Source organism: Nocardiopsis sp. N85 (genome assembly GCF_028882275.1).
GTDB classification, from domain to species: domain Bacteria; phylum Actinomycetota; class Actinomycetes; order Streptosporangiales; family Streptosporangiaceae; genus Nocardiopsis; species Nocardiopsis lambiniae.
The window spans coordinates 115,344-173,014 of record NZ_JARBUT010000003.1 but is presented as its reverse complement, the minus strand read 5'-3'; the positions used below and the strand labels follow the sequence as shown (position 1 = coordinate 173,014).

The 57,671-nt window shown below is 70.8% G+C and carries 46 protein-coding genes; 31 read left to right on the top strand and 15 right to left on the bottom strand.

All coding sequences use genetic code 11. The features are described from left to right. The first annotated feature begins 35 nt into the window (after window positions 1–35). A complete protein-coding gene (locus tag PWG71_RS06510) occupies window positions 36–3,443 on the top strand; it encodes a glycosyltransferase (RefSeq protein ID WP_446724984.1) in 3,408 nt (1,135 codons plus the stop codon). Window positions 3,444–3,446: 3 nt separating this feature from the next. Then, window positions 3,447–5,063 (top strand): DUF5719 family protein, encoded by a 1,617-nt coding sequence (locus tag PWG71_RS06505; RefSeq protein WP_274808620.1) that lies wholly within the window; start codon window positions 3,447–3,449, stop codon window positions 5,061–5,063. Between the two features lie 98 nt (window positions 5,064–5,161). On the opposite strand, the gene PWG71_RS06500 is transcribed toward PWG71_RS06505, so the two are convergent. Next, the gene (locus tag PWG71_RS06500) at window positions 5,162–5,557 is read right to left on the bottom strand and encodes a metallopeptidase family protein (RefSeq protein WP_274808619.1); all 396 of its coding nucleotides are present in this window, start codon (window positions 5,555–5,557) and stop codon (window positions 5,162–5,164) included. Window positions 5,558–5,781: 224 nt separating this feature from the next. Here PWG71_RS06500 and PWG71_RS06495 point away from each other — a divergent pair, with 224 nt between their 5' ends. The 4 genes from PWG71_RS06495 (at window position 5,782) to PWG71_RS06480 (ending at window position 9,369) form a co-directional block, all read left to right on the top strand. After that, window positions 5,782–6,159 carry a DUF3499 domain-containing protein gene (locus tag PWG71_RS06495; protein ID WP_274808618.1) on the top strand — a complete coding sequence of 126 codons (378 nt, stop codon included), beginning with the start codon at window positions 5,782–5,784 and terminating at the stop codon, window positions 6,157–6,159. 83 nt (window positions 6,160–6,242) lie between these two features. Next, window positions 6,243–7,595: a phosphomannomutase/phosphoglucomutase gene (locus tag PWG71_RS06490; protein ID WP_274808617.1), complete on the top strand. Its 1,353-nt coding sequence runs from the start codon at window positions 6,243–6,245 to the stop codon at window positions 7,593–7,595. Between the two features lie 64 nt (window positions 7,596–7,659). After that, window positions 7,660–7,836 (top strand): Trm112 family protein, encoded by a 177-nt coding sequence (locus tag PWG71_RS06485; protein ID WP_274808616.1) that lies wholly within the window; start codon window positions 7,660–7,662, stop codon window positions 7,834–7,836. A 204-nt stretch (window positions 7,837–8,040) separates the two neighbouring features. Continuing rightward, window positions 8,041–9,369 carry a protein kinase domain-containing protein gene (locus PWG71_RS06480; protein WP_274808615.1) on the top strand — a complete coding sequence of 443 codons (1,329 nt, stop codon included), beginning with the start codon at window positions 8,041–8,043 and terminating at the stop codon, window positions 9,367–9,369. A gap of 57 nt (window positions 9,370–9,426) precedes the next feature. On the opposite strand, the gene PWG71_RS06475 is transcribed toward PWG71_RS06480, so the two are convergent. After that, window positions 9,427–10,563, bottom strand: a complete 1,137-nt coding sequence (locus PWG71_RS06475) for a hypothetical protein (RefSeq protein ID WP_274808614.1) — start codon at window positions 10,561–10,563, stop codon at window positions 9,427–9,429. Window positions 10,564–10,672: 109 nt separating this feature from the next. Continuing rightward, window positions 10,673–11,065 (bottom strand): MerR family transcriptional regulator, encoded by a 393-nt coding sequence (locus PWG71_RS06470; protein WP_274808613.1) that lies wholly within the window; start codon window positions 11,063–11,065, stop codon window positions 10,673–10,675. A gap of 127 nt (window positions 11,066–11,192) precedes the next feature. Here PWG71_RS06470 and ahcY point away from each other — a divergent pair, with 127 nt between their 5' ends. Together ahcY and PWG71_RS06460 are read left to right on the top strand one after the other, a co-directional pair. After that, window positions 11,193–12,629: an adenosylhomocysteinase gene (ahcY, locus tag PWG71_RS06465; RefSeq protein WP_274808612.1), complete on the top strand. Its 1,437-nt coding sequence runs from the start codon at window positions 11,193–11,195 to the stop codon at window positions 12,627–12,629. 74 nt (window positions 12,630–12,703) lie between these two features. Continuing rightward, entirely contained in the window at window positions 12,704–13,966 is a 1,263-nt protein-coding gene (locus PWG71_RS06460) for an adenosylhomocysteinase (protein ID WP_274808611.1), read from the top strand. A 35-nt stretch (window positions 13,967–14,001) separates the two neighbouring features. Here PWG71_RS06460 and PWG71_RS06455 read toward each other — a convergent pair whose 3' ends face one another. Next, window positions 14,002–14,814, bottom strand: coding sequence for an RDD family protein (locus PWG71_RS06455; RefSeq protein WP_274808610.1), 813 nt, complete (start codon window positions 14,812–14,814; stop codon window positions 14,002–14,004). 118 nt (window positions 14,815–14,932) lie between these two features. Here PWG71_RS06455 and PWG71_RS06450 point away from each other — a divergent pair, with 118 nt between their 5' ends. Together PWG71_RS06450 and PWG71_RS06445 are read left to right on the top strand one after the other, a co-directional pair. Beyond that, window positions 14,933–15,937 (top strand): stage II sporulation protein M, encoded by a 1,005-nt coding sequence (locus tag PWG71_RS06450; RefSeq protein ID WP_274808609.1) that lies wholly within the window; start codon window positions 14,933–14,935, stop codon window positions 15,935–15,937. 42 nt (window positions 15,938–15,979) lie between these two features. Beyond that, window positions 15,980–16,234 (top strand): DUF397 domain-containing protein, encoded by a 255-nt coding sequence (locus PWG71_RS06445; protein WP_274808608.1) that lies wholly within the window; start codon window positions 15,980–15,982, stop codon window positions 16,232–16,234. A gap of 12 nt (window positions 16,235–16,246) precedes the next feature. On the opposite strand, the gene PWG71_RS06440 is transcribed toward PWG71_RS06445, so the two are convergent. From PWG71_RS06440 to PWG71_RS06415, 6 genes are all read right to left on the bottom strand, one after another. Continuing rightward, a complete protein-coding gene (locus PWG71_RS06440) occupies window positions 16,247–18,238 on the bottom strand; it encodes a tetratricopeptide repeat protein (protein WP_274808607.1) in 1,992 nt (663 codons plus the stop codon). 124 nt (window positions 18,239–18,362) lie between these two features. Beyond that, window positions 18,363–19,664 carry a DUF58 domain-containing protein gene (locus tag PWG71_RS06435; protein ID WP_274808606.1) on the bottom strand — a complete coding sequence of 434 codons (1,302 nt, stop codon included), beginning with the start codon at window positions 19,662–19,664 and terminating at the stop codon, window positions 18,363–18,365. Further along, the gene (locus tag PWG71_RS06430) at window positions 19,664–20,647 is read right to left on the bottom strand and encodes an AAA family ATPase (RefSeq protein WP_274808605.1); all 984 of its coding nucleotides are present in this window, start codon (window positions 20,645–20,647) and stop codon (window positions 19,664–19,666) included. The genes PWG71_RS06435 and PWG71_RS06430 overlap by 1 nt, the downstream gene beginning before the upstream one ends. 134 nt (window positions 20,648–20,781) lie before the next feature. Beyond that, window positions 20,782–22,008 (bottom strand): DUF4350 domain-containing protein, encoded by a 1,227-nt coding sequence (locus tag PWG71_RS06425; RefSeq protein WP_274808604.1) that lies wholly within the window; start codon window positions 22,006–22,008, stop codon window positions 20,782–20,784. Beyond that, window positions 22,005–22,628, bottom strand: coding sequence for a DUF4129 domain-containing protein (locus PWG71_RS06420; RefSeq protein ID WP_274808603.1), 624 nt, complete (start codon window positions 22,626–22,628; stop codon window positions 22,005–22,007). The genes PWG71_RS06425 and PWG71_RS06420 overlap by 4 nt, the downstream gene beginning before the upstream one ends. Beyond that, complete coding sequence (locus tag PWG71_RS06415) at window positions 22,625–24,133, bottom strand: glycerophosphoryl diester phosphodiesterase membrane domain-containing protein (RefSeq protein ID WP_274808602.1); 1,509 nt, start codon at window positions 24,131–24,133, stop codon at window positions 22,625–22,627. The genes PWG71_RS06420 and PWG71_RS06415 overlap by 4 nt, the downstream gene beginning before the upstream one ends. A gap of 444 nt (window positions 24,134–24,577) precedes the next feature. Between PWG71_RS06415 and mtrA the strand changes: the two genes are divergently transcribed. The 5 genes from mtrA (at window position 24,578) to hpf (ending at window position 31,295) form a co-directional block, all read left to right on the top strand. Continuing rightward, on the top strand, window positions 24,578–25,255 hold the full coding sequence (gene mtrA, locus PWG71_RS06410; protein ID WP_073376517.1) for an MtrAB system response regulator MtrA: 678 nt from the start codon (window positions 24,578–24,580) through the stop codon (window positions 25,253–25,255). 16 nt (window positions 25,256–25,271) lie between these two features. Further along, the gene (mtrB, locus tag PWG71_RS06405) at window positions 25,272–27,017 is read left to right on the top strand and encodes an MtrAB system histidine kinase MtrB (RefSeq protein ID WP_274808601.1); all 1,746 of its coding nucleotides are present in this window, start codon (window positions 25,272–25,274) and stop codon (window positions 27,015–27,017) included. Then, window positions 27,014–28,894, top strand: coding sequence for an LpqB family beta-propeller domain-containing protein (locus tag PWG71_RS06400; protein WP_274808600.1), 1,881 nt, complete (start codon window positions 27,014–27,016; stop codon window positions 28,892–28,894). The genes mtrB and PWG71_RS06400 overlap by 4 nt, the downstream gene beginning before the upstream one ends. A 279-nt stretch (window positions 28,895–29,173) precedes the next feature. Next, on the top strand, window positions 29,174–29,878 hold the full coding sequence (locus tag PWG71_RS06395; protein ID WP_274808599.1) for a ComF family protein: 705 nt from the start codon (window positions 29,174–29,176) through the stop codon (window positions 29,876–29,878). Between the two features lie 742 nt (window positions 29,879–30,620). Continuing rightward, window positions 30,621–31,295 carry a ribosome hibernation-promoting factor, HPF/YfiA family gene (gene hpf / locus PWG71_RS06390; RefSeq protein ID WP_274808598.1) on the top strand — a complete coding sequence of 225 codons (675 nt, stop codon included), beginning with the start codon at window positions 30,621–30,623 and terminating at the stop codon, window positions 31,293–31,295. Between the two features lie 75 nt (window positions 31,296–31,370). Here the strand turns inward: hpf and PWG71_RS06385 are convergent, their stop codons facing one another. Further along, complete coding sequence (locus PWG71_RS06385; protein WP_274808597.1) at window positions 31,371–31,853, bottom strand: hypothetical protein; 483 nt, start codon at window positions 31,851–31,853, stop codon at window positions 31,371–31,373. Between the two features lie 473 nt (window positions 31,854–32,326). Here PWG71_RS06385 and secA point away from each other — a divergent pair, with 473 nt between their 5' ends. After that, on the top strand, window positions 32,327–35,170 hold the full coding sequence (gene secA / locus PWG71_RS06380; protein WP_274808596.1) for a preprotein translocase subunit SecA: 2,844 nt from the start codon (window positions 32,327–32,329) through the stop codon (window positions 35,168–35,170). Between the two features lie 310 nt (window positions 35,171–35,480). On the opposite strand, the gene PWG71_RS06375 is transcribed toward secA, so the two are convergent. Then, complete coding sequence (locus tag PWG71_RS06375; protein WP_274808595.1) at window positions 35,481–36,932, bottom strand: PTS transporter subunit EIIC; 1,452 nt, start codon at window positions 36,930–36,932, stop codon at window positions 35,481–35,483. 45 nt (window positions 36,933–36,977) lie between these two features. After that, window positions 36,978–37,715 (bottom strand): GntR family transcriptional regulator, encoded by a 738-nt coding sequence (locus PWG71_RS06370; protein ID WP_274808594.1) that lies wholly within the window; start codon window positions 37,713–37,715, stop codon window positions 36,978–36,980. Window positions 37,716–37,966: 251 nt separating this feature from the next. Between PWG71_RS06370 and PWG71_RS06365 the strand changes: the two genes are divergently transcribed. The 6 genes from PWG71_RS06365 to PWG71_RS06340 all read left to right on the top strand — a co-directional run bounded on the left by PWG71_RS06365 (window position 37,967) and on the right by PWG71_RS06340 (window position 42,884). Continuing rightward, window positions 37,967–39,010, top strand: a complete 1,044-nt coding sequence (locus PWG71_RS06365) for an SIS domain-containing protein (protein WP_274808593.1) — start codon at window positions 37,967–37,969, stop codon at window positions 39,008–39,010. Window positions 39,011–39,135: 125 nt separating this feature from the next. Next, window positions 39,136–39,375 carry a PTS glucose/sucrose transporter subunit IIB gene (locus PWG71_RS06360; RefSeq protein WP_274808592.1) on the top strand — a complete coding sequence of 80 codons (240 nt, stop codon included), beginning with the start codon at window positions 39,136–39,138 and terminating at the stop codon, window positions 39,373–39,375. A gap of 67 nt (window positions 39,376–39,442) precedes the next feature. Beyond that, window positions 39,443–39,931 carry a PTS sugar transporter subunit IIA gene (locus tag PWG71_RS06355; protein WP_274808591.1) on the top strand — a complete coding sequence of 163 codons (489 nt, stop codon included), beginning with the start codon at window positions 39,443–39,445 and terminating at the stop codon, window positions 39,929–39,931. Between the two features lie 111 nt (window positions 39,932–40,042). Beyond that, a complete protein-coding gene (locus tag PWG71_RS06350; protein ID WP_274808590.1) occupies window positions 40,043–41,665 on the top strand; it encodes a glycoside hydrolase family 3 protein in 1,623 nt (540 codons plus the stop codon). Window positions 41,666–41,755: 90 nt separating this feature from the next. Beyond that, window positions 41,756–42,403 carry an HAD family hydrolase gene (locus tag PWG71_RS06345; RefSeq protein WP_274808589.1) on the top strand — a complete coding sequence of 216 codons (648 nt, stop codon included), beginning with the start codon at window positions 41,756–41,758 and terminating at the stop codon, window positions 42,401–42,403. Window positions 42,404–42,452: 49 nt separating this feature from the next. Then, window positions 42,453–42,884 (top strand): DUF6912 family protein, encoded by a 432-nt coding sequence (locus PWG71_RS06340; RefSeq protein ID WP_274808588.1) that lies wholly within the window; start codon window positions 42,453–42,455, stop codon window positions 42,882–42,884. Window positions 42,885–42,960: 76 nt separating this feature from the next. Here PWG71_RS06340 and PWG71_RS06335 read toward each other — a convergent pair whose 3' ends face one another. Beyond that, entirely contained in the window at window positions 42,961–43,278 is a 318-nt protein-coding gene (locus PWG71_RS06335) for a hypothetical protein (RefSeq protein ID WP_274808587.1), read from the bottom strand. A 173-nt stretch (window positions 43,279–43,451) separates the two neighbouring features. Here PWG71_RS06335 and PWG71_RS06330 point away from each other — a divergent pair, with 173 nt between their 5' ends. Beyond that, entirely contained in the window at window positions 43,452–44,309 is an 858-nt protein-coding gene (locus tag PWG71_RS06330) for a helix-turn-helix domain-containing protein (RefSeq protein ID WP_274808586.1), read from the top strand. A 2-nt stretch (window positions 44,310–44,311) separates the two neighbouring features. Further along, window positions 44,312–44,491 (top strand): DUF397 domain-containing protein, encoded by a 180-nt coding sequence (locus PWG71_RS06325; protein ID WP_274808585.1) that lies wholly within the window; start codon window positions 44,312–44,314, stop codon window positions 44,489–44,491. A 130-nt stretch (window positions 44,492–44,621) separates the two neighbouring features. On the opposite strand, the gene PWG71_RS06320 is transcribed toward PWG71_RS06325, so the two are convergent. After that, the gene (locus PWG71_RS06320; protein ID WP_274808584.1) at window positions 44,622–45,464 is read right to left on the bottom strand and encodes an arylamine N-acetyltransferase family protein; all 843 of its coding nucleotides are present in this window, start codon (window positions 45,462–45,464) and stop codon (window positions 44,622–44,624) included. Window positions 45,465–45,742: 278 nt separating this feature from the next. On the opposite strand from PWG71_RS06320, the gene PWG71_RS06315 reads away from it, so the two are divergent. The 7 genes from PWG71_RS06315 to PWG71_RS06285 all read left to right on the top strand — a co-directional run bounded on the left by PWG71_RS06315 (window position 45,743) and on the right by PWG71_RS06285 (window position 57,595). Continuing rightward, complete coding sequence (locus tag PWG71_RS06315; protein WP_274808789.1) at window positions 45,743–46,444, top strand: HAD family hydrolase; 702 nt, start codon at window positions 45,743–45,745, stop codon at window positions 46,442–46,444. A gap of 350 nt (window positions 46,445–46,794) precedes the next feature. Continuing rightward, window positions 46,795–51,657, top strand: coding sequence for an NAD-glutamate dehydrogenase (locus tag PWG71_RS06310; protein WP_274808583.1), 4,863 nt, complete (start codon window positions 46,795–46,797; stop codon window positions 51,655–51,657). A 128-nt stretch (window positions 51,658–51,785) separates the two neighbouring features. Next, window positions 51,786–52,904, top strand: coding sequence for a peptide chain release factor 2 (gene prfB / locus PWG71_RS06305; protein ID WP_274808582.1), 1,119 nt, complete (start codon window positions 51,786–51,788; stop codon window positions 52,902–52,904). 486 nt (window positions 52,905–53,390) lie between these two features. After that, window positions 53,391–54,080: a cell division ATP-binding protein FtsE gene (ftsE, locus tag PWG71_RS06300; RefSeq protein ID WP_017596794.1), complete on the top strand. Its 690-nt coding sequence runs from the start codon at window positions 53,391–53,393 to the stop codon at window positions 54,078–54,080. A gap of 83 nt (window positions 54,081–54,163) precedes the next feature. After that, window positions 54,164–55,075: a permease-like cell division protein FtsX gene (gene ftsX / locus PWG71_RS06295; RefSeq protein ID WP_274808581.1), complete on the top strand. Its 912-nt coding sequence runs from the start codon at window positions 54,164–54,166 to the stop codon at window positions 55,073–55,075. A gap of 73 nt (window positions 55,076–55,148) precedes the next feature. After that, a complete protein-coding gene (gene smpB, locus PWG71_RS06290) occupies window positions 55,149–55,616 on the top strand; it encodes an SsrA-binding protein SmpB (protein WP_274808580.1) in 468 nt (155 codons plus the stop codon). A 23-nt stretch (window positions 55,617–55,639) separates the two neighbouring features. After that, complete coding sequence (locus PWG71_RS06285) at window positions 55,640–57,595, top strand: penicillin-binding transpeptidase domain-containing protein (RefSeq protein ID WP_274808579.1); 1,956 nt, start codon at window positions 55,640–55,642, stop codon at window positions 57,593–57,595. Window positions 57,596–57,671 lie beyond the last annotated feature (76 nt).

Here is a 57,671-nt window from a genome sequence, read left to right as displayed (position 1 = left end):
TCCCTTCCCTCTCCCGGAGAGAACCCACCACAGCCGTGCTCGACCTCGACTCAGCCAGACACGTCGTGACCGCGGTCATCGTGTCCCACGACGGGGCGCGGTGGCTGCCGGAGACCATGGCCGCACTGCGCGCCCAGAGCCGCCCGGTGCAGCGCGCCGTGGCCGCCGACACCGGAAGCACCGACGGCGGTGTGGACGTCCTCCGCGAATACCTGCCCCCGGACGCGATCATCGGGCTGTCCGCCGGTACGGGCTACGGAGACGCCGTGCGCGCCGCCCTGGAACTGCCGCGTTCCACCACCCCGGTGCGCGGGTTCGACGAGGACGCCACCGAGTGGATCTGGCTCATCCACGACGATCTCGCCGCCGATGAGGACGCCCTCGCGCACCTGCTGGCCGCCGCCGACCGCGATCCGCGCGCCGCCGTCCTGGGGCCCAAGCTCCGGGACTGGTTCGACCGCCGCCTCCTGGTCGAGATCGGCGTCACCATCGACGGCGCCGGCCGCCGCGAGACCGGCCTGGAACAGCGCGAGTTCGACCACGGTCAGCACGACGGCACCCGCCAGGTCCTGGCCGTGTCCAGCGCCGGCATGCTCGTCCGCCGCGACGTGTGGGAGCGTTTGGGCGGATTCGACCGAGCCCTCCCGCTGTTCCGCGACGACATCGACTTCTGCTGGCGGGTGGGCGGTGCCGGGCTGCGCGCGGTCCTGGTCACCGACGCCGTGGCCTATCACGCCGAGGCCTCCGCCCGCCGTCGGCGCCCCATCAGCGCCACCCGCAACCACCCGCGCCGGGTCGACCGCAGGCACGCCGTGTTCGTGCTGCTCGCCAACCTCCCCTTCGGCGGCATGCTCGCCGCGCTGCTGCGCAACTCCGTCGGATCGCTGCTGCGCGTGGTCATGTACCTGTTCATGAAGCAGCCCGCCAACGCCCTCGACGAGGCGGCCGCGATCACCCTGGTCTACCTGCGGCCGGACAAGCTCCTGCGGGCCCGTTTCCGGCGTCGCCGCGACCGTCGCCGCACCTACAGCGCCATCCGCCCCTTCCTCGCGCGCGGTGTGGCGATGCGCCAGTTCGGCGACTTCCTCACCGGTGTGCTCTCCGGGGAACCGGTCATCGACGCCGGCGGCCGACACCAGGCCGTCACGACCGCGCCCGCCATCGAGGAGGACGAGGCCCCCACCGACACCGGGGGCTTCCTGCGCCGGGTGGTGCTGCGCCCCGGTCCCCTCCTCGTCATGGGGTTGGCGATCGTCACGCTCATCGCCGAACGCTCCCTGCTGTTCGGCCCCCTCCTGGCCGGCGGTGCCCTGCCGCCCGTCTCCGGCGGTGCCGGAGACCTGTGGAACCTCTACCTCTCCGGCGCGCCCGACACCGGGACCGGCTCCGACGGACCCGTCCCGCCCTACGTCGGGATCCTGGCGCTGTGGTCCACGCTCACCTTCGGCGAACCCCGGATCACGATCGCCGTGATCCTGCTCGCCGCCGTCCCCCTCTCCGGCCTCACCGCCTACCTGCTCGCCCGCGAGGTGCTGGGCTACCGCCCCGCCCGCCTGTGGATGGCCGCCTCCTACGCGCTGCTGCCGATCGTCATCGGGGCCGTCGCCCAGGGCCGGTTCGGAACCTCCCTGGTCCACATCCTCATGCCGGTGCTGGGCCTGCTGCTGATCCGCCTGGTGGTCATGCCCGCCAAACACTCCCGGCGCGCGGCCTGGGGGCTGGGGGCGACCCTGGCCGTGGCCACGGCGTTCGTCCCCATGGTGTGGCTCCTGGCCCTGGTCACCGGTCTGGTGGTGGCCGCGGCCTTCGGGCATCTGGGCCGCCCGCTCTACACCGGTATCGGCATCGCCCTGGGCGTTCCGCTGGTCATGCTCATGCCCTGGACCCTGGAACTGCTCCTGCACCCCACCCTGTGGCTGCTGGAGGCGGGGCTGCACCGGCCCGGGCTCTCCGAACCCGTGGCCACCCCCCAGCAGTTGCTCATGCTCTCCCCGGGCGGCACGGGCGCGCCCCCGTTCTGGGTCACCGCCGGCCTGCTCTCCGCCGCCCTGTGCGCGCTGTTGCTCCTGCGCAACCGCGTCCTGGTGGCCGCCGGCTGGTCGCTGGCCGTGTTGGGACTGCTCGTGGCGGTCCTCGGGGCGCGCCTCGTCATCGAGCCCCACTTCGGGGGGCCGCCGGCGGCGGTCTGGCCCGGGGTGGCGCTGACCTTCGCCGCCACGGCCGTGCTGCTGTCGGCGGCGACCGCCGCCCGCGCCTTCCGGACCATGGTCTCCCTGGGCGGCCCGCGCCGGATCTTCGCGGTCGGCGTCGCCCTGCTCGCCCTCACCACACCCGTCGTCAGCGCCGCCCTGTGGATGTGGCACGGCGTCGACGGGCCGCTCACCTCCCGGGCCGAGCCGATCCTCCCCGGCACCCTGGTCGGCGACGGTGTCGGGCTGAGCGACGACGGCACCGGCGCGCGCACCCTCATCATCACCCCCGACGGCGAGGGCGGCGTGGACCACACCGTGGTGCGCGGCCGCGAACCGCGTCTGGGGGAGGAGCGCATCGTCCCCGACGAGGGGACCCGCGCCGCCGTGGACCGCGTCGTCGCCGAACTCTCCATCGGCCAGGGGGGCGACGGCCTGCACCTCCTGGCCGACCACGGGATCCAGTACGTGCTCTATCCGCGCCCCCGGGAGGGCACCCTCACCGACGTCACCATGGTGGACACCCTGGACGGCACCCCCGGCCTCATGCGGGAGGCGCTCTCCGACCGGTACGGGTTGTGGCGACTGGCCGAACCCACGGGCCGACTGCGGGTGGTCTCCGAGGACGGGCTCGAATCGGACCCCGTACGGGTGGACGGCCCCGGAGACGACTTCACCGCCGAGGTCGGCGAGGGCGGCACCGGCCGTCGTCTGTCCCTGGCCGAGACCGCCGGCGACGGTTGGCGGGCCACGCTCGACGGCACCGGGCTCACCCCCGTCGAGACCGCGCACGGCACCCAGGCCTGGGCCCTGCCGGTCCAGGGCGGCGAGATCCGGGTGTGGCACACCGACCACGTCCACACGGCCTGGACGGTCACGCAGGGCCTGCTGCTGCTCGTGGTGGCCGTCCTGGCCGCGCCGGGCGTGCGCACCGAGGAGGACGTCCGCCTCATCGAGTCCACCCCCGCGCCGCGCCCCCGCCGTCCCGCCGGACCGCGCGTTCCGAACCGCCCCCGGCGGGGCGGCCGCTCCCGGGCCGCCGAGCGGGACGCCGGATCCGACGGTGGGTCGACGACCGTGGACGAGGATCCCCCCGACACCGGGGAGATCGCCGTCACCGACACCGGGTCGATCACGACCGTGCGGGGCCGTCGCCGCGGTACCCGCCGCAAACCGGGACGGCGTCGGGCGGGCGGCGGATCCGGGACCGACGACGGGGACGCCGGGACGTCGGCGTCCCGGGGGGAGGAGTAGGTCGTGCGACTCATCGTGGAGAACCGGTTCGCGCTGTTCGGTCTGGTCGCGCTGGCCCTGGCCGCGCTGTTCGGCATCGCGCTGATCACCGGGCCGGTGACGGCCGAACTCGGCGTCACGCGGCCCGGGACCGTCCGCCCCACCCACGCCCTGCGGGTCTGCCCCGTCCCGCACGACACCGACGCCGACAGCGTCGTCGCCGCGTACGCCCCCCGGGTCAGCCGTGACGACACCGGCCAACTGTGGGCCGTCCCCGTTCCGCCCGCGCCCGGGGAGGGCGGCGCCGAGGAGGGTGACGCGACGGCGGGGGAAGGGGGGTCGGAGGACGCCGGCACCTCCAGCGGGACCTCCGGCGACCCCGACCTGATCCTCGGGGAGGAGCTCACCGAACCCGGCAACGTGTGGAGCGTCGACACCGCCGACGCGACCGGGCCCACCGCGATCCACGCCCGGGGCTCACTCGCCTCCGGCCTGGAATCGGGTCAGGTCACCGTGGCCGAGGACGGCGTCACCGAGGTGCGCTGCGCCGAGCCCTCGGTGAGCACCTGGTTCGCCCTGCCCGGCGGCGGTGACAGCGAGGGGGTCCGGTTGGAGTCCATCGTCGTGCACCTCACCAACCCCGAGACCTCCCGCGCCACCGTCAGCCTCGACATCCACACCGGCGGCGGACCCTCGTACTCCCTCGACAGTCGCGGTATCTCCATGCTCCCGGGCGAGTCCACCACCCTGGACATCACCGAACTGTCGCAGAGCATCGGCGGTATCGGCGTCCAGGTGCGCACCAGCACCGGCCGGGTCGCCGCCTCCCTGCTCGCCGAACACGTCGAGGGCCCCGTCGACTGGGTTCCGCCCACCGCCGCACCCGCCCTCGAACACGTGGTCCCGGGGGTCCCGCCGGGTGCCGGCCGGCGCCACCTGATCGTCACCGCGCCCGGTGACGACCCCGCCTCGGTGCGGGTCCACGTCATCACGTCGCAGCGCGACGAGACGGACGAGGCGGACGACGCCTCGGAGGGCGTCGCCGCCGACCCGCTCGAACTCCAGGTCCCTCCGGCGGCCTCTGCGCGGATCAGCCTGGACACCGCCCTGGGCGGCGCACCCGGCACGGTGATGGTGGAATCGGACGTTCCCGTGGTCGTGGGCGTCGCCGCCGAATTCAACGAGGAGGACGGGGCCGACGACGATCGCCCGGCCGTCCTGGAGACCGCCTACACCTCGTCGGTCCCGCCGCTGTCCTTCCCCCTGAACACCACGGCGGTGCTTCCCGACGTCCCCGTCGGCACCGACACCCGGCTCGTCCTGGGCGCCCCCGAGGGGGACGTCCGGCTCATGGCCACCCCGATCGGGGCCGACGGGACCCAGGGCGACTCGGTCCGCACCGAGGTCGCGGCGGGCACCACCGTCCTGTTCGGCGGCGACGACGGCTGGGCCTCCCCGTCGGGCGCCGACGAGGAGGACGGGTACGCCGTCCGACTGGACCTGCTGGAGGGTTCCGGGCCGCTCTACGTCGCCCGGATCATCGCCGACGGCGACGGGCGGAGCGTGCTGCCCGTGCGTCCCGCGCCCGTCGAGGTGGCCCTTCCGGTCGTCCGCGACACCATGGTGGGCGTGGTCCCCTGACCGTGGACGGTCGGGACCCGCGGCCCGGCACCGATGCCCCGGCGTCGGTCAGCACTGATCGCCCGGCGGCCATCGCCGCCGGGCGGACATCGGTCCGGTCAACTCTCGGGGTCGACCGATTCCGGTTCCACACCGAGCAGGTTGGCGACCTCTTCGACCACGGTCTCGTGGACGAGGAGGGCCATCTCCTCCGGGTCCTTGGTCCGGATCTCCAACGGACGCCGGTACACCACGATGCGGGCCCGGCCCGAGGGGTCGGTCTCCAAACGGGAGAAGGGGATCGCCTCGGTCAGCGGACCCTGCGGCGGAACCGGGGGCACGTCCTCCACGAGGAAGTCGACATTCGCCAGTTCACGCGCCCACAACCTTTCCAGGCGTTCGACCGCGTCCAGGACGAGGTCGTCGAAGGCCTGCGCTCGGCTGCGGGACACCGGCAGGTCGGAGGGCACGAGAGGACCGCGAATGCCTCGGCCCCGGCGGTCCCGGCGTCGCACTCGGTCTGGTTGGCCATGAGAAGGGCGCACTCGTCGCACACTTCGAGACTAAGCCATCGCGGGCGCCACGCGTAGTCCCGCCCGGCACGCTCGTGCCCGGATCCTTCGTTCGGGCGCCCCGAAGGACTCGGAGCGGCACCGGTATCGCGTTGGAGACCACGAAACGGACGAGGTCGTGGAACGATGCTGGCGTGTCCCTCAGTAAAGGCATACAGTCGAACGCTGTGAGCCCTGTTCGACGCTGCTCCCGAACCGCCTGCCGGCAACCCGCCGTCTTCACGCTCACGTACGTCTACGCCGACTCGACGGCCGTCCTCGGTCCGCTCGCCGCCTACGTGGAACCGCACTGTTACGACCTCTGCGCCATGCACGCCGACCGCCTGACGGCGCCGCGCGGATGGGAGGTCGTCCGGCTCCCCGTCGAGACGGTGGGCGGAGGTCCCGGTAGCGACGACCTGGAGGCCCTCGCGGACGCCGTACGTGAGGCGGCGCGCCCGCCCGCGCGCCCGCCCGACGATGTCGAGGAGGGCGCCGACACCATGCGTCGTGGACATCTGCGGGTGGTCCGCTCCGACCCGTCGCGTCCGGATCCCCGTGCCTAGAGACCGCTTGCTAGGTTGGTACCGCGCGCGGCCCGCCTCCGCGCGGCGACCATTCGGAGCAGGACGACCCGGCCGGAGAAGACGTGGCAGACCTCGCAGGCATCTTCAAGGCATATGACGTACGCGGTGTGATTCCGGACACGCTCAATGCGGACATCTCCCGGGCGATCGGCGCGGCCTTCGCCCGGGTCGTCGGCGGACCGGCCGTCGTGGTCGCCCACGACATGCGGCCCTCCTCGCCGGAACTGGCCCGGGCCTTCGCCGACGGGGTCACCGGCCAGGGCGTGGACGTGGTCTTCACCGGGCTCGGTTCCACCGACCTGCTCTACTACGGCTCCGGAGCCCTCGACCTGCCCGGCGCGATGTTCACCGCCAGCCACAACCCCGCCCAGTACAACGGCATCAAGATGTGCCGGGCCGGAGCCGCCCCCATCAGCTCCGACACCGGACTGACGGAGATCCGCCGGCTCGCCGAGGAGGGCGTGCCCGCCCACGACGGCCCGGTCGGCACCGTCACCGAGCAGGACCTGCTCTCCGGATACGCCGAGTACCTGCGCTCCCTGGTGGACCTGTCCGGGATCCGGCCGCTCAAGGTCGTCGTGGACGCCGGCAACGGCATGGGCGGCCACACCGTTCCCGCCGTCCTGGAACAAGGAGCGCCCCTGGAGATCGTGCCGCTCTACTTCGAGCTCGACGGCACCTTCCCCAACCACCCGGCCAACCCCCTGGACCCGGCCAACATCGTCGATCTCCAGAAGAAGGTCCGCGAGACCGGCGCCGACATCGGCCTGGCCTTCGACGGCGACGCCGACCGCTGCTTCGTCGTGGACGAGGGAGGCGACGCCGTGCCGCCCTCCGCCATCACCGCCCTGGTCGCCGTCCAGGAACTCGCCAAGCACCCCGGGTCGACGATCATCCACAACCTCATCACCTCCCACGCCGTCCCCGACATCGTCCGCGAACACGGCGGCGTGCCGATGCGCACCCGGGTCGGCCACTCCTTCATCAAGGCCACCATGGCCGAGACCGGCGCGGTGTTCGGCGGCGAGCACTCCGCCCACTACTACTTCCGCGACTTCTGGAAGGCCGACACCGGCATGCTCGCGGCCATGCACGTCCTGCGCGTGCTGGGCACCGACGGACGCCCGCTGTCGGAGATCACCGCCGAGTACTCGCGTTACGCCGCCTCCGGTGAGATCAACTCCGAGGTGGCCGACGCCGCCGAGCGCATGGTCGCCGTGCGCGAGGCCTTCGCCGACCGGGACGGCGCCACCGTCGACGAACTCGACGGGCTGACCGTCGAACTGCCCGGCGGCTCCTGGTTCAACCTGCGCGCCTCCAACACCGAGCCGCTGCTGCGACTCAATGTCGAGGCCGCCGACGCGGAGTCGGTCAACGGGCTGCGCGACGAGGTCCTGGCCATCGTCCGCTCCTGAGAGGGGGCATGATGGAGGGTGGGGCGGCCGGCCGCCCCACCCGGGACGATGAGGAACGAGGACCATGAGCACGAAGATCGACGACTGGCTGCTGGACATCCTGGCCTGCCCGCAGAGCCAGGCACCGCTGCGCCACGACCCCGAGACCGACGAGTTGGTCTGCGACGAGAGCGGTCTGGCCTACCCGATCCGGGACGGCATCCCGGTCCTGCTGGTCGACGAGGCCCGCAAGGTCGGCTGAGCCCCGGGCGGCGGGCGGCGGGCGGGGAACGGAATCCATGTCGGTTCCGGATGGAACGTTATGAACGTTCCGGTAGTCATAGCGGGTACGGCGAAGTGAGAGACTTCGTCTCCGAGGGGTGACGGACGCACCATCCCCCACCCCCACGGCCCGTACCCTGTTCGTGCTCACCCCCGCTCACCACGACCTCCCTGGAGGACACCGATGCCCGGTCCCGAACCGCTACAGCCGAGCGATCCCTCCGCGTTCGGCGACTACAGCGTGACCGGACGTCTGGGCAAGGGCGGCCAGGGCATCGTGTACCTGGCGGAGGACCCCCAGGGCGACGAGTACGCGGTCAAGGTCCTCAACGACCAGTGGTCCCGCGACAGCGACCTGCGCAAGCGGTTCGAGAAGGAGGTCCGCGCCGCGCAGAAGGTCGCCTCCTTCTGTACCGCCGCGATCATCGACGCGCGACTCGACGGCGACCCGCCCTACGTGGTCAGCGAGTTCGTACCCGGCAGAGACCTCCAGGAGACCGTCTCCAAGGGAGCCCCGCTGCGCGGTTCGGCCCTCCAGCGGCTGGCGGTCTCCACCGCCACCGCGCTCGTCGCCATCCACAAGGCCGGTATCGTCCACCGCGACTTCAAGCCCGGCAACGTGCTGCTCGGCCCGGACGGGCCGCGCGTCATCGACTTCGGCATCGCCCGGATCGACGACGGCACCGCCACCATGACCAACTCGATCGTCGGCACGCCCTCCTACATGGCGCCCGAGCAGATCGAGGGCCACGGCATCACCGACAAGTGCGACATCTTCGCCTGGGGCTGCGTCATCGCGTTCGCCTCCAGCGGCCGTGCGCCGTTCGGCTCCGACACCGTTCCGGCGGTCGTGCACCGCGTCATCAGCGCCCCGCCGGACATCGAGGACGTCGACGAGGAGCTGCGCCCCATCGTCGCCACCTGCCTCGACAAGAACCCCGCGAACCGGCCCACCGCCCAGAGACTCCTCATGCGCCTCCTCGGCCACGAGGACACCGAGGCGGCACCCTCCACCGAGGACGCCGTCAAACAGGGTGAGCAGATCGCCCAGACCGGCCTCATCGGCGGCGACCGGATGCCCGCGGTGCGCCCGCCGACCGGCCCCCAGGGCTCGTTCGGCCACCCCGGCGCGTCCGACCCCCGGCCCGGGTTCCCCGGGCACCCCGGCACCTCGAACCCGCGCCCCGGGTTCCACGGCCACCCCGGGATGTCCAACCCCCGGCCCGGTCTGCCCGGACACCCCGGCACCTCCAATCCCCAGCAGGGCGGCGTTCCCATGGGGATGCACGGCCACCCCGGGCCGTCCAACCCGCGACCGGTCGCCCCCTATCCGCAGCAGCCGTACGGCAACCCGCTCGCCACCGGCAACCCCAACCAGACCTACGGGCCCCCGGTGTCGCGGAGGCAGCCGCAGGAGGACTCGATCCTCCAGCAGAGCTGGGTCATCCCCGCGGTGCTCATGACCATCCTGATCCTGGTCCTGCTGCTGGTCCTCATCATCGTGGCCAACTGACCCGCGCGTCCTTCCGGGCCGGCACCGTGCGGTGCCGGGCCCGCCGTGTCTCCCGGATCAGACGCGGGTGAGCGCCCCCATCGCCTGGGAGACGGCCTCGTCGACCAGATCGCGGATCTGCGGCCACCGGTCGTCCACACAGTCCGTGGGCATCACGGTCACACTGTCGGCGATCGACACCCCCGGCACGTCGCGCGCCCCCTCCGCCGTGGTCAGCCTCCCGTCCACGATGACCGCCAGCACGCCCGTGCGGGGTCGCCCGATCTCCTGGGTCACCACCGTGAGAGTCAGCACCGCCTCCCCCACGGCCAGCTCCAGGGTGCTCCACCAGTGCGCGGCGCCGGGTGTGAGCACGGCGCGCCCGGTCTCGGAGGGGCGATCGCCCTCCTCCGTGTCATCGAAGCCGCCCGAACGCACCAGGACCCGGGCCCCGGGATCCAGTGCGCGCAGGATGAGACCGACCGGCTCCCGGCGCGAACGCAGGTAATCGAGGATCCGGCGACGGGTCACCGCCGCCAACGGCGGCACCGGCCCCCGTGGCGGGGGCGGCGCCCCCGGCGGCGTCCAGCCGAGTTCGTCGCGCAACGCCGTCATGACCGCGCGGGCCATGGCGGAGACGGTCTCGGCCAGGCGTTCCTCGGGGGACAGGCCGGTGTGCGCGGGCGGGTGCGTCGGGGGCAGCGGCGGGAAGTCCGACCGGCGCAGTACCAGGGCGGCCGTCACCCACGGCAGCAGCCGTGGCGCCTCGCGTCCCTCGTCCAGCTCGGTGACGATCGCCAACGTCTCGATGTAGATCACCGCGGCCCGTACCAGGGGGTGACCCGGAACGGCGGCCGGATCGGCCACGAGGTGGGCGTACTCCAGGGTCAGGGGGTTCCTCGGAGCGCGGAAGGGGCCCGGGTCGGGCAGGGAGTGGACGAGTTCGGCGAGCTCGGCCGCGTACTCGCGGGTGAGCGCCCGCCCGGCCATTCCGTCCACCGTCGCCGACACCAGGAGGTCGGCGAGCGCGCCGTCGACGCCCGCCTCACGGATCCGGGCGCGGATCAGGTCCCGGCGCGCGGTCTCGCGCTCCTCGCGGGGCCAGGCCTGTCGATGCTCGGCCCAGATCCTGCGCAGCCGGTCGACATCGGTGAGCTCTTCGCGTACGCGGTCGGGGAACCGACCCGGGTCCGCGCTGAGACGTAGGGTATCCACGCTGTCTCCGTAGCCCGTGGACACTCGGGCGAAACATGACGGAGGGCCCCGGCCGTGTCCGCCACCGGCCGCGACCGCGTGTGAACCCTCGGCGGTCGGGGGAGTCGGATCACGGACGCCGACCGAGCAGCCGCATCGCCTTCTGCTTCTCGAAGTCCAGGGCGCGGGCCGGGGCGGGCGCCAACCGGCCCAGCCGCTCCCCGTGGGCGCGCACCCGGGTCAGCACCTCGGGCTCGGACAGCACGCGCAACGCGAAGGCCAGCGCCGCCGGCGGGATGTCGAACTCCCGCTCCAGGTCCAGTCCCATCGCGATGGTGCGCAGGTCCTCCTCGGTGAACCGGCGGTGCCGGTGTCCGCGTCCCGTGGGCTGCTCCTGGGTACGGGGCAACAGCCCCAGACCCTCCCGGTACCGGAGCATGCGCGGGGTCGTCCCCAGCCGTTCGGCCGCCGCCGAGATGGGCACGGGACCGCCGTGCGCGATCGTGGTGTCGTCCAGGGCCATGCAGCGACCCTAACCGAGCCCGCCCCCCACATCGACGCCATCTGACGTTCCATTGTCAGATTCGCTCCGATGTCGGGCCGGCGGGCCTAGAATCGGATGCGCTACGACCATCACGAGTGAGGAACGCATGGCTTTCGACTTCAAGGTCGCCGACATGTCCCTGGCCGACTTCGGCCGCGACGAGATCCGGCTCGCCGAGCACGAGATGCCCGGTCTCATGGCGACCCGCGCCGAGTACGGTGACAGCAAGCCGCTCCAGGGCGCCCGCATCATGGGCTCCCTGCACATGACCGTCCAGACCGCGGTCCTCATCGAGACCCTGGTCGCGCTGGGCGCCGAGGTGCGCTGGGTGAGCTGCAACATCTTCTCCACCCAGGACCACGCCGCCGCCGCGGTCGTCGTCGGTCCCGACGGCACCGTCGAGGACCCCAAGGGCGTCCCCGTCTTCGCCTGGAAGGGCGAGACGCTGGAGGAGTACTGGTGGTGCACCGAGCAGGCGCTCACCTGGCCCGGCGGTGAGGGCCCCAACATGATCCTGGACGACGGCGGCGACGCCACCATGCTCGTCCACAAGGGCGCCGAGTACGAGAAGGCCGGGGCCGTCCCCGACCCCTCCACCGCCGACAGCGAGGAGTTCGAGGTCGTCCTCAAGCTGCTCCAGGCGAGCCTGAAGCAGGACCCGGACAAGTGGACGGCCATCGCCGGTCGCATCAAGGGCGTCACCGAGGAGACCACCACCGGTGTCCTGCGCCTGTACGAGATGCAGCGCGCGGGCACGCTCGCCTTCCCGGCGATCAACGTCAACGACTCGGTCACCAAGAGCAAGTTCGACAACAAGTACGGCATCCGCCACTCGCTGCCGGACGGCATCATGCGCGCCACCGACGTCCTCATCGGCGGCAAGGTCGCCGTGGTGTGCGGTTACGGCGACGTCGGCAAGGGCGCCGCGGAGGCGCTGCGCGGCCAGGGCGCCCGCGTCATCGTCACCGAGATCGACCCGATCAACGCCCTCCAGGCCGTCATGGACGGCTACCAGGTCACCACCCTGGAGGACGTGGTGGGGACCGGTGACATCTTCATCACCACCACCGGCAACTTCAACGTCATCATGACCGAGCACATGACGGCGATGAAGCACCAGGCCATCGTCGGCAACGTCGGTCACTTCGACAACGAGATCGACATGGCGGGTCTGGCCAAGGTGCCGGGCATCGTCAAGAAGGAGATCAAGCCGCAGGTCCACGAGTGGACCTTCCCCGACGGCCACACCGTCCTGGTGCTGTCCGAGGGCCGGCTCCTCAACCTGGGCAACGCCACCGGCCATCCCAGCTTCGTGATGTCCAACAGCTTCACCAACCAGGTCATCGCGCAGATCGAGCTGTTCACCAAGCCCGACGAGTACCCGATCGGCGTGTACACGCTGCCGAAGATCCTCGACGAGAAGGTCGCCCGTCTGCACCTGGACGCGCTCGGCGTCAAGCTGACCGAGCTCACCAAGGAGCAGGCCGCCTACATCGGCGTGGACGTCGCCGGCCCCTACAAGTCGGACCACTACCGCTACTAGCGGACCCATCGACCTCCGGGGCCGGCGGGTGCCGGCCCCGGAGGCGTGCGGACGAATACGGGAACGGGCGGTCCATGACCGGGATTCCACACGAGGTGGCCGACCTGGCCCTGGCCCCGGCCGGGGTGCGCCGGGTGGCCTGGGCCGAGCGCTCCATGCCGGTACTGCGCAGCGTCCACCGGCGCTTCGCCGTCGAACGCCCCCTGGAGGGGATGCGCGTCGCGGCGTGCCTGCACGTGACCGCCGAGACCGCCAACCTGCTGCGCGTGCTGCGGGCCGGCGGCGCCGAGGTGGCCCTGGCCGCCTCGAACCCGCTGTCCACCCAGGACGACACCGCGGCCGCGCTGGTCGCCGAGTACGGGGTGGCGGTGCACGCCTGGGCGGGGATGGACCCGTCCGCCTACGACCGCAACCTGATCACTGTCCTGGAGACCCGGCCCCACCTGCTGCTCGACGACGGCTGCGACCTCGTCCACACCCTCCACGCCATCCGCCCCGACCTGCTCGAAGGCGTGCTCGGCGGCTGCGAGCAGACCACCACCGGCGTCATCCGGCTGCGCCGCATGAGCGCCGACGGCGAACTGCGCCTGCCCATGGTCGCGGTCAACGACACCGCCACCAAGCGCATGTTCGACAACCGCTACGGCACCGGCCAGTCCACCATCGACGGCATCCTGCGGGCCACCAACACCATGCTGGCGGGCCGCACCGTGGTCGTCGCCGGGTTCGGCTACTGCGGCCGCGGCCTGGCCGAACGCGCCCGCGGCATGGGCGCCCGCGTCATCGTCACCGAGGTCGACCCGGTCAAGGCCCTGGACGCGGTCATGCAGGGGTACACGGTCGCGACCATGGCCCAGGCCGCCCCGCTCGGAGACGTGTTCATCACCGTCACCGGCAACCGCGACGTCATCCGCGAGGAACACCTCGTCCTGATGCGCGACGGCGCCATCCTCGCCAACTCCGGCCACTTCGACCTGGAGATCGACCTGCCGGCCCTGGACCGGCTCGCCGTCACCGTCGACCGGGGGGTGCGCGAGCACGCCGACGAGTACGTGTTCGCCGACGGCCGCCGCGTCCTGCTGCTGTCGGAGGGACGGCTGGTCAACCTCGGCGCGGCCGAGGGACACCCGGCCGCCGTCATGGACCTGTCCTTCGCCGCCCACGCCCTCACCGCCGCCTGGCTGGCCCACGCCCACCCCGACCTGTCACCCGGTGTGGTGGAGGTGCCCGCCGAGATCGACACCGAGGTCGCCCGCCTCGAACTGGCCGCGCTGGGAGTGGCCATCGACACCCTCACCCCCGACCAGGAGTCCTACCTCCGCTCCTGGCACCCCTGATCCTCGGGCGGCCGTGAGCGTGGTCGAGGCCCCGATCAGCGGGTGGGGCGGTGGGCCTGCCGTTCGTGAAGGGCGATCTCGTGGCGGCGTCGGCGTTCGGCGAGCACGGCCGCGAGGAAGTACGGGGGTGTGACACCCGGCGGCGGGGGCGGGCTGATCTGCGCGGCCACCGCGTCGGCCAGCCGGATCCCCATCTCGTGGCGGGTGTGCTCGGCCAGCTCCGCGTAGCGCAGCACGTACTGCCGGGCCGCCGCCGCGGTCTCCGGGGACAACCGGGACAGCTCGACGCCCGACGCCCAGGCCGCCAGGTGCGGCGGCATGGGGATGACCTCCTCGCGGGGGCGACCCGTGCGCTCCTCCACGACCACGGTGCCCGCCAGGAAGTCGCCCACCCGGCGGCCGTCCCCGCTCAGCATCGACGTGATCAGCGCGATCACGCCCGTGGTCATCCAGATCTCCACGAACCCCGTCAGCGACCGGGCCAGCGCCTGCCGGAACCGCTCGGGGGACCCGTCGGTGCCCACCACGCGCAGACCCAGTGCCATCTTCCCCAGGGACCGCCCGCGCGAGATGGTCTCGAACGCCGTCGGATACCCCACGAAGATCAGGATCGTGCCGCCCAGGCCCACCGCCGCGGTCGCGGCGGGGTCCATGGTGGTGGCCATCCAGCCCACCAACAGGCCCAACAGGATGGCGAGCACGATCTGCACGATCGCGTCGAGGGCCAACGCCACGGCCCGGGTCGCGAACCCGGCCGGGCGCAGGTCGAGGACCACCGCGTCCCCCGTGACCAGGGGTGTCGTGCCGTACGCGTCGCCTCGGACCTCACCACCGCCGGGATAGGACACCGGTGCTCGCTCTCCCTCGGGGCCGAACGGGAATCTTCGCATCCGACACTACCCGCCACCCGGGTGCCGCGTTCCCACCGGCCACCGGATCGGATGCCGAGACGGTAGGGTCCCTTGCGTGGATATCGACGTTTTCGCCGCCGCGCACGCCCGGGACTGGGAGCGGCTGGACGCCCTGGTGCGCAGGCGCCGCTCCCTCGACGGCGCCGAGATCGACGAACTCGTCGACCTCTACCAGCGGGTGTCCACGCACCTCTCGGTGGTGCGCTCCTCCGGTCAGGACCCCGCCCTGGTGGGCCGGCTGTCCGCCCTGGTGGCGCGCGCCCGCTCGGCGGTGACCGGAGCGCACGCCCCCGCCTGGCGCGACGCGCTCGGCTTCTTCACCCGGGTCTTCCCCGCCATCCTGTACCGGCTGCGCTGGTGGTGGATCGGCATGACGGCCGGCACCGTGGGGGTCGCCGCGGCGGTCGCCTGGTGGGTCGTCGCCGACCCCGCCGTGATGCACGCGCTGGGCACCCCCGAGTACATCTCCCAGGTGGTCGAGTACGAGTTCGCCAACTACTACGTGGAGAACCCGCGAGGCTCCTTCGCGGCCCAGGTGTGGACCAACAACGCGTGGGTGGCCGCGCAGGCCATCGTGTTCGGCGTCGCGTTCGGGCTGCCGACCCTCTACGTGATGCTGCTGAACGCGGTGAACGTCGGGATGATGGCCGGGCTCATGATCGGCCACGGCAAGGCCGACGTGTTCTTCGGCCTGATCCTTCCCCACGGACTGCTGGAGCTGACCGCCGTGTTCGTGGCGGGCGGCATCGGCCTGAAGCTGGGGTGGACGCTCATCTCCCCCGGGGAGCGGACCCGGCTGCGCGCCTTCGGCGAGGAGGGCCGCGCGGCGGTGGCGGCCGCCTTGGGACTGGCGGTGGTGCTCTTCATCTCCGGCCTCATCGAGGGCCTCGTCACCGGCAACACGGTCGCCGGCCACATCCCGGTCCCGGTGGCGCTGGGCATCGGCGTGCTGGCGGAGGTGCTGTTCTTCCTGTACGTGTTCGTGGTCGGCCGCAGGGCCTACCTGGAGGGCGAGACGGGCGACATCAAGAACGCCCCGGCGGCGGTCCCGGTGGCCTGAGCGCCTTATCGGACAAGGCTCGCGCGTGGCAGGATCGGGGCCATGAGCGAGACTCCCCGATGGTTCAAGAGTTCCCGCAGCAACATGGCGTCCAACTGCGTCGAGGTCGCGATCACGGACACCCTCTCGTGGTTCACGAGCGGCTTCAGCTCCCTCAAGGGCGGAGACTGCGTCGAGGTCGCCTTCGCCGATGCCACGACCGTCCTGATGCGCGACACCCGGAACCGGGACTCCGCGGTGCTCTCGATCGGCTCCGGGGAATGGTCCGGCTGGACGCGGTCGGTGTCACGGGGCTGAACGCCCGAACGGTCACCGTCCGCCGGCGGCCCGGGACCGTTCCGCGCGTTCCCGGGCCTCCACCGTCTCGGGATGCTCTTCGCCCAGGACCTCCGCCCGCGCCCGCGCGACCCGCTCGAACAGCGCGCCGGCCCGGGTGTGCTCCCCGCGCCCGGCCGCGTTGAGGGCGGAAAGGTAGTCGGCGGTGATGGTCCTCGGATGCCTCTCACCCAGCAGTCGCGACCACACCCCGCGTGTCCACCGGAACCCTTCCTCCGCCCCGTCGTGGTCACCGCGGGCCATGAGGACGCAGGCGAGGTTCTCCCGTGCCTGAAGCGCGGTGAGCTCCTCCTCGTTCCCGACATGGGCCTCCCACACGTCGCGGAAGATCCGCTCGGCGGCGTCCAGGTCGCCGCGCAGCCCCGCGACCAGGGCGACCTGGTGCAGGCTGCTCAAGGTATCGGGGTGACCGGGGCCCAGCACGGCCTCCCGGTCCCCGTGGACCGAACGGAAGACCTCCTCGGCCTCCTCGATCCGGCCCAGGGCCCGGAGCGCGTCGCCCCGGGCGTGCCGGGCGGCCATCACCTCCGGATGGGTGACGCCGATGTCCTTCCCGGCCGCCTCCACCAACGCGCCCAGTGCCTCTTCCGCGGCTTCCCGATGGCCTGAGAGCATGACCGCGCGGAGGTTCGCCACGGCGGCCCGGACCACGGACGGGTGTGCGTCCCCTCGTATGCGGGCACAGGCGCGGCCCAGCGCCACGTGGGCGTTCGCCTCCAGGAGCAGGTCGTGATCGGCGTGCCGGCGCAGTAGTCCCTCGGCGATGCGCAGCGGGGGCGTCGTGTCGATTCCCGCCCGGATCGTCTCCGCCACCAAGGGGTGCATCCGCAGCGCGGTCTCCCCGCCGTGCTCGCCCAGGGCGACCAGGCCGTGCACGACCAGCGCGTTGATCGCGCGCGCCAGACCCACCTCGTCCAGCCCTTCCAGGGGCCCGGCGGCGAGCACGGACACCGGCAGGCGGCGCAGCGGCACGGGCACCGCGTTCGGGCCCAGCACCGCCAGCACCTGGGACAGCGGCTCCGCGTACGGCTCGCGTTCGGCCAACAGGCGCAGGGACAGGTCCCACACCCCCGACAGCGACCTCCGGTCGACGTCCTCCCCGGTGACGAACGGCGCGGCCAGTTCGTCCAGCCGGTCCACGCCCTCCTCCAGGTGCGCCGACAACGCTCGGGCGTCGGGGAACAGCACCCGGTGCGTGGCCAGGATGCGCCCGGCCAGCGCCAGTGCCAGCGGTACCCGGCCCAACCGTTCCGCCAGTTCCCCGGCGCCCCGAAGTCCCTCCAGGCCCGCGTGGTCGGCCAGCGCCGTCCCCGCCGAGCCCCCGCCCAGGGGTTCCACCCGGTGGATCCGGGCCGGCGTCCACTGCCCCGGATCGTCCACCCGCGTCGTCACGACCACGAACCCGCCCCGGCTCGCCCGCAGCCACCCCAGCTGATCGCCCGGCCGGTGCTCCGGGTCCAGTTCCTCCGGCCGGTCGGCGTTGTCGATCACCAGCAGCCACGGCCGGGGCGCGTGGTCCAGGTGCCGCCACACCCACCGCATCGCCAGGTGCCGGGTGGACCGCACCTCCTCGGCCTCCCGGCGCGACCCGCCCAGCTCCACGGCGACCTCGATCATGCTCGCCGCGACGTTCCCGGGCCGCACCCAGAACACCGTCCGTCCCTCGGCCCGCGCCCGCTCGGCCAACGCCGCCGCCACCGTGGTCTTGCCGAATCCGCCTGGTCCGGTCAGCACGTGCGGTACCGACGCCCCGGCCCGCATCTCCGCCACCAGGACGTCGAGCAGGTCGTCCCGCCCGCGCACGGTCGTCGCCGGCCGGGGCGGGTCCAGCGCCACGTCCGCCCCCGGCGGGGGAGCGGCGTGCTCACCGGCGTTGATGGTCACGTTGTGGATGTCGCGGGCCTGGACCAGCTGCCCGTACACGTCGCCGCGCGCGGCGTTGTCATGGCCTGGAGGGACGGTCATGCCCCCATACTGGCCGACCGCCCCTTCGCCCACCGAGGGCCCGCACGCCCCGAGACGCGGTGAACACGGGAAAGGGGCGGGATGGCCGGTTCCGGCCATCCCGCCCCTCGGGGCCCGCGGCCCCCTACAACCGTCCCTGGGCCTTGAGGTTGATGTACGCGTCCGCCAACGCCGGGGCGATGTGCTCGGGATCGGCGTCCACGACCTCGACCCCCGACCGGCGCAGCTCCGCCGTCACCCGGCGGCGCTCGCTCAGGGTGCGCTCCGCGGCGGCGGCCCGGTACAGGGCGCCGGAGTCGCCGCGTTCGGCGGCCATCGCCGCCACCGCGGGGTCCTCCACCGCCGCGACCAGCAGCAGGTGCCGCGAGGTCAACGCCGACAGCCGGGGCATCAGGCCCTCCTCCAACGCGGCCGCGTTGAGGTCGGTCAACAGCACCACCAGGGAACGGCCCCGTCCCTGGGCGCCCAGGACCGTGCTCACCAGGCCCGCCGGGTCGGACTCCAGCAGCTCCGCCTCCAACGGGGCCATGGCCTCCACGATCCGGTGCACCTGACTGCCCTTGCCGGACGCCTTCACCTGGGCCCGGACCCGACGGTCGTAGGCCAGGAAGTCGACCCGGTCGCCCGCCTTGCCCGCCAGCGCCGCCAGCAGCAGGGCCGCGTCCATGGCGTGGTCCAGCCGGGGGGTGTCGCCCACCCGGCCGGCGGAGGTGCGCCCCGTGTCCAGCACGATGAGGATGCGCCGGTCCCGTTCGGGACGCCAGGTGCGCACCACCACCCCGTCGCTGCGGGCGCTGGCCCGCCAGTCGATGGAGCGCACGTCGTCACCGGGCACGTAGTCGCGCAACGAGTCGAACTCGCTGCCCTGTCCGCGCACCATCGCCGTGTGCTGCCCCTCCAGCTCCCGCAACCGCGACAGCTTGCCCGGAAGGTGCCGGCGGCTGTGGAACGGCGGCAGGACCCGCACGGCCCACGGCGCCGACAGGGTGCGCTGCCGCCCCGCCAGCCCCAGCGGGCCGATGCTGCGCACCGTGACACCGGCGGCACGGGCGTCGCCCCGTCGGGTCGGGGTGAGGGTCGTCGTCACCCGACGCCGTTCGCCCGCGTCCACCCGCAGCGGACACGTGCGCGGCGCGGCGTGCGCGCTCGGCGGCCAGGCGTCGCGCACGCTCCCGCGCAGCCGACGTCCGGTGGGGTTGCTCACGAGGACCTCGACGAGGGCGGAGTCGCCCAGACGCAGCGACGTGTCGCCGGACCTGGACATCCGCAGCGCCTTCGGGCTCACCGCCAGCGCCACGTCCACGATCAGCGGAACCACCACGACGCCCACGGCGATCACCGCCGCCCACGCGCCCAGCAGACCCGAGAGGGCCACGGCGACCGTGGCCACACCCGCGAGCAGCACCGCCCGGCCGGTGACCACCATCAGCGCGGCACCGGGACGGAGGAGAGCACGCCCTCCAGGATCCCGTCGGTGGTCGCGCCCTCCAGCTCCGCCTCCGGGCGCAGCGAGATCCGGTGCCGCAGGGTCCCCTTGGCCAGCGCCTTCACGTCATCGGGGGTCACGTAGTCGCGGCCCGACAGCCACGCCCACGCGCGCGCGGTGCGCATCAGCGCGGTCGCGCCGCGGGGGGACGCGCCGAGCTGGAGCGACGGCGATCGCCGGGTGGCCCGGCACAGGTCCACGATGTACCCGAGCACCTCGGGAGCCACCCGCACGGTCTCCACGGACGACCGGGCGGCCCGCAGCTCGGCGGCGCCCGCCACCGGGGACACCCCGGCGGCCGCGAGGTCGCCCGGGTCGAACCCGGCCGCGTGCCGGCCCAGCATCTCCACCTCGGCGGCCCGAGGCGGCAGCGGCACGGTCACCTTGAGCAGGAAGCGGTCCAGCTGCGCCTCGGGGAGCGGGTAGGTGCCCTCGTACTCGACCGGGTTCTGGGTGGCGGCGACCAGGAACGGGTCGGGCAGCGCCACGGGGCTGCCCTCCACCGTCACCTGCCGCTCCTCCATGGCCTCCAGCAGGGACGCCTGGGTCTTGGGCGGGGTCCGGTTGATCTCGTCGGCCAACAGCAGGTTGGTGAACACCGGGCCCTTGAGGAACTCGAACTTCGCGGTGTGCTGGTCGTACACCAGCGACCCGGTCACGTCGCCCGGCATCAGGTCGGGGGTGAACTGCACCCGCTTGTGGTCCAGCGACAGCGCCGCCGACACGGTGCGCACCAGCAGCGTCTTGGCGACACCGGGCACACCCTCCATCAGCACGTGGCCGCGGCACAGCAGCGCCACGACCAGGGCGGTCACCGTCTCGTCCTGGCCCACGACGGCCTTGGCCACCTCGCGGCGCAGGGCGACCAGGGCCGCCCGTGCCTCGTCGGCCGATGGCAGTGCCTCGGGTGTGAAGGCGCTCACGTGCCGTCTACCTCTCTCGCTACCTGATGTGTCGCCGGCCCCCGTTGGGACCGGCGCTCCGTGTTCGATGTCGGGTGCCCGCCCGAGGGCGGCCCCGGGTCGGGGGGACGCGTCGGGTTCGGTGCCGGGGTCGGTCACCGCAGCCTCCGTCCGCGTTCGTCCAGTTCGGCGGCCAGCCGGAGCAGGCCGTCGTCGTCGGCCGTGTACGGGTCCGGCGTCGCCGGGTACAGCAGGTCGCGCAGCCCCCGCGGGTCGCCTCCGGTACGTTCGGCGACCGCCGCCACCACCGCTTCCGGGGAGGCGTCCGGCCCCAGCCCCAGCCGGACGGCGTGCCGCTCCAGGAAACCGGAGCGCAGCGCGTCCGCGGCCCGGTCGCGCGCACCGCGGGAGCGGTACAGGGCGGCCCGCCCCTCGGTGGTCTCCGAGGCGCGCACCACGACCGGCAGCGACTCGGGCACCAGCGCGCCCATACGGCGGCCCCGCCACAGCGCGAGCAGCACCAGGGCCGCCGCCAGCGGGAGCAGGGACCAGCGCAGGCCGGCCGGGAGCAGTTCCGTGATGGTCGCCCCGCCCTCCTGCCGCGGCGGGTCCGGACGCAGCCACACCACGGTTCCGGCGTCCATGAGGTTGAGGGCCAGGGCGGCGTCGCCGCCCCGGTCCAGCAGCCGGTTGCTCAACGGGTTCCCGTTGCCCAGCACGGTGGTGGTCGTACCGTTCCCGGCGACCTGGAGCAGGGCGTCACCGGCCTCCATCGGGTAGCAGCCGACCGCGTCGGCCCCCTGGGGCGCGGTGTACAGCTCGCCATGGACGTAGGCGGGGCCCGCGGCCTCGGCGGCGGGCAGGTCGCAGCGCGGTTCCACGGGGCGTTCCAGGAAGTCCGCGGGCAGTTCGCGCCCGGTCATCTCGACCCCCGGCGCGAACGCGGCCAGCGATCTGACGGACGGGCGCACCAGCACGGTGTCCACGTCCAGGTCGGCCAGCCGGTCCAGCTCCTCGGGGAGGAGCCGGTGGTCCATGAACACCACGAGCACGACGTCGTCACCGGCGGCGGAGACCTCCTCGACGGCGTCCTGGGAGGTGCGGGCCACCTCGACGTCACGGTCCTCGCTCAGCACGTTCACCAGGGCCCGGGTGCCGTCGGGCGCCACGCTCCCCGGTTCCAGGTGGCCGGTGGGGAACTGCTCGCTCCCCAACGACATCAGGATCGCCACCGTGATGAGCGCGGCGGCCAGGAGCGCGGGGAAGCGGGCGGCCCGCCAGAACCTCCGGGCACCCGAACCGTCGTGTGCGTCGGGGCCGACCGGACCGTTCCCGGAGGAGGAGGGGACGGTGGGAGGGGCCTCGGGGGAGAGGGCGGTCATCCTCGGGCCTCCTCGGTGTCCGGGGCCGGACGGGCGGCGCGCAGCCGGTCGTCCAGTTCGCGCAGGACGCGCGTGGTGTCGGCGGTCGCCGACCGGTCGCCGTAGACCACGTCGTTGAACAGGCGGGCGCCCTCGGCCAGTCCTCCGGCTTCGCCGGGCAGCACCCGGCCGGCCTCGTCGGCGAGTTCGGTCGCGGTGCGGCCGGCACGGGGGGAGATGATCGTGCGGTCCTCCAGATCGACGCTGATCGCGCGCATCCGTTCGGTGACGGCGGCGGCGTACTCGCCGTTCTTCTCGTGGGTCTCGGCGGCCGTCCGGTGATCGCGGGCCGAGAGCGGGACCCCCTCGTGGACCGCGCCCTCCGCGCGGCGCGTCCGGGACGGACGCAGCCACAGCACGAGCCAGAGCACCAGGAGGGCGATCACGACGAGCACGACCACGACGCCCCAGCCGCCACCGCCGCCGGGGACCGGGAACTCCAGGCCCATCAGCCATTCCATGAAGCGGTCCAGCAGGGACGGCTCCTGCTCCCCGTACACCGGGTCGCTCAGTTCCTCGATCGCACGACGCCGTCCCTCGTCCCCGGTCACCTCCCGGACGGCCGTGAACAGGGGGATCACGCGCGCGGCTCCGGCAGGTAGATCTCCGGTCCGACGTCGTGACCGGACAGGGCGGCGGTGTGCAGTCGCAGGTCCAGTCCCTCCCGGCGCATCCGCAGATCGACGTAGAGGAGGGTCGTCACTCCGACGGTGAAGGGTGTGGTCACCGAGTAGACCAGCACGTTGCCCACGTACATGACGGCACCCGAGGCGACCGCGGCCCACAGTTCCCCGGGCCCGACGAAGCTGGGAACGATGGAGACGATGCTGAACGGGGTGCTCAACAGGCTGCTGACGAAGAAGATGAGGACGAACGAGAGCAGGACGATGCCGAAGACCCGCCACCAACTCCCCTGGGTCAACCGCCAGGAGCGGGCCAGGGCCGCGCCGACGCCGACGCGTTCCAGGACCACGATGGGCATGGCGAAGTAGATCCGGATGAGGATCCAGAGGGCCAGGGCGCCGCCGCCGAGGAGCCCGACCAGCAGTGAGATGACGACGACGGCGATCCCGAGTCCCTCGCTGCCGGCGAACGACACGGCGACCCCCATGACCACGCCACCGATGGTGGCGCCCATGACGACCATGGACAGCCCCATGCCGATGAGCAGTTGGAGCAGGGCGAGACCGATGACGGGACCGATGCGCTCGCGGAACGCGGTCCAGGTCTCACCGGGGGAGAGCCTCCGCCCCAGGACGGCCATGCCGACCGTCGTCGTGAGCAGGCCGGTGAGGAACACGGTCCCGGCGTAGCTGATGAGGCCCCCGCCGTACACGGCGATGATCGACCACGCGCTGAAGGGCATCGGATCGTTGGGGTCGACCGACATCGGATCGTTCATCACCTGGTCGAGGAACGTCCCGTAGTCGGACATGTATCCACCGAAGCCGATGGAGCTGACGATGCTGGAGACCGCCAGGACGATCATCGACAGGCCGACCATCGTCTTCGGGTTGCGGCGGATGAGCGAGAACGCCCCGTTGAGGATGTCCCCGAGGGTCATCGGGCGCAGCGCCACCACACCGGGCTTGGGCACCGGGGGCGGGGCCTGGTGCCCGCCGCCGTATCCGTATCCCTGTCGTCCCTGACCGGCCTGCCAGTGCCCCTGTCCGGGCGGGCCGTGACCGGGCGGGCCGTACGCCTGCCCGCCGTTGCCGGGTGCGGCGAAGCCCCGCGCCGGGTCCTGCGGGTGTCCCGGCTGCGGAGGCCCGTACCCCGGAGGCCCGTATCCCCGGCCGGCCTGCGGGTCGGTGTACCCGTGCCCTGGCTGTCCGTATCCGGCCTGCCCGGGTCGCCCGGAGGGGGCTCCCGACCCCGGAGCCGCGAAGCCGGGCACGCCCGCGGACGCCCCGTCGGCGGGCGCGAAGGAGGGACGTTGCGGTTCCTGTGGCCCGGAGACCGACGACTCCCGTCCCGGCGCGGCCCAGGGGTCCGGCCCCGGGGCGTCGGACGTGGGCGATCCACCGTTCACGGGCTCCTCCGGGGTCTCCCCCGACGGGTTCCGGTGGTCGTCCTCCTGGGTCATCTGTTCCCGCCCTCCGTGAGGTTCGGTTACGCTGCGCGAGCGGTCCTCGGTGCGTTCTCTCCGTGTCGGACACCAACCTACCGGCCGGTTCCCCCGAAGTCGGGCGCGGTCCGGGCGGCTTCATGTGCAACCGACTCACTTCATTCCTTTTGTATGCTTTCTGTTACCAGCCGGTCGGATGCTCTCAAGAGTTCCATCGCCCTCCCGGCCAGGGCGGACGCCCGAAGCGGCCGAAAACGGCCTCTGAAGGCCCCAATGACATCGACCGCGCTTCCCACCGTTCCAAGAGATGGCAAGGTGGGAGGAGAATGACGGTTCCCGCGCCCAAGGACAATGACGGCGCACCCGAACCGAACCGACGACGTTCGAGTTCTCGATGAGAGAGGAGTAGGCGCCGAGAAACCGCCTCACCGGCGGTACCGACGCCCGGCGCCGGACACACCGATGAAGGGACGTGTACTGGTTGTCGATGACGACCTCGCCCTCGCCGAGATGCTCGGCATCGTGCTGCGCGGCGAGGGCTTCGAGCCCTCGTTCGTCCACGACGGCGACAAGGCCCTGGAGGCCTTCCGCGAGACCAAACCCGACCTGGTCCTCCTCGACCTGATGCTGCCCGGGGCCGACGGCATCGACGTATGCCGTCAGATCCGCGCCGAGTCAGGCGTCCCGATCGTCATGCTCACCGCCAAGAGCGACACCATCGACGTCGTTCTGGGCCTGGAGTCCGGGGCCGACGACTACATCGTCAAGCCGTTCAAGCCCAAGGAGCTCGTCGCCCGCATCCGCGTGCGACTGCGCCGCACCGAGGAGCCCGCTCCCGAGGTGCTCCAGATCGGCGACATCACCATCGACGTCGCCGGCCACGCCGTGCGCCGCGACGGTGAGCAGATCAGCCTCACCCCGCTGGAGTTCGACCTCCTGGTCGCCCTGGCCCGCAAGCCGCGCCAGGTCTTCACCCGCGAGGTCCTGCTCGAACAGGTCTGGGGGTACCGCCACGCGGCCGACACCCGTCTGGTCAACGTCCACGTGCAGCGCCTGCGCGCCAAGATCGAGAAGGACCCGGAGCACCCCGAGGTCGTCGTGACCGTTCGCGGGGTCGGCTACAAGGCCGGAACCGCCTGATACCCGCGAAGCGCACATGACCGCAGCAGCACCCGAGGAGGAACGGGGGGCCGCCGGCTCCGAGGGGGGACGGTCCGCACCGCCCTCCGGACGATCCGAGTCCGGGGGGCGTCGAACCGACCCCGGCTCGGGTCTCACCCGTGCCTACCTGTTCGCCCAACGGGCCGCCCGGGCCCTCGTCCGCGGTGCCCACACCAACTGGCGCCGATCCCTGCACCTGCGTGTCATCTCCACGACGCTGGTGCTGTCCCTGCTGGTCATGGCGGGCCTGGGCTACGTGCTCATCTCCCAGGTGCGCAGCGGACTCCTGGACGCCAAGATCGGCACCGCGGTCAACGATCACCGTGCCGGGCTCAACTACGCGCTCGCCGAACTCCAGGAGAACGAGACCGGCGACCGCGACCGGTTGATGTACAACATCGCCAACGAACTGGCCGACCGCAGCGGTGACACCGGCCTGTACGGGGTCGTCATCCTGCCCTCGGTCGACGACGAACTCGGCTGGGTCGGCGAGAAGCTGGAGGAGGCCCCGGACAAGAAGCTGGAGGACAGCGTCCCCGAGCGGCTCATCGACCAGATCCGCGACTCCATGGGCGACCAGCAGTACTACACCTACGCGCGGATCCAGAGCGACACCGACGGCACCGAGGACCCCGCCCTCGTCGTCGGCGCCGAGCTCACCCACGCCTACGAGCTCTACTACGTCTTCCCGCTCCAGCACGAGCAGGAGATCCTCGACCTGGTCCAGCGCACCGTCGCCCTGGTGGGGACCCTGCTGGTCATCCTCCTGGGCCTCATCGCCTACGTCGTCACCCGCCAGGTCGTCACCCCGATCCGCTCGGCCGCCCAGTCCGCCGAACGACTCGCCGCCGGAGACCTGTCCGAACGCATGACCGTCCAGGGTGAGGACGACCTGGCCCGACTGGCCGTGTCCTTCAACGACATGGCGGGCAACCTCCAGGAGAAGATCCAGGAGCTGGAGGAGCTCTCCAAACTGCAACGCCAGTTCGTCTCCGACGTCTCCCACGAACTGCGGACCCCGCTCACCACCATCAAGATGGCCGGTGACCTGCTCTTCGACGATCGCGACGAACTCGAACCCGCCATGCGGCGCTCCGTCGAGTTGTTGCAGAGCCAGGTGGAGCGTTTCGAGGAGCTCCTCGCCGACCTCCTGGAGATCAGCCGGCACGACGCGGGCGCGGCCACCCTCGGCATCGAACCCTCCGACATCCGTGACGCGGTGATGAAGGCGGTCGGCGACGCCGAGCAGATCGCCGAGAAACGCGGCATCAAGGTCATCATGCGCCTGCCCGCCGACCCCTGCGTCGCCGAGTACGACCCCAGGCGGATCAACCGCATCCTGCGCAACCTCGTGGTCAACGCCATCGAGCACAGCGAGGGCCGCGACGTCGTGGTCACCGCGGCGGGGGACCGCGACGCGGTCGCCGTCGCCGTGCGGGACTACGGGGTGGGCCTGAGGGAGGGGGAGGAGCACCTGTGCTTCGACCGCTTCTGGCGGGCCGACCCGGCGCGGGTGCGCACCACGGGCGGAACCGGACTGGGTCTGTCCATCGCCAAGGAGGACGCCACCCTGCACGGCGGCTGGCTCCAGGCCTGGGGCATGCCCGGGCAGGGATCGCAGTTCCGGCTGTCGCTGCCCCGCCACGCGGAGACCGAACTGCGCGGTTCTCCGCTGCCCCTGGTGCCGCCCGAGTTCTCGTTGGGCCGCGCCTACCCCCGCGAGGGAGAGGACACCACGTGAGCGCACCCCTCGACGACCTCCGCCGTTCGGTCGGCGCGCTCGGCGCCGCCGTCCTGGCCTGCCTCCTCCTGGCCTCCTGCGCCACCGTGCCGACGACCGGGCCGGTCGTCCAGGGGGAGGGCGGCGCCAGTACCGCCGACCCCTACGGCGGTTACGTGCGGCTGCTCCCGGCGGGCCCGCAGGACGGCATGAACCCCGACGGGCTGGTCGGCAGCTTCCTCAAGGACATGGGCAGCTTCGAGGAGGACCACGAGGCGGCCCGCAGCTACATGCTGTCCGAGACCCGGGAGGAATGGGATCCGGACGGTTCCGTCAAGGTCTTCACCGACCTGGACACGGTCGACCTGGAGGCGGACATCGCCGAGGACGGGCTGACCGCCGTCGTGAGGATGCGCAGCCCTCTCGTGGCGACCATCGACGGCGACGGCAAGTACCGCTCCGGTACCCCCGGGGTGATGATGAACGAGCAGTTCACCCTGGCCCGTGAGGGCGAGGACCCCGAAGGGGAGTGGCGCATCCGGGGCCTGCCCGACGAGCTGATCCTCAGCCAGCTCGACGTGGAGCGCACGCACCGGCCGTTCAACCTGTACTACTTCAACCCCGAGGGCACCGCGTTGGTGCCCGACCCGATCTACCTGCCGGTGAGCACCGACCGGATCGCCGAACGCCTGATGCGCAGGCTCATGCAGGGCCCCACCTCGTGGTCCGAGCCGGCCGTGCGCTCGGAGTTCCCCGAGGGCACCCGCCCGACGGTGCGATCGGACGCCGAGAGCGTCACCGTCGAGGTCACCCGGATGGGCGACGCCGACGAGTTCCGGATGGGCGCCCAGATCGCCTGGACACTGCGACAGCTCCCGGACATCCAGGAGTTCACCCTGGTGGTGGACGGGGACGGGGTGGCCTTCGCCGGCGCGGACGGCGACAGCGTCGACCGGCCCAGGCCCGCCAGCGGCTTCTGGCTCGGGGTGAACCCGGGCGCGGTCCTCCAGAGCGTGAACGCCTACTACGCGCACGAGGGCCAACTGTGGTCGGCCTCGGAGTGGGCCACCGAAACGTTCGGGGAGGCCGAACGGGTGCCGGGGCCGCTGGGCGCCGGCGACGTCCCATTGGACCGGTTCGCGGTTTCGGTGGACGAGAGCACCATCGCCGGTGTCACCCTCGGCGGCGACACGGTCGTGACCTCCCTCGCCGCACCGGGGGCGGATGTCGTGGAGGTCCTGGACGAGGGGATCTTCACCGAGCTGTCCTGGGACATCGACGGGAACCTGTGGGTCGTGGAGGAGTTCGGCGAGGACGCGGAGGAGGGCGAGGGCGACGCCGAGGGGGCGGAGACGGTCGATCCGGAGACCCCGGTCGAACCCCCGCCCCCCGCCCCCGGTTCCTCCGCCGTGTGGGTGCTCCGCGACGGTGACGAGGTCGTCCGGGTGGACGTCGCCGACCTGCGCGACGAGTCGCTGGTGCACTTCCGGATCTCCCGTGACGGTGCCCGCGCGGCCGTGGTCACCGAGGTCGACGGGCGTCGCTCGCTCAAGGTCGGCCGGGTGGAGATCGGCGCGGACGGCCAGGTGTCGGTGGGCGACTTCGTCGTCCTGGCAGGCGAACTGGCGGACGTCTCCGAGATCTCCTGGCGCTCCGCCGACCAGTTGGCCGTCCTGGGGCGCCGCGAGGGCGGCACCGACCAGGTGTTCCTCGTGGCCCTGGACGGGGGCAGCCCGCCCTCCAGCGCGGGCAACTCGGTCACCGGGCTGGTCACCGTTTCCGGGGCACCCGGCCAGCCTCTGGTGGCCGGTACCGACGACGGCAACATCTGGATCTCCAACGACAGGTTGAACTGGAAGAACGCCGGGGAGGGCGGCTCGCCCGCCTTCCCGGGCTGATCCGTCCCCGAAGCACCCTGATCATCGACCCCCGACCCGCTCCGGGACGCCTCGCCACGGCGGGGACGGGTCCGCCTCGATCACCGGGGCCCTCGCCCGCAAAGGCGAGGGCCCCGCCGTCGTTCGCGCGTCCCTTCCCGCAGGGGCGGTCCCGGTGGGGACCGGCCCGGGTGACGGGGGCCCCGGACCGTCCCGAGCGGTCGTACGAGTGCGGGGAGGGTTCTCCACAGGCCGGGATCGGGGGTGGCGGGCCGGGGGCGGCCGGCCGATCCTGAGGACATGGACGTACGAAAGGCCCTGGCCGGGGCGCTGTCACGGATGTGGGCGGCGTTGCTCGACCTGCTCCTTCCCCGTGCCTGCGCGGGGTGTTCGGGGCCGGCGGGACCGCTCTGCGGTGCGTGTCGGGGGCGGTTGCGGCGCAGGCCGCACCGGTGCGCGCCCCGACCCGGCTGCCCGCCGGTCTGGGCCGCCGGCCCCTACGCCGGACTGCACCGGCGGGTACTGCTCGCCTACAAGGAGGGGGACGACGCGCTGGCCGCCGTGTGGGGTGAGCGGTTGGCCGCGGTCTGCGAGGCGAGCGGCCTGGTCGGGCCCGGGACCCTGCTCGTCCCCGTGCCCGGACGGGGACCGCCGCACGACCCGCGGGCACCCGTGGCCAGGGTCGTGGCCGCCTGCGGCGGCCGGACGCTGTCACTCCTCCGCCATCGGGGCCGGACGCGTCGACAGGCCGGCCTGGGACGCCGTGAACGCCTCACCAATCGGGTGGGCGCGTTCCGGGCCGACCGGGTCCCCGCCTGGGCCGTGGAGGGGCGTGTGGTCGTGGTCGACGACGTCGTCACCACCGGGGCGACGGTGGCCGAGGCGACGCGGGCGCTACGGGCGGCGGGACTGCGCGTGGTCGGTGCGGTGACGCTCGCGGAGCGGTTCGTCGACGGCGAGGGGGAGGCCGGGGAGAAGGTTTTACGAACACCCTCGAAACGATGAAAAGTCCTTGTGTACAGGGGTTCGCGCTGATTTTCGAAGGCGTGGGGACGGGATCCCCACCTGACATCCTCGCCAGGACAGGTTACGGTCACCGTATGGCACCCGTCCGGGTCCGTGGTTGCGTCGGAGTTTCGGTGTCCCCGGGAATACCGGGGCACTCCTCCGGCAAGCCGATGCCAGGCGCAGGCGAAACGGCCCACGTAAGGCGACTTTTCGTCGACCGATCACGGTGCGCCTTAGAGGTAAGTCCTGCCCCGCGGAGGGTCCCGATGTCCCTCACGACAGGGAGAAGAGCAGTAGTCGCGGATAAGAGCGGCGACACTCTCAGCAGGCGGATGTGGGGACGAAGACCAGGTCGGCCGGACGGGTGGCATCCCATCGGGGGGTTCGCCAAGGGCGAGCCCCCGACGGGTCGTTCCCTGCCCTCCCAGGGCCCACCGCGCCCGGAGGGCCGGTCCCTCGCGGCGCCCTCGTCCACGGTCGCCCCGTCCCGTTTCCGGGCCCGCGTCCTTCTTCCCGGTTCTTCCAGTTCAGAGGTCCCTCCGATCACGTGCCCGTGACGCGTGATGACCGTGTCTCTGATGGGTATACGCCTTTTCAACCGAGACGTGATCCGCGCAGAACCGGATCACCCGCAGAAGGGGGCTGAGAACACGAGATCCTTCCGTCCCCCGAACGACGGAAGGTCCAGCAGCCGGCATGGCCGCCGCTTTCTCGGCGGCCACGCGATGAAGGGGGTCCTATGGACATCATCGTCAAGGGTCGACGCACCGGTGTGAGCGACAAGTTCCGACAGCACGTCGAGAACAAGCTCGACAGGCTCTCCAAGTGGGAGAAGAAGGGCATGACCGTCGATGTGGAGGTGTCCACGGAGCGCAATCCCAAGCTCGCCGACGTGAAGGAACGCGTCGAACTGACCATCCGCTCCAACGGCAACGGTCCCGTCGTGCGCAGCGAGGCGGCCGCCGTGGACCGGCACGGCGCACTGGACATCGCCATCGACAAGATCGAGGCGCGCCTGCGCAAGGCCGCCGACCGCCGCAAGGTGCACCGGGGCAGCAGGGCACCCGTCTCCGTCGCCTCCGCGACCGCGAACCTCCCCGGAGACCTGCCCCAGGAAGTGACGACCGCGCAGGCACCCCCGGCCCGGCGCACCGCGGAGGAGGAGATCGACTCCGTCTCGACCGATGACCGCTTCTCCGATGAGTTCGTCGAACTCGACACCCAGGGGGACGTCCCCCTCATCGTTCGAGAGAAGACCCACCAGGCCAAGCCCATGAGCATCGACCAGGCCCTGATGGAGATGGAACTCGTCGGCCACGACTTCTTCCTCTTCCACGACGAGGTCAAGGACGCGCCGAGCGTCGTCTACCGCCGTAGGGGCTTCAACTACGGGGTCATCCGCCTCGTCGACTGATACGTATCCGCCCCGTCCCCCACGGAGCCCGTACACGGGTGCGGCGGACCTTCCGGCCCGCCGCACCCCGAATGTTCAGGACCTCCCCGCCCGCCGCTCCCGGCGGAGGCGCTGCTCCTCGCGGAGCCTGCGCAGTGAGGTGTCGTGCGGTTCCTCCGGTTCCACCGAAGGGGAGTCCAGCACCACGTCGCTGAAGATGTCGGTGACCGCCGCCAGCACCACCGCCGCCACCAGGAACACGCCGGCGACGATCGACAACCACACCGTCATCCCCTGTGCGACGGCGATCCCGCCGAGCGTGAAACCGACCAGGGCCAAGGCCACCACCACCCACGACGCCGCCCTTCCCCGGTGCCGTCCGGTCGGTGCCAGACTGCCGCCCTGTCGTTGGAAGCCCCGGATCCGCTGATCGTGGTCGGGACGATGGTGTTCCCACTCCAGGCTCGCCTCGGCCGACGACGGATGTCGTCGCCCCTCGATCAGGTCGTCGAGAACCTCGACGGGGCTTCGGGGCGACGGGGCCTCGTGCCCTCCTGTCCGCGTGGACCTTCTGCTCATGCGCATGGTGATCCCCCCTGGGCGCGTCTCGCGTCCGACGGGCCCGACCGCTCCGGTGCGGGCCGGGCGTTCATCCCTAGTTCTACCCGTATGCGGACGATGAACGCGGGACCGCGCGTGGAGACCGGGGTCCCGACGCCCGGGGGAACCGACCCCCGTCGCGGATGCGGCGGCTTCGACGGTTGGAAAACGGTGAGAATCCGAGCCCTTCCCTTCGCACCCCGCCTCGTGGCGCGCCTTCGGGTCAGGGGAACATTCACCGTGGTTTCGATCGTTCACCAGGGGAAAAGGGCCTCCCGTTCGGGTCGCGGTCGTGAGACCGGGTGAAGGGTGCGAGTCCTCTAGGATGTAGGCCCGAGGGCCCAGGGACCCCCGCCGCCCTTACGCGGCCACGGGACAGCGGTCAGCGGGCCTTGATCTGATCTCCACGCGCGTCGTGGAGCCAACCGCGATCTGCGAGGAGCGCATAGGAAGTGCCAGGGATACTCAGCAGGCTCCTGCGCGCGGGTGAGGGAAAGATCCTGCGCCGGCTCAACAAGCTGAAGAACGAGATCAACTCGATCGAGGACGAGTACGTCGACCTCACCGACGAGGAGCTCCGGGACCTCACCAAGGAGTACAAGGAACGCTACGAGGACGGCGACGCCCTCGACGACCTCCTCCCGGAGGCGTTCGCCACCGTCCGCGAGGCGGCCAAGCGCACCCTGGGACAGCGCCACTTCGACGTCCAGCTCATGGGCGGTGCCGCGCTCCACTTCGGCTACATCCCGGAGATGAAGACCGGTGAGGGCAAGACCCTGACCGGTACCCTCGCGATCTACCTCAACGCGCTCGCCGGCCAGGGCGTGCACGTCATCACCACCAACGACTACCTGGCCAGGCGCGACGCCCAGACCATGGGCCGCATCTACCAGTTCCTCGGTCTGGAAGTCGGGGTGATCAGCCCCAACATGACCCCGGCCGAGCGCCGCAAGGCCTACCAGGCCGACATCACCTACGGTACGAACAACGAGTTCGGCTTCGACTACCTGCGCGACAACATGGCGCTGTCCCTCAAGGACACCGTCCAGCGCGGTCACTTCTTCGCCCTCGTCGACGAGGTCGACTCCATCCTCATCGACGAGGCCCGTACCCCGCTCATCATCAGCGGCCCCTCCGAGCAGAACTCCCGTTGGTACGGCGAGTTCGCCAAGATCGCGCCCCGCCTCAAGCGGGACACGGACTACGAGGTCGACGAGAAGAAGCGCACGGTCGGCATCACCGAGGCCGGTGTGGCCAAGGTCGAGGACTGGCTGGGCATCGACAACCTCTACGAGGCCGTCAACACCCCGCTCATCAGCTTCCTCAACAACTCCCTCAAGGCCAAGGAGCTGTACCGCCGCGACAAGGAGTACATCGTCAAGGACGGTGAGGTCCTCATCGTCGACGAGTTCACCGGTCGCGTGCTGGCGGGCCGCCGTTACAACGAGGGCATGCACCAGGCCATCGAGGCCAAGGAGCGCGTCAAGATCAAGGACGAGAACCAGACGCTCGCCAAGATCACGCTCCAGAACTACTTCCGCCTCTACGACAAGCTCGCCGGTATGACCGGTACCGCCGAGACCGAGGCGGCGGAGTTCCACCAGACCTACGGCGTCGGCGTGGTGCCCATCCCCACCAACAAGCCGATGATCCGCGATGACGTCAAGGACCTCGTCTACAAGAACGAGGACGCCAAGTTCCAGGCGGTCGCCGAGGACATCGCCGAGCGACACGAGGCCGGTCAGCCGGTCCTGGTCGGTACCACCAGCGTCGAGAAGTCCGAGCTGCTGTCCCGGATGCTCAAGCGCGAGGGTGTTCCGCACGAGGTCCTCAACGCGAAGAACCACGCCCGTGAGGCGTCGATCATCGCCCGCGCCGGCAAGCTCGGCTCCGTCACCGTCGCCACCAACATGGCCGGTCGCGGTACCGACATCATGCTGGGCGGCAACCCCGACTTCCTCGCCGACGAGGAGCTCCAGGCGCGCGGCCTGAGCCCGCTGGAGACCCCCGAGGAGTACGAGGCGGCCTGGTCGGACGCGCTGGAGAAGGCCAAGGCCCAGTACGAGGAGGAGCACCAGAAGGTCGTCGAACTCGGCGGTCTGTACGTGCTCGGCACCGAGCGGCACGAGTCCCGGCGCATCGACAACCAGCTCCGCGGTCGTTCGGGCCGCCAGGGCGACCCGGGCATGTCCCGCTTCTACCTGTCCCTCCAGGACGACCTGCTGCGCCTGTTCAACAGCAGCCGTCTGGAGGTGTTCATGAACCAGCTGAACATCCCGGACGACCAGCCCATCGAATCCGGCATGGTCAGCAAGGCGATCGCCTCCGCCCAGGGTCAGGTCGAGACCCAGAACTTCGAGATCCGCAAGAACGTCCTCAAGTACGACGAGGTCCTCAACCGGCAGCGCAAGGTCATCTACGCCGAGCGACGCAAGGTCCTCGAAGGCCAGGACCTCCGCGACCAGGTGGTGGTCATGCTGGAGGAGGTGCTGCGCGGCTACGTCGCGGAGGAGACCTCCGCGGGCGACCCGACCGACTGGGACCTCGACAAGCTGTGGCGGGCCTTCAAGCAGGTCTACCCGATCGGCCTCACCGTCGACGAGTTCATCGAGGAGAACGGCGACCTGCACACCCTCACCGGTCAGCTCATCGCCGACCGCGTGGTGGAGGACGCCCACACCGCCTACGAGAACCGCGAGTCCGAGCTGGGCGAGGAGGCCATGCGCGAGGTCGAGCGCCGGGTCATCCTCCAGGTCATGGACCGCAAGTGGCGCGAGCACCTCTACGAGATGGACTACCTCCAGGAGGGCATCGGCCTGCGCGCGATGGCTCAGCGCAACCCGCTGATCGAGTTCCAGCGCGAGGGCTTCGACATGTTCCAGCAGATGCTGGAGGCCATCAAGGAGGAGTCGGTCGGCTACCTCTTCAACGTCGAGGTCCAGGTCCGCAAGAAGGAGGAGCCCAAGCTCACCCCGGCCGCCGCCGCCACGACGGCCGCCGCCGTGGGCGGGTCCTCCGGTGCGGCGACCGTGGCCACCGCCGTGGAGGAGGACGAGGAGGCCGCCGAGGCCGCGTCCCCGATGGAGGAGGCCGAGCCCGCCGAGGACGTGGTGGTCCCCGGTTTCGGCGAGGGCCAGCCGAGTCGCCTCCAGTACTCCGCGCCGAGCGAGGACGGTTCCGTCGAGCGGCACAGCGAGGTCAACGACGAGTACGCCGGTGCCTCCCGCAACGCTCCGTGCCCCTGCGGCTCGGGCAAGAAGTTCAAGAAGTGCCACGGTGACCCCGCCGTCCGGTGATCATCGTCGAACACGCGCGTGGGCGCGGTCCCCGATCCGGGGCCGCGCCCACGCGCGTGACCGGGGGAGCACCGGTGCCGTCCGGGCGTGAGTACTGGAGGTGACACCGGCCCCGGCCCTCGTGCACCGGTTTCCGTCGACTCGCGCCGACGCCCGGACGCGGTGATCGCCGTGGCCGCGCACCGATCCCCGCGGAGGGCCGTGCGGTCTCCACGGGCTCACGCGGATCCTCGGCCGAGGCCCGGAAGGGGCGCGGGCCCGGCCCCGGAAGCACCGGAACCGGACCCACGACGTGCAGGGCGGGGGAGGATCAGCCCCTGCCGTCCGGATCCTTCGGGGCGGGCGTCCCCGGTTCCGGTCCGCCGTCCGCCGCACCGGACACGGCGGACGGGACCGGATCCTCCTCGGGATCGTCCTCGCGACCCGGGGTGGGCAGGTTCAACCACTTGATGAGCAGGTAGAACACCGCGAAGTAGACGAAGAAGTAGACCACTCCGAGCAACAGGATCAACCCCAACCCCTGGGTGTTGTCCTTGCCCGCGTTGAGCAGCAGGTCGATGAGACCGGCCGAGAACCCGAAGCCCAACTGGGCGTCCAAGGCGTTGAGCACCGCCATCGATACGCCGGTCAGCACGATGTGCACCACGAACAGCAGCGGTGCCACGAAGATGAACGCGAACTCCACCGGCTCGGTGATACCGGTGACGAACGCGGTCAGGGCCGCCGGGATCATGATCGACCCGATCTGGGTCCGGCGGGCCTTCGGAGCGGCCGACCACATGGCCAACGCCGCCGCCGGCAGACCGAACATCAGCACGGGGAAGAACCCGGCCAGCATGCCGCCCGCGTCGGGATCACCGGCGAAGTAACGCGTGATCTCGCCGTGCGACACATTGCCCTCGGCGTCGGTGTAGGTGCCCGACACGAACCACACGAGCGAGTTCACCACGTGGTGCAGACCCAGCGGCAGCAACAGACGGTTGATCACCCCGTAGGCGCCGGCGCCCACCGCGCCCAACCCGACGATCCACTCGCCGAAGTCCTGGATCCAGGCGCCCACCACCGGCCACAACAGACCCAGAGCCACGCCGATGAACAGGCCGGCCACCGCCGTGACCATGGGCACGAACCGGCGTCCGCCGAAGAACCCCAGCCAGGTCGGCAGCTTGATCCGGTGGTAGCGCTGCCACAGCAGCGCCGCCACCAGGCCCATGATGATGCCGCCGAGCACGTCGGTCGGGTTCTTCACGGCGTGGTTGATGACCGGCATGACCTCGGCGACCACGTTCGGATCGGTGATCGCCTCCCGCGTCTCCAGGTCCACGGGGAGCGGATGGGTCACCAGACGTGATCCCAGGTCGCCGAAGGGGCCGTCGTAGGTCACCATCGTCCAGGTCGCCACCCTGTCGAAGACCAGGTAGCCCACCACGGCGGCCAGCGCGGTCGAGCCGTCGGCGCGTTTGGCGAAGCCCAGGGAGACGCCGATCGCGAACAGCAGGGGCAGCGCCTGGAAGATCGCGTCGCCCGCCATCCCCACGGCGCCGGCGACCGGGACCATCCATTCCATGCCCGGCCATCCCGCCACCCCGTCGGCGCCGAGCAGGTCGGGCTGGCCCAATCTCAACAGGATCGCGGCGGCCGGCAGGACCGCGATCGGCATCATCAGACTGCGACCGAGCCGTTGCAGCCAGGCCAGGCCGGAGGAGGAACGCTTGGGCTTCGCGGCCTCGGCGGTCGCGGCCGGTGTGTTGTCCGAACTCAAGGGGGGTCCTTCCCTCGGACGCGCGCCTCGTGGGCGCGGGGTGTGTCAGTCGCCGTGCCGTCGGGGGTCCAACCGGGAGTGCAGCTGGTAGCGGTCGGCACGGTAGGTGGACAGCGCCAGTTCCACGCACTGTCCCTTGGTGAAGCTGCGGCGCTGCATCACCAGCACCGGGCTTCCAGCGGGCAGGCCCAGGAGGCGGGAGTCGGCGGAGTCGCAGATGCCGGCCTCGATGGTCTGTTCCCCGGAATCCAACAGGATGTCGTACTCGTTTTCCAGCACCTCGTACAAGGAGCGTTCCGCGAGGTCGAAAGCCTCCAGGCCGGGGACCATGGCGGCGGGGATGTTGGAGCGCTCCACGGCCATGGGTTCGTCGTCGGCGGTGCGCATGCGCTCGATGTGGTGTACCAGGGTGCCCGGTTCGATGTCGAGCATGCGCGCGGTGTGTCCGCTCGCCGGGATGACCTGGCGGATGAGCTCGCGCGCCCCGGGCTCGTACCCGCGGGCGCGCATGTCCTCACTGAAGGACGCCAGCACCAGGGACATCTCGATCTTGGGGCGGGCGACGAAGGTCCCCTTGCCGGGGACCCGGTAGAGCCGTCCCTCCGACACCATCAGGTCGATGGTCTGGCGGACGGTCATGCGCGACAGACCGTAGGAGGCGCTCAGTTCCCGTTCCGAGGGGATCATGTCGTCCACCCCCAACCCGGCCTCGGTGATCCAGTCCAGGAGCAGGTCGCGGAGTTGGACGTACTTCGGCAGCGGGTTCGCGGGATCGATCGGCATCGTTGCGGGCGGCCTTCTCGGTCGGTGGGACGGGCGGTGGGTGGTCCGGTGCGCTCCCCGTTCGGGTTCGGTGGCGGACATGAGCGCGGGATACATGATCCTGTACCCCGCGTATCGGGACAATCCCGAAGTGACTGGTATAGTCCGGACTAGACCATAGCTCTGTCCGCGTGTCAATCCACCCAACGGCAGGCGGTTCTTACCACTTCACGGGAGTGCCGGGGGCCCGGCACGAGCAGGGAAGGCTCTCCATGACCACCACGACGAGCGTGATGCGCTCCGAGATCGCCGAGCAGCCCGAGGCGCTGCGCCGCACCTTCGCGGAACTCCTCCCGCTCCGACCGGAGATCGAGGCCCTGGGCCGCTCCACGAAGCACGTGCTCTTCATCGCCCGCGGTTCCTCCGACAACGCGGCCGTCTACGGGAGCTACCTCCTCCAGGCGCACGCCGGTCGACTGGCCACCCTCGGCTCCCCCTCCATCGCCACCTCCTACGGCGCGAAGATCGACCTGTCCGACGTCCTGGCCGTGGCCATCTCCCAGTCCGGCAAGACCGAGGAGATCGTCGAGACCATGCGCTGGGCCGCCGACTGCGGCGCCCGCACCGTCGGCGTCACCAACGGCGCGGACTCGCCGCTGGCCGCGGAGGCCGACGTCGCCCTGGTCACCCGGGCCGGCACCGAGGTCGCCGTCCCCGCCACCAAGACCTACAACACCCAGCTCGCCGCCCTGGCGGTGCTGGCCCTGGGCCTGGGCGCCGACCTGGACCCCGCGGACCTGGACCGGGTCCCCGATGCCATCGAGGAGACCCTCGCCGCGCCCACCGACTCCCTGGACGAGATCGTCGAACGCATGGTCGCCGTGCAGGGCGCGGTCATCTCCGGGCGCGGCATGGCCTTCTCCACCGCGCTGGAGGCCGCCCTCAAGCTGAAGGAGGCGTGCTACCTGCACGCCATGGGCCTGTCCTACGCCGACCTGCTGCACGGCCCCATCGCGGTCGTCGACCCGCGCACCCCGGCCCTGCTCGTGGCCGCCCCCGACGGCCCCACCCTCCAGGGCACGGTCGCCCTCGCCGAGCGCGCGCGTTCGGCCGGCGCCCCGGTGTTCGGCTTCGGCGGCGGTGCGGCCCTGGCCGCCGCCAGCGACCTGTCCGTCCCCGTCCCGGACGTGCCCGAGTGGGTCGCCCCGATGAACCTCATCGTCCCCGCCCAGCTCCTCACCGAGCGACTCGCCCGCCGACTGGGCTACGACCCCGACGTTCCCCGCGGTCTCAACAAGGTCACCCAGACCGGCTGAACCGGCCTCCGGGGCGGCGCGCGGAGGCGACGCCGCCCCGAGGTGTCTGGCGCGTCGGGGGTCGGAGCCCTAAGCTCCCAGCCACGGGGACGGTCGCGTTCCCCACGGCGGAGCACGGAGGACACATGGCGGACAAGGCAGCGGCGATCGTCGCGGGTCTGGGCGGTGCGGGCAACATCGAGGACATCGAGGCGTGCATCACCCGGTTGCGCACCGAGGTCGCCGACCCGGCACTGGTGGACGAGAAGGCGCTCAAGGCCACCGGAGCGCACGGCGTGCTGAGGTCCGGCAACGTCGTCCAGGTGGTCGTCGGCCCCGAGGCCGACACCCTCACCGACGACATCCGGGACATCATCGACCGGTGAGGGATGGAACGTGGAACCGTTCTCCGCCCGTCCGGATGAAGTCCCTTCTGAAGGGAAGACCTCCCCCATGCCAGACGTCAACGGATCCCTGAGCGTGTCGTCCCCCGTCCGCGGAACGGCCCTGTCCCTGGAGACGGTGCCCGACCCGGTCTTCTCTCAGGGAATGGTGGGGCCGGGTGTCGCCGTGCACCCCGAACCCGGCCAGGAGGGCGGGCAGGAGGGCACCCAGGACGCGGTCGCCCCCATCGACGGGACCCTCGCCAAACTGCATCCGCACGCCTTCGTGGTGATGGCGCACGATCGGCGTCGAGGGGTGCTCGTCCACCTGGGCATCGACACGGTCAAGCTCAAAGGCGAGGGTTTCCTCCTCCTGGCCGAGGAGGGGGCCGAGGTGAGCGCGGGCACCCCCATCGTCCGTTGGTCCCCGGGATCGGTGGCCGCGCGGGGGTTGCCCACCGTGGTCCCGGTCGTCGCCCTGGACGCCGCGCCCGGCGCCCTGCACTCCTTCGCCGACGGCCATGTGGCCTCGGGAGGGCCGCTCTTCACCTGGGAGTGAGCCCCGACGAGCGGGAGAGCACACCCGCGCACCGGCGGTGACGTGCCGTCATGCCCCGCGGAAGGCGGTAGTCTCCGGCGAACCAGCGATCCGCCGGAGATGAAGCCCACCATGAGAACGTCCCTTGCCCGCGCCCTGGCCTGCGCGGGACTCGCCATGATCGTCACCGCCTGCACCACGGCACCCCCGGAGGTGGACACCTCGCCGCGCGAAGAACCGTCACCGTCGCCCACGACCCCTCCCTTCGAGCCGGTCCTGGCCCCGCGACTGCTCTCCGAGATGGACCTGGACGACAAGATCGGCCAACTCCTGGTCCTGACCGCCCAGGGGACCACCGCCGCCGAGAACGCCGCACTGATCGAGACCCACCGGCCCGGTGGCCTCATCTACTTCGACGCCAACCTCACCGACGCCGCCCAGATCGCCGAGCTCTCCAACGGGGTCCAGGAACTCTCCCCGGTCCCGCTGTTCCTCGGCATCGACCAGGAGCAGGGACTCGTCGTGCGGCTGCCCGTGGGCACCCGCTTCCCCGACGCCATGGCGGTCGGCGCCACCCGTGACACCGACCTGGCCGCGCTGCGCGCCACCACCACCGCGATCGAACTGGCGGCCCTGGGGATCAACCTCAACTACGCGCCCGACGCCGACGTCAACACCGACCCGAACAACCCCGTGATCGGCATCCGCTCGTTCGGCTCCGAACCCGACCTGGTCGCCGAGATGGCGGTCGCCGAGTCCGAGGCCTACGCCGAACAGGGCATCGTCCCGGTCGTCAAGCACTTCCCGGGCCACGGCGACACCGACGTGGACAGCCACACCGGGCTGCCCGTCATCGACCTGCCGCGCGACACGTGGGAGGCCGAGCACCTGCCGCCGTTCCGCGCCGCCGTCGACGCCGGGGTGGACGCCGTCATGACCGCCCATGTGCTCATGCCGCAACTGGACCCCGACGAACCGGCCACCCTGTCGTCGACGATCATCGGCGGCATCCTGCGCGACGAACTCGGCTACGAGGGCGTGATCACCACCGACGCCCTCAACATGGAGGGGGTGCGTCAGCGGCACTCCGACGGCGAGAACGCGGTCCTGGCCCTCGAAGCCGGGGTCGACCAGCTCCTCATGCCCCCGGACCCGACCGCGGCGGTCGCCGCCGTCAAGGAGGCCGTGGAGACCGGCCGCCTCACCGAGGAGCGCATCGACGAGTCGGCGCTGCGCGTCCTCGCCCTCAAGGAGAAGCGCGGCGTCCTCGAAGCCGACCCCGTCGACTCGGCCGCCGCCGAGGAGATCCTGACCGACCCGGCGCACGCCGACGCCGCGCGGCGCGTGGCGGACGCCTCCGTCACCCTCCTGCGCAACACCGACGACCTCCTGCCGCTGCCTCCGGGGACCCGGGTGCGGGTCGAGGGGACCAACGCCGACCGGCTCGGCCCGGCCCTCACCGACGCGGGGCTCGACGTGGTCACCGGCGACGCCGACGCGGTCATCGTGGGCACCGACACCGCCCCGGTGCACCGGTCCTCGGCGCCGACCATCGCGGTCTCCCAGGGCGGACCCTACGTACTGGGCTCCTCCGACACCGACGCGTTCGTCGCCGTGTACTCCTCGGTCGACGTGTCCCTGGCGGCGGCCGCCCGGGTCATCGCCGGCCGGATCGAACCCACCGGGACGCTCCCCGTGGGGATCCCGGAGACGGATGCGACCTTCGGAACGGGGCTGACCTTCGAGAAGGATTGAAACGGGCGGGGAACGGGAACAATCGTTGCCCGCCCGATCCCCGGGCATTCCGAGGTCGGGTGATACGACGACACGGATGGAGGGGATCGGATGGACCGCACCCGCCGAGGGGTCATCTCCGACTGGGGAGGTGTGCTCACACCCCCGCTCCCGGAAGGGATCCGGGCCTGGCTGTCCGCCGACCGGATCGACATCGACCACTACTACGAGGTCATGACGCCGTACTTCGACGGCAGCATGACCGCCGACAACCCCGTGCACGCGCTGGAGCGCGGGGAGATCGACACCGCGCGCTTCGAACGCGACCTGGCGGCGCTGCTGCGCTCCACCCACGGTGGACCGGTGCTCGCCGAAGGGCTCATCCAGCGCATGTTCGCCTCGTTCGATCCCGTGCACGACATGTACGAGGCACTCCGCGACGCCCGTCGGGCGGGGGCGAGCACCGCCCTCCTCTCCAACTCATGGGGCAACGGGTATCCGCACGATCACTTCGAGACGACCTTCGACCAGGTGGTCATCTCGGGCGAGGTGGGGATGCGCAAACCGGAACCGCGCATCTACCTGCACACCTGCCAACGGATCGGGTTGCGGCCCGAGCAGTGCGTGTTCATCGACGACCTGGAGCACAACGTCCGCACGGCCGAGGAACTGGGGATGACCGGGATCCTGCACGTCGACGTGGCGACCACCACCCGGGAACTGCGCGGATTCCTCATGGCGGACAGCGAGGCGGCCTGACGGGTGCGGCACACTTCAAGGTGACCGTCCCACCTTCCGGAGAGCCGCGATGTACGTCTTCCTGCCCAGCACCCTTCCCTCCCTCGCGACCGTCCTCGACGAGGGGAGGGTGCCGGTGCCGGTCGCGTTCGCGGCGGGCACCGACGACGAGGAGGCGGAGTACGAGGCGATGTACACGGCAGCCGAGGAGTCCCTCCGCCTGCTCGCCGCCGATCCGGACGCGCCCAGACGCCGTGTCGTGCTGGCGGCGAACGTCGCCGACCACCTCGTCGAGGAAGAGGGGCGCGAGGGGCCGGACGTGATCCGCGTCCGCGTCACGGGGGAGTCGATCCCGTACAAGCGACTGGCCTCCGCCCACATCGACGACGAGGCGGTGGAGGCGGACATCGCCGAGGCGGTGAACGACCCCGACTCCGACGCCGCCGACGACCACGAGCTGATGTGGTACGCCCTCCAGGAACTGCGCCACCTCCTCGACTGAAGGCGTCGGGACCGTGGCCGTGCGATCGGGCGGCGCCACCGGGTGGGGTGGCGTCGCCCGACGACAGGGACATGGATCATGCGACCTCGTAGCTCACCCGCCTGGTGGCCAGGAGGGTCGCGCCCGGAGGCAGGGCCGTGTTCACGCGGTCCGCGGGCAGGATGCGCAGCCAGATGCCGTTCTTCTCCTCGTAGGGGTTCCAGCGGTCGAGGAAGTCCCAGAGGGAGTGGAGGAACGGCGCGAAGGTGCAGGCACAGCGGCCCGGGTCGAGGTTGGAGGAGACCGGAGAGCGCAGGCCGACCAGGGAGACGCCGTCCTCGTCGGGCTCACCTCCCCGGAGCACCTGGACGATTTCGGTGTAGAGCCCTTGGTCGGGCAGCGTTGATGACGCCATGGAGTCAACTCCTTGCGAAGAGGAGGCGGAGCCGGGTATGGGTCCGCGACTGACTCCAGTGTGATTGTGTCTGAACACAAAATCAAGCAATTCTCGTGTTCAAGCTAAAAAATTGACTGGCGGTGCCGCCCACTACGATTCGGAGCCAAGACTTCGGCTCGGAAGGGGTTCCCATGGTTGGTGGCCACTCGCCCGGTGTGCGCCGTCGACGTTTGTCGGCCGCGCTCAGACGGCTGCGTGTCGGAAGCGGCATGACCGCTGCCCAGGTGGCGGAGCGGTTGGGGTGGTCTTCTGCGACCAAGGTGACCCGGGCCGAGCGCAATGAGTGGAAGTACCCCAAGCGCGATGACGTCGAGGTCCTGCTGGACCTCTACCAGGTAGAGGGGGAGGAGCGCGCGCACCTTCTCAGTCTGACCGAGGAGGCACGGGGGCGCAGCGATTGGCACGAATACGCCGACCTTTTCACGGGTCCGCTACCCGAGTTGGAGGCCGAGGCCGTCCGGATCAGGACGTATGAGTCCGTGCTTGTCCCCGGATTGTTGCAGACGCCGGATTATGCGGCTGCGGTGTCACGCGCGAGCCAGGTCGTTCCTCCGGAACAGATCGAGCGCAAGGTGGAGTCGAGGATGGCTCGCCGCGCGGTCCTGGATTTGCCCAACGGTCCGCAACTGACCGCCGTTATCGACGAGCCGGCTCTACGCAAAGCTGTCGGCTCGCACGCGATCATGGCCGAGCAGTTGCGCTTCCTCATCGGTATGGCGGCTCACTACAAGGTGACGATCCTGGCGCTGCCTGATGAGGCCGGCGCTCATCCCGCTGTGGACGGGGCGTTCACGCTGTTTGATTTTCCCAGGCCAGAGCCGGGCATAGTGTCGATTCCGACTGTGGTCGAGGCGCTGTACGTTGAGGACGAAGCCTACTTTGATCAGCATGCGCTGATCTTCGACTCCGTCCAAAACCTGGCGTTGGACCCACAGGCATCCCTTGACCTGATAGGGTCCATCGCCGCCGAGCACGACAAGCGAGCCTGATCATGTTGCTGGAGTTCCGTAAGTCCTCCTACTCGTCGGGTGGGGACAACTGTGTGGAGGTCGCCGACCTCCCCACCGGTGCCGCCATCCGCGACTCCAAGCACCCCGAGTCGGGTTTCCTCCCGCTCGGAGCCGCCGAGTGGACCGCCTTCGCCCGCCTTGTCGCCACCGAGGCCCCCTGAACGTCGGTCTCGGGAAGACGACATCCCGGGTTTCCCCAGGCCGTTGACCGTGATCCCCGCGCACGCGGGGCCGGCCCCCGCTCACCTCACGGTGGGCGGGGGCGCGTGATCCCCGCGCAGGCGGGGCGGGTCACGGGGCGGTGGGGAGTTCCGCGAGGCGTTTGTGCAGGAGGGCGCGATCGTCGTCGGACAGGCGCACACCCACACGTTCCAGCCAGGGGTCCAGGTCGACCGGGGTCAGCGCCTCGTGCCGGGTGGGGGAGTCCGGGGCGCGGAGGGTCACCGACGCGTGGGTGAGGCTCGCGTGGCTCCCGTCCGGCAGGAAGCCCGTCACCACCAGCATCCTCTGGAACACCGAGTCCGGGTGCGTCGCCACGAAGTGGTTTCCCGCGACCAGGTCCACCGGGTACACCTCGGACTCGTGGGTCACGTGCAGCGGGTCCCAGGACCCGCCGCGCAGCTTGCGCAGCTCCCACCCCCGTGACCTCCCCCGGGGCACCCGGGCGATCCCGAAGGTCATCCCGCCCCCGGTGCTCCGAGCCCCGTCCCTCAGCTCGATCGGCCGTCGCATGCCCGAACCGAACCCCGGGTCGGCCAGCAGCCGCCGGCCGTCGAGCACCACCTCGACCAGCAGGTGCGTCCGGGCGTTCTCCCCCGCCGGGCCGACCGTGCCCAGGCGCCGGTGCGCCTCGTAGCCCAGCCGCTCCAGCGCCGCGGCGAACAGCACCCCGTGTTCGAAGCAGTAGCCGCCACGGCCCCCGCCCAGGAACTTCTCCTGCACTCCCGGCAGGTCGACCGCCGGGGGTCTGCCCAGGAGCGCGTCGACGGTCTCGAAGGGGAACGCCCTGATGTGCGCCTCGTACAGTCGTTCCAGGTAGCCCTCGTCCGGCCGCTGCTCCGGTACCCCCACCCGGTCCAGGTAGGCCGCCAGGTCCAGGGCGTCGACGCCCCAGGGTTCGTGCGCGATGCTCACGATGGATCTCCTCTCGTCCACAGTTGCAGCGCGGCTCCGCCGTCGCGCGTTCCCGAAAGACCATCAAAGGTTCCATGACGGAATATTTCAGACAGTCCCGATCCCGACCGGGTCCCGGGACCGCTCGTGCTCCCCACCGGCCCCCGTTCCGGGCCGTGCCGCGCGCACGGACCCCGTGGCCGGTCCCGGACGGGGGTTTTCCACCGGAAACGCCCGTGCGGCACAATGGTGGGGTCCGACCGCCGGCATCACCCGAGGAGTTCGCCATCAGCCGCCTGGTGCTATGGAACGTCGACCTCACGCTCCTCGACGTCGGCCGGGTCATGCGGGCCGCCTACGCCGAGGCCTTCGAGAAGGTCACCGGTGAGCCGCTGGTCTACCTGACCTCGACCGCCGGTCGTACCGACTCCGAGATGTTCTTCGAGTTCTGCGCCCGCAACTACGTCGACATCGAGCCCGACGTCGACACCCTCTCCCAGTTCCTCTCCGGTCTGGAGACCGCCTTCGGGGCCCGCGTCGGGGAACTGGCCGCCAAGGGCAGGGTGATGCCCGGGGCCGCCGCCTCGCTGGCGGCCGTGGCCGCCATGCCCGACACCCTCCAGACCGTGGTCAGCGGCAGCCCTCGCGAGGTGGCCACCGCCAAACTGGCGGCGTTCGGTCTGGACACCTATGTGAACCTCGCGGTCGGCGGGTACGGTTCGGTCAACTACCCGAAGTCCACCCTCATCCAGTCCATCCGCCTCCACGCGGCGGAGCGGATGTTCGCCGATTCCGAGACGGTGCTGTTCACCGACAACGTTCCGGACGTGCGGGCCGCCCTCATCGGCGGGGCCGTGCCCGTCGGGGTCCTCAACGGCCCCACGACGGAGGGACAGCTGCGCGAGGCGGGCGCGCGGCTCATCCTGCCCGACCTCACGGACCCCCGCGCGGTGATGTCCGCCGTCCACCAGGCCACGACCGATTCGACAACGGCTCGATAACGACGCTCACGCTCCCGACCGGGTCGAGGTGATCCCTCGTGTACATCGCCACCGACTGTCGCAATCCGTTTCCAACAGTCCGTAACCATCGGTTAACGGTGTTGCTCCTGTCCTCTCACAGGAAAACCAGTAGCCTGTGTTCTTGGGCGAGGCAGTGACAATGGGGTCTGAAGCCTCCTTCTTCCAACCTGTGCGCGCAGGTCACACCACCACAACACGGACTCCCGGGCCTCTCGCGGCCCGGAGGTCTCACGAAAAATCACACATCAGCTCAGGGATTCACAGGGCACATGACCGGGTGATCCCACAGCGCTCGTGCGAAGTTGCTCACAAAGGAGTGAGATAGACATATGTCCGGGCAATCCGACGGCACCTTCCAGAAGCTGCTCGCCGAGGCGGCGATCAAGTGGTCTCCGGGCGCGCGGCTCAGCGCCGAGGAGGCCGACGCCGTCCGTCGATTCCTCCCTCTCTACTACCGGCACACCGACCCGGAGGAGGTCGGCGGCCGCACCCCCGAACAGGTCTGCGGTGCCGCCGAGGCGCACCGCGCCTTCGGTTCCCAACGCCGGCCGGGCCGTGCCAAGGTCCGCGTGTACACCCCTTCCGTCGACCGCGACGGCTGGGAACTCCAGACCAGCGTCGTGGAGACCGTCACCGAGAACGCGCCGTTCCTGGTCTCGTCGGTGACGATGGCGCTGCGCGACCTCAACGCGGGTGTCCGCCTGATCATCCACCCCCAGATGACCGTCGGCCGCGACCTGGAGGGGAACCTCCGCGAGGTCGACCCGGAGATCGGCGGCGACGGCCTGCTGCCCATCGACGAGTCGTGGATGCACATCGAGATCGACCGGCAGACCGACCCCGAACGGATCAAGGAGATCACCGACCGGGTCGAGTCCGTCCTCAACGACGTCCGCTACGTGGACGAGGACGCCGCCAAGATGGGCGACCGCGCCATCCGGATCGCCGACGAACTCGCCGCCTACCCCGACCGTCTCGTCGCCGGCGGTGTCGACGCCCGCGAGATCGGCGAGAGCGTCGACTTCCTGCGCTGGGTCGCCGGCCGCCACTTCACCTTCATGGGCTACCGCGAGTACTCCCTGGTCACCGACGAGAACGGTGACGACGCCCTGCACCCCGAGCCCGGCACCGGCCTCGGCGTCCTGCGCATGGACTCCCCGGCCTCCACCAGCTTCGCCGTCCTGCCCCCGGAGATCCGCGGCAAGGCCCGTGAGCCCTACATCCTGGTGCTCACCAAGGCCAACTCCCACTCCACCGTGCACCGCCCCAAGTACCTGGACTACATCGGCGTCAAGAAGTTCGACGCCCAGGGCAACATCATCGGCGAGCGCCGCTTCCTCGGGCTGTTCACCCCCCAGGCCAACACCACGGGCATCGCCCAGATCCCCATCCTGCGCCGCAAGCAGGCCGAGATCCTGGCCTTCGCCGGGTTCGAGGCCGACAGCTACGACGGCCGCGACCTCGTCGAACTCCTGGAGACCTTCCCCCGGGAGGAGCTCCTCCAGATCCCCGTGGGCGAGCTCTACGGCATCGTCCGCGGCGTGATGCGCCTGCGCGACCGACGCGGCACCAAGCTGTTCATGCGCCGCGACCCCTACGGCGGCCGGTACATGTCCTGCTTCGTGTACATGCCGCGCGACGAGTACAGCACCCGCGTGCGCCTGGAGATCCAGAAGGTCCTCGCCGACGCCTTCCAGGGCGCGACCATGGACCACAACGTCATGATCGGCGCCGCCCCGCTCGCCCGCCTCTACCTGGTGGCGCGCGCCCGCCACGGCGAGACCCTGGCCGACATCGACCAGATCGCCCTGGAGGAGAAGGTCCGCAAGGCGGCCCGCTCCTGGGACTCCGACTTCGACGACGCCCTCACCGACGCCTTCGGACCCGACAAGGCCACCGAGTACAAGGACCGGTACGGCTCCGGCCTCACCGAGGCCTACAAGGTCGACAACCAGCCCGAGATCGCCGCCGCCGACATCGGCGCCCTGGAGACCCTGCTGGGCCGCACCGATCCCGGCGAACGCCACGGTGCCTTCTCCGCGAACCTGTACCGGCGCCCCGAGGGCGACTGGCGGTTCCGCGTCTACCGCGTCGGCGAGCCCATCTTCCTGTCCCGGGTCCTGCCGGTCCTGGAGCACCTGGGCGTCGAGGTCATCGACGAGTGGCCCTACGACATCACCGTGCAGGACGTCGGCCGGGTGTGGATCTACGACTTCGGCCTGGGCCCCGTTCCCACCTCCGAACTGCCCGACGACCGTCTCAAGGAGTTGTTCGAGGAGGCCTTCGACGCCTCCTGGCAGGGTCTGGGCGAGTCCGACCGCTTCAACGCCCTGGTGGTCCGCGCGGGCCTCGACTGGCGACAGCTCACCGTGCTGCGCGCCTACGCCAAGTACCTGCGCCAGACCGGCTCCACCTTCAGCCCCGACTACCTGGCCGACGTCCTGGTCGGCAACGTCGGGATCGCCGCGCTGCTCATCGACCTGTTCCAGACCCGGTTCGATCCCGACCGGTCCGACGAGGACCGCGCCGAGCGCGCCCGGACCATCGTCGACAAGATCGAGGGCGAACTGGAGTCGGTGGCCAGCCTGGACCACGACCGCATCCTGCGGTCGTTCCTCGCCGCGATCAACGCGACCCTGCGGACCAACCACTACCAGGGCCACCCCTACCTGGTCCTCAAGCTCGACCCGCAGAAGATCCCGGACCTGCCGCAGCCGCGTCCGAGGTTCGAGATGTACGTCTACTCGCCACGTGTCGAGGGCGTCCACCTGCGCTTCGGTCCGGTCGCCCGCGGCGGTCTGCGCTGGTCGGACCGGTTCGAGGACTTCCGCACGGAGATCCTCGGCCTGGTCAAGGCCCAGATGGTGAAGAACTCGGTGATCGTCCCCAGCGGCGCCAAGGGCGGGTTCGTCTGCAAGCGCCTGCCCGAGGGCGGCACCCGCGAACAGGTCATGGCCGAGGTCGTCTCCTGCTACAAGGACTTCATCAGCGGTCTGCTCGACGTCACAGACAACCTGGTCGAGGGGCGCATCGTCCACCCCGAGCGCACCGTCCTGCACGACGGTGACGACTCCTACCTGGTGGTGGCCGCCGACAAGGGCACCGCGACGTTCTCCGACATCGCCAACGCGATCTCCAAGGAACGCGGATTCTGGCTCGGCGACGCCTTCGCCTCCGGCGGTTCGGTCGGCTACGACCACAAGGCCATGGGCATCACCGCCCGCGGCGCCTGGGAGTCGGTCAGGTACCACTTCCGTGAGATGGGCGTCGACGTCCAGAGCGAACCCTTCACCGTCATCGGTGTCGGTGACATGTCCGGTGACGTCTTCGGCAACGGCATGCTGCTCTCGCAGCGGATCAGGCTGATCGCCGCGTTCGACCACCGGCACGTCTTCCTGGACCCGGACCCCGACCCGCACACCTCCTGGGTGGAGCGCAGGCGGTTGTTCGATCTCCCGCGCAGCACCTGGGAGGACTACGACCCGGCGCTGATCTCCGAGGGCGGCGGCGTCCACTCGCGCAGCGCCAAGTCGGTGCCGATCACCCCTCAGGTCCGCTCCGTCCTGGGCATCGAGGAGGAGATCACCGCACTCACCCCGGACGAGCTCATCCGCCGGGTCCTCACCTCACCGGCGGACCTGCTGTGGAACGGCGGCATCGGCACCTACGTCAAGGCCTCGTCCCAGACGCACGCCGAGGTCGGGGACAAGGCCAACGACCAGGTCCGCGTCGACGCCACCGAGTTGCGCGTCAAGGTCGTGGGCGAGGGCGGCAACCTGGGTCTCACCCAGCCCGCCCGCATCGAGTTCGCCCGTGAGGGCGGTCGGGTCAACACCGACTCCATCGACAACTCGGCCGGTGTGGACACCTCCGACCACGAGGTGAACATCAAGATCATGCTCGACCGCGAGGTGCGCGACGGCTCCCTCGGCGCCGCCGAGCGCGACGGTCTGTTCATCGGCATGACCGACGAGGTCGCCGAACTGGTCCTCGACAACAACTACGCGCAGAACACGGTGCTGGGCGTCGCCCGCAAGCAGGCCCACCAGATGCTGCACGTCCACGGTCGCTACATGCGCCACCTGGAGCGCACCAAGGTCTTCAAGCGCAAGCTGGAGGACCTGCCCTCCGACAAGGCGATCGCGGAACGCCGGGCCGCCGGCCGGGGGCTGACCGGCCCCGAGTTCGCGACGCTGCTGTCCTACACCAAGATCAGCCTCAAGGAGCAGATCGGCCTGTCCGACCTGACCGACGACCCCTATCTGGCCGACACCCTGGTCGGGTACTTCCCGACACCGCTGCGCACGGAGCGGTTCGCCGAGGCGGTGGCCACCCACCCGCTGCGTCGGGAGATCATCGTCAACCAGGTGGTCAACCAGATGGTCAACCGCTCCGGGCTGACCTTCGCGTTCCGTCTCAACGAGGAGCTGGGATCCAGCGCGGCCGACATCGCCCGCGCCTACCTGGTCGCGCAGGAGGTGCTGCGCCTCCAGGAGTTCTGGAGCCGGGTGGAGGAACCGGACCACGGCATCTCGGTGGACATCCGGCTCACCCTGCTGCTGGAGACCCGTAAGCTCGCCGAGCGCTCCGCCCGGTGGCTGTTGCGCAACCGCACCTTCCCGTTCGACATCCGCAGCGAGATCGGGTTCTTCGGCGAGGGCGTCGGCGAGGTCCTGGGCCGGCTCGTGGACCTGCTGCGCGGCCGCGACCGCGAGGCGTTCGTCGAGCGGCGCGACCGCTACACCGCCCAGGGCGTGCCCGCCGAACTCGCCGATCGGGTCGCGGCCATGGTCCCCGCCTACTCCACCCTGGACCTGGTGGAGATCGCGCACCGCACCGGACGTCCGGTCGAGCGGGTCGCCGAGCTGTACTTCGAGCTGGCCGACCGGCTCAACATCAGCTGGTGGCGTGAGCGGATCATCGATCTTCCGCGCGATGACCGGTGGGGCACGATGGCGCGCGGCGCGCTGCGCGACGACCTGTACGAGGCGCACGCCGACGTCACCGCCCGGGTGCTGGAGTCCGGTGCGCCGGAGGACTCCATCGAGGAACTGGTGGGCGCCTGGTTCGACCAGAACCGGCAGACGATCCAGCAGGCCGGGATCACCCTGTCGGAGATCCAGGAGAACGAGCGCTTCGACCTGGCCACCCTGTCGGTGGCACTGCGCTCCTTCCGCTTGTTGGTCGAGTGACCCCGTCCCTTCGGGCCTTCGCTCCGGTTCCCGCGGAGTGAGGGGACGACCGGGGCCGCTCCTTCGAGCGGCCCCGGTCGCCGTTTCCGATGACGGGCGGTCCGGGGCGGGGGCCTACACTGGGGTCCGTGGCAGAACTGGACCCAGCAGAGAAGATCAAGGACCTCGCGGCGACCCTGGCGAGCGTCTCCGCCGTGTTGGACCTGGAGGAGATGCGCACCCGGATCGCCGAGCTGCGCGAGCAGTCCGCCGACCCCGAACTGTGGGCCGACCAGGGCAACGCGCAGAAGGTGACGCGTGAGCTCTCCAGCCTGGAGTCCATGGTCGACAAGATCGGGGCCATCGGGCAGCGGCTCGACGACCTCGGTGTGCTCTACGAACTGGCCGAGGGCGAGGACGACGCCGACACCAAGGCCGAGGCCGACCGCGAGCTCGAACAGCTCCGCAAGGAGATCGGCGAGCTGGAGGTGCGCACCCTCCTCAACGGTCCGCACGACGAGCGCGAGGCCATCGTCACCATCAACTCCCAGGCGGGCGGCGTGGACGCCGCGGACTGGGCGCAGATGCTCCAGCGGATGTACCTGCGCTGGGCCGAGCGCCACGGCTACCCCACGGAGATCTACGAGACCTCCTACGCGGAGGAGGCGGGCATCAAGTCCACCTCGTTCGCGGTCAAGTCGCCGTTCGCCTACGGCACCCTGCGCGGCGAGCACGGCACCCACCGCCTGGTGCGGATCTCCCCGTTCGACAACCAGAACCGGCGCCAGACCTCCTTCGCCGGTGTGGACGTCGTCCCGATGGTGGAGCAGAGCGACCACATCGACATCGACGAGACCGAGCTGCGCATCGACGTGTACCGGTCGTCCGGTCCCGGCGGTCAGGGCGTCAACACCACCGACTCGGCGGTGCGCATCACCCACCTGCCCACCGGCATCGTGGTGTCCTGCCAGAACGAGCGGTCCCAGCTCCAGAACAAGGCGACCGCGATGTCGATGCTCCAGGCCAAGCTGCTGGCGCGCAAGCGCGAGGAGGAGCGGGCGGCGCTCGACGAGATCCGCGGCGACTCCGTGAGCAGCTGGGGCACCCAGATGCGCAACTACGTGTTGCAGCCCTACCAGAGCGTCAAGGACGTGCGCACCGGCATGGAGACCGGCAACACGACGGCGGTGCTGGACGGCGAGATCGACGAGTTCATCGACTCGGAGATCCGCTGGATGCGCAGCCGCGAGCGCGCCGAGGACGCCTGAGTCACGACGTGGACATCGGCCGGGGCACGGCCGCGCGGATCGGGGACCTTCTCCCTGTAATGCGCGGACCCCGGCCGTTCCGCTCCCTCCTCGGAGGCGGCGGGGCGTCGGGAGAACGAGGACCTTCTCCCTGTAATGTCCGGGTCGTCCCCGCATCGGGCCGCGGGGGTGCACTCTGGGTGCCGACACGGACGCCGCAGGTGAGTGCCATGGGGGAGAATGTCGTGGTTGTAGCCCAATGGTGATGCTCACGACTCCGTGGTTTTACCGAAACGGCTATATGTGAACGTTATCATCGGTTGACACCTCCGATATGCTCGTGGCTGTTGTCCGATAGTGCACGGAATCTTCGGGTGCGACGCGGCCTGGACCATCCGGGCCCCGGCCCCCTCTACACTGTCGGTTGGCCGTGCGGCCGGTACGATCCCCACGCGGAGTCCTCTCCGCCGCGGGTACCCATACCTTCGAGAACCTTGTGATGCGCCTGTGATCCACTTCGATAACGTCACCAAGGTCTATCCGACCCAGAAGCGCCCCGCGCTCGACGGCGTTTCCATTGACGTAGACAAGGGCGAGTTCGTCTTCCTGGTCGGTCCTTCCGGCTCCGGCAAGTCGACCTTCCTCCGCTTGGTCCTCAAGGAGGAGAAGCCCGACAAGGGCCGTGTGCACGTGGCCGGCAAGGACCTCGCGCGCCTGTCCAACTGGAAGGTCCCGCACCTGCGCCGCCGCATCGGCTGCGTCTTCCAGGACTTCCGGCTGCTGCCGAACAAGAACGTCTTCGAGAACGTCGCGTTCGCCCTGGAGGTCATCGGCAAGCCGCGCAGGTTCATCCGCAAGGTCGTTCCCGAGGTCGTCGAGCTGGTCGGTCTGGAGGGCAAGGCCGGTCGCATGCCGGGCGAGCTCTCCGGTGGTGAGCAGCAGCGCGTGGCCATCGCCCGCGCCTTCGTCAACCGCCCGCAGATCCTGCTGGCCGACGAGCCCACCGGCAACATCGACCCCGCCACCTCCATCGGCATCATGAAGGTCCTGGACCGGATCAACCGCACGGGTACCACCGTCGTCATGGCGACCCACGACGCCGCCATCGTCGACTCGATGCGCAAGCGCGTGATCGAGCTTGAAGAGGGCCTGGTGGTGCGCGACCAGACGCGCGGCGTCTACGGCCAGGCGTACTGACCTCTGGCGCCCGGCGCCGGGCGGCCCACACCGCTGCGGGGACCGGCGCGGCGAACCACCCAAGGATGGACCTTTAACAGATCATGCGAGCACAATTCGTTCTCTCCGAGACGTGGATCGGCCTGCGTCGGAACCTGACGATGACCATCGCGGTCATCACCACGGTGGCCATCTCACTGGCTCTCTTCGGCGCCGGCCTGCTGGTCAACCAGCAGGTCTCCGAGATGCGCAACTACTGGGACGAGCGGATCACGCTCACCATCTACATGTGCAACGAGATCTCGCCGACCGAGACCTGTCAGGACAACGGGCCCGCCACCCAGGAGGACCGGGAGGCACTGGAGGCCAAGCTGACGGGGATGGAACAGGTCCAGGACGTCCAGTACCTGACCGCCGCCGAGGCCTGGCAGGACTTCCAGGAGCGACTGGGATCCTCCAACGAGGCCCTGGCCGCCGCCGCCCAGGAGGGCGACATCCCGGACAACTTCCGGGTGCAGCTCACCAACCCGGAGTACTACAACACCGTCCGGGCCGCCGTCGAGGGTAGCGCCGGCGTCGACTCGATCTCCAACGACCAGCGGGTGCTCGAACAGTTCTTCGATCTCCTCGACGGCCTCAAGTGGGCCGCGCTGCTGGTCGCGGGTGTGCAGTTGGCCGCGGCCGCGCTGCTGATCGGCAACACCATCCGTCTGTCGGCCTACAGCCGCCGCCGTGAGACGGGCATCATGCGCCTGGTCGGTGCCTCGAACTTCTACATCCAGCTGCCGTTCCTCCTCGAAGGCGCCATCGCCGGTCTCGCCGGTGGTCTCATCGCCTCCGGGTTCATCGTGGCCACCCGGTTCACGCTGCTCACCCGTGTGGAGGACTGGTTCCAGTTCGACATCGCCCTGGGCACCGGTTCGCTCATGTACGTCATCGGTGTCTCGATGATCCTCGGTGTGCTCCTGTGCACCGTCACCTCCTTCCTCACCCTGCGCCGGTACCTCAAGGTCTGACGCGGGCCGTCGGGGACGGACACGACCAACCGGGGGGCCACGTGCCCCCCGGACGTATTGAAGGGACGACTCTGTGGCACGGGAAACCGGGCACAAGCTCATCGCGCAGAATCGGCGTGCCCGGCACGACTACCACATCGACGAGACCTACGAGGCGGGACTCGTCCTCACCGGCACCGAGGTGAAATCGCTCAGAGAGGGGCGGGCCTCCCTCGTCGACGGCTTCGCGCACATCGGGGACGGTGAGGTGTGGCTGGAGAACGTGCACATTCCGGAGTACTCCCAGGGAACCTGGACCAACCACGCGTCCCGACGATCGCGTAAGCTACTCCTGCATCGCGCGCAGATCTCCCGGCTCATCGGCAAGACCCGGGAGCCCGGGTACACACTGGTCCCGTTGTCCCTGTACTTCAGCGACGGGCGGGTCAAGGTCGAGATCGCTCTGGCGCGCGGTAAGCGCGAGTACGACAAGCGCCAAGACATCGCCGAACGCGAGGCGAAGCGGGACATGGAACGCGCGCTCCGCCGCCGTAACCGATGAGGCGCCCGAAAGGAACACACACGGTGTCCCCCCGTCCCTCAGGCCGGAAGATCACGGCCGCCGGTAGCGCCCTGCTCCTCGCTACCACCCTGGCCGCGTGCACACCCAACCCCAGTCCCGAGGTGGCGGTCAGGTCATTCCTGCTCGCCTGGCAGGACGGGGACCACGCCGCCGCCGCCCGCTACACCGACGGTGACCCCGAGGAGGTGGAGCGGTCCCTCGTGGAGATGCGGGAACAGCTCGATCTGGCCTCCCTGCGGTTCGGGCTCGGCCCCATCTCCCGGGACGACAAGGAGAACGCCACCGCCGAGTTCTCGGCCCACGCCGACCTCGGCATCGGCGACCCGACCTGGGACTACACCGGCCGGATGCCGCTGGCGTGGGGCCCGGACGGCTGGCGGATCACCTGGTCCCCCAGCGTCCTGCACCCCGACCTGAGCGACGACGAGCGGCTCGCGGTCAGCTACGAGACCCAGGAACGCGGTCAGATCCTCGACCGCTCCGGGCAGCCCCTGGTCACCGCGGACCGGGTGACCGCCTTCGGGGTGATACCCGCCGACATGGAGGACAGGGAGACCGGGGTCACCGAACTCGCCGAACTCCTGGAGGAGGACCCCGCCCCGCTGCTCAACCGGGTGCGCTCGGCACCGCCGGAACAGTTCCAGCCGCTGGTGCTCATGCGCGACTCCAGCGTGAACCAGGGTCTGCTGGCCGACATCCGCCGCATCCCCGGCGCGGACGTGCAGGAGGTGGAGATCAACCTCACCCCGCAGGTCGCCCCGTTCCTGCTGGGCGAGGTCGCCGGCACCGCGGAGCACCGGGTCTCCTCCCGGGTGCCCGGCCCGTACCAGGCGGGCGACACCGTCGGCCTGAGCGGCCTCCAGAACATCTTCCAGCACGAGCTGGCGGGATCGGCGACCACGCAGGTCGTCACCCTGGACGCCGACGGTGAGATCACCGGCGTCCTGGAGGCGTGGGAGGGCGAGCGCAGCGGGGTCATCGAGACCACCCTGGACGTCGGTGTGCAGCGGGCCGCGGAGAACGCGCTCACCGGGATGCCCGGCAACGGTTACCTGGTGGCGGTCGACACCACCAACGGCGAAATCCTGGCGGCGGCCAACGCCTCCGACGACACCGCCGACGACGGCGCCCTCACCGGTTCCTACAAGCCCGGCGGGACCTTCGGCATGGTGGCCGCCCTGGCCGCGCTGGAGACCGGCGCGGCGACCCCGACGAGCGAGGTGCCCTGTGTGCCGAGCGTCGAGATCGGCGGGCAGACCTTCACCAATCCCAGCGGCGGTTCGCTGAGCTTCGACCCCAACCTCGTCCGCAACATCGCCTTCAGCTGCAACGTCGGCTTCGCCGGCCTGGGCGAGGAGGTGGGCGCCGACGCGCTCGCCGAGAGCGCCCTGCGGCTCGGTATCGGTCAGGACTGGCAGCTGGCCGTCCCGGCCTCCGCCGGTGAGATCGAGATCGGCGACGACGAGGTCGAACTCGCCTCCGCCATGATCGGCGAGCACGGGGTACGGGTCAGCCCGCTGTCGATGGCCCTGGCCGCCGCCACCGTCGCCGACGGCACCCCGCACGCGCCGCTGCTGGTGCGCGGGGACGCCCCCTCCGCCGGTGAGGGCGGCGCTCCGTCCGAGGCCGACCTACAGATCATCCGTCAGGGTCTGCGCGAGGCCGTCGTCCAGCGGATGCCCGAACTGACCATCGGTGTCGGCGAGGGCGAGGTGTACGGGCAGGCCGTGCGCACCGAGCAGGGGGAGACCGCGCTGCACTGGTTCGTCGGCTACCAGGGGAACGTGGCCTTCGCGGTCCTGGCCGAGGTCGAACCGGCCCAGACCATGATGGCGCAGTACGGGGTCATGGCCGCGCAGTCCTTCCTCTCCGGCATGGCCCAGGGGCTCCCCGAGGTTCCGGCCGATGCGCCGCTCGAAGAGGCGGACCTCAACGCGGTCGAGGAGACCGGCTGGTAAGCACGACGTACGGAAAGCCTTCTGGTGCGGTAAAACGGGCGGTCCTCCCGCAACCTTCGGGAGGACCGCTCGCGTC

Excerpts from the sequence above, each read along its gene's own strand:
- PWG71_RS06485 (WP_274808616.1), top strand. The coding sequence starts at position 7,660 with ATGAGCACGAAGATCGACGACTGGCTGCTGGACATCCTGGCCTGCCCG.
- PWG71_RS06480 (WP_274808615.1), top strand. The coding sequence starts at position 8,041 with ATGCCCGGTCCCGAACCGCTACAGCCGAGCGATCCCTCCGCGTTCGGC.
- PWG71_RS06470 (WP_274808613.1), bottom strand. The coding sequence starts at position 11,065 with ATGGCCCTGGACGACACCACGATCGCGCACGGCGGTCCCGTGCCCATC.
- ahcY (WP_274808612.1), top strand. The coding sequence starts at position 11,193 with ATGGCTTTCGACTTCAAGGTCGCCGACATGTCCCTGGCCGACTTCGGC.
- PWG71_RS06460 (WP_274808611.1), top strand. The coding sequence starts at position 12,704 with ATGACCGGGATTCCACACGAGGTGGCCGACCTGGCCCTGGCCCCGGCC.
- PWG71_RS06445 (WP_274808608.1), top strand. The coding sequence starts at position 15,980 with ATGAGCGAGACTCCCCGATGGTTCAAGAGTTCCCGCAGCAACATGGCG.
- PWG71_RS06440 (WP_274808607.1), bottom strand. The coding sequence starts at position 18,238 with ATGACCGTCCCTCCAGGCCATGACAACGCCGCGCGCGGCGACGTGTAC.
- PWG71_RS06435 (WP_274808606.1), bottom strand. The coding sequence starts at position 19,664 with ATGGTGGTCACCGGCCGGGCGGTGCTGCTCGCGGGTGTGGCCACGGTC.
- PWG71_RS06425 (WP_274808604.1), bottom strand. The coding sequence starts at position 22,008 with ATGACCGCCCTCTCCCCCGAGGCCCCTCCCACCGTCCCCTCCTCCTCC.
- PWG71_RS06415 (WP_274808602.1), bottom strand. The coding sequence starts at position 24,133 with ATGACCCAGGAGGACGACCACCGGAACCCGTCGGGGGAGACCCCGGAG.
- mtrA (WP_073376517.1), top strand. The coding sequence starts at position 24,578 with ATGAAGGGACGTGTACTGGTTGTCGATGACGACCTCGCCCTCGCCGAG.
- mtrB (WP_274808601.1), top strand. The coding sequence starts at position 25,272 with ATGACCGCAGCAGCACCCGAGGAGGAACGGGGGGCCGCCGGCTCCGAG.
- PWG71_RS06395 (WP_274808599.1), top strand. The coding sequence starts at position 29,174 with ATGGACGTACGAAAGGCCCTGGCCGGGGCGCTGTCACGGATGTGGGCG.
- hpf (WP_274808598.1), top strand. The coding sequence starts at position 30,621 with ATGGACATCATCGTCAAGGGTCGACGCACCGGTGTGAGCGACAAGTTC.
- PWG71_RS06385 (WP_274808597.1), bottom strand. The coding sequence starts at position 31,853 with ATGAGCAGAAGGTCCACGCGGACAGGAGGGCACGAGGCCCCGTCGCCC.
- PWG71_RS06370 (WP_274808594.1), bottom strand. The coding sequence starts at position 37,715 with ATGCCGATCGATCCCGCGAACCCGCTGCCGAAGTACGTCCAACTCCGC.
- PWG71_RS06365 (WP_274808593.1), top strand. The coding sequence starts at position 37,967 with ATGACCACCACGACGAGCGTGATGCGCTCCGAGATCGCCGAGCAGCCC.
- PWG71_RS06360 (WP_274808592.1), top strand. The coding sequence starts at position 39,136 with ATGGCGGACAAGGCAGCGGCGATCGTCGCGGGTCTGGGCGGTGCGGGC.
- PWG71_RS06355 (WP_274808591.1), top strand. The coding sequence starts at position 39,443 with ATGCCAGACGTCAACGGATCCCTGAGCGTGTCGTCCCCCGTCCGCGGA.
- PWG71_RS06350 (WP_274808590.1), top strand. The coding sequence starts at position 40,043 with ATGAGAACGTCCCTTGCCCGCGCCCTGGCCTGCGCGGGACTCGCCATG.
- PWG71_RS06345 (WP_274808589.1), top strand. The coding sequence starts at position 41,756 with ATGGACCGCACCCGCCGAGGGGTCATCTCCGACTGGGGAGGTGTGCTC.
- PWG71_RS06340 (WP_274808588.1), top strand. The coding sequence starts at position 42,453 with ATGTACGTCTTCCTGCCCAGCACCCTTCCCTCCCTCGCGACCGTCCTC.
- PWG71_RS06335 (WP_274808587.1), bottom strand. The coding sequence starts at position 43,278 with ATGGCGTCATCAACGCTGCCCGACCAAGGGCTCTACACCGAAATCGTC.
- PWG71_RS06330 (WP_274808586.1), top strand. The coding sequence starts at position 43,452 with ATGGTTGGTGGCCACTCGCCCGGTGTGCGCCGTCGACGTTTGTCGGCC.
- PWG71_RS06325 (WP_274808585.1), top strand. The coding sequence starts at position 44,312 with ATGTTGCTGGAGTTCCGTAAGTCCTCCTACTCGTCGGGTGGGGACAAC.
- PWG71_RS06310 (WP_274808583.1), top strand. The coding sequence starts at position 46,795 with ATGTCCGGGCAATCCGACGGCACCTTCCAGAAGCTGCTCGCCGAGGCG.
- ftsX (WP_274808581.1), top strand. The coding sequence starts at position 54,164 with ATGCGAGCACAATTCGTTCTCTCCGAGACGTGGATCGGCCTGCGTCGG.